Below are 57,671 nucleotides of genomic sequence, written 5' to 3' on the forward strand. Positions count from 1 at the left end.
GAGTTAAAGCACACTTTGAATTTAGTTTTTGACCTTAATACCCCACCCCAGCCCTCCCCTTCGCAGGGGAGGGAGCTAATCGTGTTTCGCACTCCGCTGCAATAAAACCCGAACTGATTTTCGTCTTACTCCTCCCCTTCCGCAGGGAGGGAGCCTTAATCATCACCACATCACTACCCCGATCATCGGCGCGATCACCACAGTGACCACACCCGCCAGCATCATCACCAGACTCGACACCACGCCTTCTTCGGCACCCAGTTCGTAGGCTCGCGCGGTGCCCGCACCGTGGGACGCGGCACCGAATCCGGCACCTTTCGCCAGGCCGCTTTTCACTGCCAGACGCAGAAACAGCATATCGCCGACCGCCATGCCGAACACGCCAGTGATCACCACAAACAGCGCCACCAGATCCGGCTGGCCGCCCATTTGCTTCGCCGCCGCCAGTGCAAACGGCGTGGTGATGGAACGCACCGCCAGACTGCGCTGGATTTCTTCCGGCAAGGTCAGCAGCCGCGCCAGCCAGACGGAACTGCTGACGGCAACGACAATGGCCGTCAGCACGCCTGCACTCAGCGACATCCAGTGACGACGGATCACCGCCATATTCTCGTAAACCGGCACCGCAAACGCGATGGTCGACGGCCCGAGCAGCCACAACAGCCAGTGCGTTTCCCCGATGTAATCCTGATACGAGGTGTGCGTCACCACCAGCAAAATCACCAGCACGATGGGGGTGAATACCAGCGGCATCAGCAGCAGTGTGCGTTTCTGGCGGTAGAGTTTTTTGTTGGCGTAATACAGCCCTAGCGTGATCACAAAACACAACACGCTGATAAGCAAATCAGTCACGGCTCGCCTTCCTCGCCGCCAGACGCTGTTCCAGACGGTACACCTTATCGACCACCACCGCCGTCGCGCCGAGGGTCAGCAAGGTGCTGACACCGATCACCAGAAAGATTTTCCAGCCCTCAATCATCAGCAACTGGGCGTAATTCACCACCGCCACGACCGCCGGAACGAAGAACAACAGCATTTCCGCCAGCAGCCAGCGGGAACCGGCTTTCACCCATTTCACCGGCAAAATGCGGAACATGATCAGCAACAAAAGCATCAGCATGCCGACAATGTTGGCAGGTAAAGGCAGATGCAATGCGGTGACCAGACGATCGGCAATCACGAATAACACCGCGTACAGCACCACCTGAACGGGGATCTGACAGCGGGTCAGCAGGGACGGCGCTTTAGTGCGCAACGCCAACAACATGGGGACGACCTCGAAAGAGGAAAAAGAGTGAAAATGAAGTATACGCTGGCAGGAAACCGGTAAAGAAATGAATTAAAATCATAAAAATGATTCCAGTTTGGAATACTTTGTCACCCGCCGATCTGACCGGGAAACCTCAGCCCATGGACGTCCGTACCTTACGTTATTTTGTCGAAGTGGTTCGCCAGCAGAGCTTTACCCGCGCGGCGGAAAAACTGTTCGTCACCCAGCCGACGATCAGCAAAATGCTGCGCCATCTGGAAGACGAGCTGGAATGCACGCTGATCATCCGCGAAGGACGGCGTTTACGGCTGACCGACAGCGGTCAGGCGCTGTATCAGCGCGGGCTGAATATCCTCGAGGAATTCCGTCAGCTGGAAGCGGAACTGGAAGACATCAACTCGCTGAAATCCGGCCATTTGCGGCTGGGTATTCCGCCGATGGTCGGGACACAAATCGCGCCGCTGATCGGCAGTTTCCGCCAGAAGTATCCCGGTATTGAGCTGATAATTTCTGAGTTTGGTGGGCTGACCGTGCAACAGGCGGTGATTTCCGGCGAGCTGGATCTGGCGCTCACCGCCCTGCCCGCCGATGCCGTGCCGTCCATCGCGTCCTTGCTGCTGTTCAGTCATCCGCTGTGCGTCGTGGTGCCACGTACGCCGCACTGGCTGAACCGTACCCGTATGGCGATCAGTGAACTGGCGGAAGAAAGCATCCTGATTTATAACGAGGATTTTGCCCTTTACCGTCAGCTGATGGATGCCTTTGCGTCACATGGTTTCACCCCGAAAATTGCGGCCCGCAGCGGACAGTGGGACTTCTTAGCGGCGATGGTGCAGACCGGCATGGGCGTGGCGATTTTGCCGGAACCTATCTGTCAGCGGCTGGATAAAAACGCGCTGATGTGGCTGCCGCTGGATCCGCTGATGCCGTGGCAACTGGGCCTTATCTGGCATCAGGGCAGTTATCTTTCACACAGCGCACAGGCGTGGATCACCCTGTGCAGGGATTACTGGAAATAGCGGGAAGCAACGGGAAATAGCAGGCAATAAAAAACCGCGTGAACCTTGCAGCGCACGCGGTTTTTTTATTTCTGACAGACGCTACACCTCTTTTTCTACCAGAAGCGCTTCGAGTAAATCGAGATCATGCAGCAGTTTTTGCAGGGTCTCGTTACTGATTTTCTGCGTGGCGCGCAGGTGATACAGCTCACCCCGCTCGGCGCGCAGTGCGGTCAGACGGAAGCGACGCTCGAGGTTTTCCAGCTTCAGCGCGGTTTCCATATCATCGCGATTGGCCGTGCGTCGCCGCAGTGTGCCGATCACCCGCGAACTGATTTCCTTCAGCGTCTGTTCATCGATGTTTTCTTCCGTATCCGCCGCCAGACGCTCTTCCATCTTGTGCAGGCTTTCAATCGCCACTTCCGCCGCGATCGATTTCGCCATGCGCTCTTCTTCACGATAGGTTGTGCCATCGGCCACCACCACGCCCCGGAGCAGGAACGGCAAGGCAATCACCCCGGCAATCAGGGAGAACAGAATGACGCCGGTCGCCAGAAAGACCAGCTGATAACGCGACGGGAACGCCGAACCGTCAGCGAGGAACAGCGGAATGGACAGCACACCGGCCAGCGTAATCGCCCCGCGTACACCGGCAAAAGACGCCACCCACAGCTCACGCGTACTGTAGCTGCCAAACAGCAGCGGTTTCTTTTTCAGGAAACGGTTGCTGAAATTCTTCATCACCCACAGCCAGACAAACCGCAGGATCAGCAGCGCAAAATAGATAATCCCGACGTCGGCAAACAGATGCCAGGTGACGATGGACGGATCGTGTGTCGCCTGATCAATTGAGTTCTCAAGGATGCCCGGCAGTTGCAGACCCAGCATGATGAACACCATGCCATTGAACACAAACTCAAGCATCGCCCAGACGCTGTTCGCGCGCAGGCGCATCGCCAGTGGCGCGTTACGGATAATGCCGGACTGGCTGATGGTCATACCGGCAGCCACCGCAGCCAGAATGCCCGACACGCCGATGTGTTCGGCAATCAGATACGATGCGAACGGCAACAGCAGCAGGAAGACGATTTGCGTCGCCGGATCATCACCGCTCCAGCGGCTCATGATGCGCAGCGATTTACTGTACAGCCACGTCACCGCCACACCGGCCATCAGACCGCCGATCGCCACTTTGAGGAATTCCACCGTGGCACCGCCGACGGTGAAAATCATCGTGCCCATCGCCACGGCGATAGCAAACTTCAGGGAGACCAGGCCGGACGCATCGTTCATCAGCGCCTCACCTTCCAGCACGCCCATGATCGACTTCGGAATGCGGCCCTTGCCGACAATGCCGCCCAGTGCCACGGCATCGGTCGGTGAAAGCACCGCCGCCAGCGCGAACGCGGCCACCAGCGGGATATCCGGCACCATCATATAAATCAGATAGCCGATGCCGACGACGGTGAGTAACACCAGCACCAGCGCCAGCCCGAGAATTTCGCGCCCGTGGTGGAGGAATTCACGGGTCGGGGTTTTCCAGCCATCTGCAAACAGCAACGGCGGAATAAAGAGGACGAGAAACAGCTCAGGATCGAAATCCACATGCAAACCAAAATTCGGCCAGGCCAGCAAGGCCCCGACAGCAATCTGCATTAATGGAAGAGGAACCTGAAACGGCAACATTCTGGTGACGACACCGGAGAGCGACACCACCAGAATCAAAATCAGAATGGTAAAGAAGATTTCCATGCTTTCCTTAGACTCTTGTTTTTATGAATTTCAGCCAGACGCAGGTGAGTGAGTCCGGAGCGAACTAAGGAATAGTAGATCAAAAGGGGATGTGATTTAAATCAGTGCGTGCGGTTACATCAGAGAGGGTTTGCTCCTTACCCGTCTCAGGAGCCGGAATGAAGGCTTTTTCGTGCTCCTCCCCCTGCGAAGGGGGAGGCGGGAGGGGGTTTTACTTGCAACACTCATGCCAAAGCACACTTCAACCTGCTGAATTGTCATTAATACCCCACCCCAACCCTCCCCTTCGCAGGGGAGGGAGAAAGGCAGTTGGCATCAGATCGCCCATCCGCCCGCATAAAACACCACCAGCGCGACGGCGATAATCACCGTCCCGAGGTTAAGTTTGCGCCATTCGCCGGAGAAGATGCGGCCAATCACCAGCGCGCTGAAACCGAGCATGATACCGGTGACGATATTACAGGTCAGCACGATAAATACCGCGCACAGTAACCCTGACATCGCATCCACGAAATCGCTGAAATCCAGTTTGGTGACGTTGCTGAGCATCAGCAGGCCGACGTACATCAGCGCAGGTGCGGTCGCGTAAGCCGGAACCAGATACGACAGCGGAGACAGGAACAGCATCAGCAGGAACAGCACGCCGACCACGGTTGCGGTCAGGCCGGTTTTGCCGCCCGCCGCTGTACCGGCTGCGGATTCGATGTACACCGCAGCTGGCGATGCACCGACCAGAGACGCGAAAATGCTGCTCACGGAGTCAGCGGTCAGGGCTTTACCGCCGCTGATGATCTGGCCGTTCTCATCCAGTAAGTTCGCCTGCCCGGCGACCGCACGGATGGTACCGGTGGCATCAAAGACCGCAGTCATCACCAGTGCCAGCACGCTTGGCAATACGGCGGCTTTCAGCGCGCCCATGATGTCGAGATCGAAAATCACGGATTTACCGTCCGCGCCCGCCAGAGAAGGCATCGCGAATAAACCCTGATATTTCACTGTCGGATCGAAAATCAGACCGATAATGGAAATGGCGATAATCACCAACAGAATGCCGCCCGGCACGCGCAGTTTCTCCAGACCAAAAATCACGGCCAGACCCAGCAACGTCATCACTACCGGGAAAGAGGTGAAGGCGCCGAGTGCGACCGGTAAGCCATCCAGCGGGTTTTTCACCACCAGACCGACGCCGTTGGCGGCAATCAGCAGCAGGAACAGGCCGATACCGATGCCGGTACCGTGCGCAACGCCTGCTGGCAGGTTGCGCAAAATCCACGAACGGATACCGGTCACCGAGATAATGGTGAACAACACCCCCATCAGGAACACCGCGCCGAGCGCGACAGGCACGCTGATATGCTGGCCGAGTACCAGACTAAACGCGGTAAAGGCCGTCAGAGAAATGGCGCAACCGATCGCCAGAGGCAGGTTAGCCCACAGCCCCATCAGCAGGGAGCCAAAACCGGCGACCAGACAGGTCGCGACAAACACCGCCGTTGGCGAGAAGCCCGCTTTGCCGAGCATTGAGGGCACCACAATGACCGAATACACCATCGCCAGAAACGTGGTTAAACCGGCGATCACTTCCTGACGGACATTACTGCCACGCGCACTGATTTTGAAAAAAGCATCAAGCGGGCCTTTTGGCGCAATTGCGCTGCCCGCCTGAGGTTGTTGACTCGACATGGAAAATCCTCTGAATGTCTTTACTGATTAGCCGGCGTGGTCATTATGAAACCGTTTCTGCACGTTCACTTCCATATTTGTCGCCTGACATCGCCGAAAACAGCGTCAGAACGGCAAGGCAAACGTTTAACTCGCATCGCGTGTGGCGGGACAAAAATTAACGCAAACGATTATCCGGCCTTTGGTACTCCCATTTCAACTCCGTTCGCCGACAATTTACCGTTGTCCGGTCAATAAAAACGCGGTTGTGGTGGAAATTTACCCGTTGAAGAAAAGTGAGACGCAAAAGGAAAAAAAGACAGGAAGGAAAAAATAACAGGAGACTTATTAAGGTTTATTTTTTCGACACGTTCATTGCATAAAAAACTGCCCGCCATGAACGTGTCGAAATATAAAAATGCAGAATGGGATTAACGCAAGATAGTAAACGGCCCGCCACTTTCCAGCGCCTTCTGATAGGCCGGACGCGCCGTTATATTCGCCAGCCAGGCATTGAGTCGCGGATATTTTCCCAAACCGGCGCGGGCATTGATCGCTTCTATCGGGAAACTCATCTGAATATCTGCCGCGCTGAACTGATAACCGGCGAAATAAGGATGCGTGGTCAGATGCTGTTCCAGATAATCCATGTGGGTATAAATCTGCTTATCCAGATAGTTTTTCTGTACGCCCTGCCCGATCGCGCCGGCGACCGGACGGATCAGCCACGGCATCGGCGGTTTGCCCAGACGGCTGAAAATCAGCTTCATCACCAGCAACGGCATCAGCGAACCTTCCGCATAATGCATCCAGTAACGGTATTGCTGACGTTCGGCAAAAGCGGCCGGTTTCAGCGTGCCCGCATCATCGTACACTTCCTGCAGGTATTCAATGATGGCACCGGATTCCGCGAGGATCATGCCGCTGTCCTCCAGCACCGGTGATTTGCCCAGCGGATGGACTTTTTTCAGCGATTCCGGCGCCAGCATGGATTTTTTATCCCGCTGATAACGCTGGATTTCATAAGGGACGCCCAGCTCTTCGAGCATCCATAAGATTCGCTGTGATCGTGAATTATCCAAATGATGCACTGTTAACATAAAGGTATTCTGCCCCGTTTGATTTAATTATTTGTTAACTATAGACAACGCTTTCAAAACCCGTATCACAAATACATTAAAAACCCTGCTATTTATCGGGTTTATTTGCGCCAGAATCTTTTTATTTGATTAAAATCACTTACGGATTAATCTTAATTACATGAAAAAAATAATCGTAACTTCATTCGCCTTTAATAACTCTTAATGCCATTATCGCCGGATAAAAAATCAGCCCGTCGCTTTCGACTCTATGTTTGTGGAGCCTCACATGTTTTCCAGTAATTACAACAATGTGCTCGTTATGTTTTCGTTCATTGTTGCAATGCTTGCCTCTTATACCGCACTTGATATGGCTGGCCGGGTTGCCACCACGGAGGGAAGGGCTTCCCGACTTTGGTTAATTGGTGGCGCCATTGCAATGGGTATCGGTATCTGGTCGATGCATTTTATCGGCATGCTGGCCTTTAATTCTGCGATGCCAATGGGTTACGACCCGGTCATTACCCTGCTTTCCATGTTTATCGCCATCATTTCGTCAGCCTTTGCGCTGTGGCTGGTGTGTCTGCAGGAATTACCGGTCAGACGGTTACTGGCGGGTGCCTTGCTGATGGGCGGCGGCATTGCCGCGATGCATTACACCGGTATGTCGGCGATGCTGATGATGCCGCCGATTGTTTACGATTACCGCTGGGTCGCGTTATCGGTGGCGGTGGCGATTGTCGCCTCCGGTGCGGCGCTGTGGATGGCATTCCATTTACGTCAGCAGTCGCCTAACGTGCGCCTGTTGCGCATCAGCGCCGCAGTGGTGATGGGCACGGCCATTGTCGGCATGCATTACATCGGTATGGCCGCCGCCGAATTTCCGATGGACAGCCACAGCATGGCGGCATTCAGCGGCGTGGACAATAACTGGCTGGCGTTGCTGGTGATTGTGGTCACGCTGGCCATTCTGGCGATCACGCTGATCATTTCCATTCTGGATGGCCGTATGCAGGCCCGCACGTCGATTCTGGCATCGTCACTGGCGCAGGCCAACCGCGAGCTGACGCAACTGGCGCTGCATGACAATCTCACCCGGTTGCCGAACCGTCTGTTGCTGGAAGACCGTCTCAGTCAGGCGTTTCAGAAAGCCTCTCGCGGCGAATCACAGTTTGCGGTGTTGTTCCTCGATCTCGACGGATTTAAAGCCGTGAACGATGCCTTCGGCCATCACATCGGTGATCAACTGCTGATTTCCGTTACCGAGCGCCTGAAATCTCAGCTGCGGGCGACGGATACACTGGCGCGACTGGGGGGCGATGAATTTGTGCTGCTGGTTGAGATCACCGAGCCGACCGACGCGTCGCAACTGGCCGATAAACTGGTGCATCTGATTGCGCGTCCGTTCTATGTGTCCCGCTACGAACTGCTGGTGTCCGCCAGCGTGGGCATTGCGGTGTATCCGGGCGATGGCGAGAATGAGCGCGAGCTGATGCTCAATGCCGACGCGGCCATGTACCACACCAAGAATTCAGGCCGTAACGGACACAGTTTCTTCCAGCCGTCGATGAACGCCAATGCGCAGAACCAGTTGCAGATGCTCAATGATTTGCGTCTGGCGCTGGAACACCACGAATTGCGTCTGCACTATCAGCCAAAATTTATCGCGCCTTACGGGCCGGTCAGCGGTTTTGAGGCGCTGTTACGCTGGGAGCGTGAGGGCAAAACCCTCAGCCCGGATGTGTTCCTGCCGCTGGCGGAAAAAACCGGTCTGATTATTCCCATCGGTGAATGGGTGCTGAACGAAGCCTGCCGCCAGTTGCGCGAATGGCATCTGCAGGGGCATACGCAATGGACCGTGGCGGTGAATTTATCCACGTTGCAGTTTGAGCAGACAAATCTGGTGGAAATGGTGATTGATACCATTGAGCGCCATCAGATCCCGCCTGAAATGCTGACGCTGGAAGTGACCGAAACCACCGCGATGCGCAATCCCGACGTGAGCGTGGAAATTCTGGAGCGCCTGACGCAATACGGCGTTAAAGCCTCGATTGATGATTTCGGTACCGGCTATTCCAGCCTGCTGTATCTTAAACGTCTGCCCGCCAGCGAGCTGAAAATCGACGGTGCCTTCATTAACGATCTGATTGCCGGCAGTGAAGACGCCAGCATCGTGTCGGCGATCATTGCCCTTGGCCAGACCCTCAACCTGAAAGTGGTGGCCGAAGGGGTGGAAACCACCCAGCAGCAGGATTTCCTGACCCAGCTGGGTTGCGACACCTTGCAGGGCTATCTGCTGGGACGTCCGATGACGCCACAACAAATTGCCCAGCATCCCGATTCAGACTGGGAACCGCAGATCACCATTACGCAAAAAGTCTGACGCGCCCTGCTCAGACGGCCGCCGTGCGGAAGAAACGCACGGCGTTGCGCAATTCCACACTTTGCTCCGTCAGGGATTGCGCCGCGGCAGCCGCCTGTTCGACCAGCGCGGCGTTCTGTTGCGTCACCCGGTCCATCTGATCGACTGCAATCCCCACTTCATGAATACCGGTGTGCTGCTCCGAGCTTGCCGTCGAAATTTCGCTGACAATTCCCGCCACCTTATTCACCGAACTGACAATCTCGTTCATGGCTTTACTGGCGCGATCGGCCTGCTGCGACCCTTCGGCAATTTTGCTGACGGTGCCCTGGATCAGGTCTTTAATCTCTTTCGCCGCCTGTCCGCTTTTTTGCGCCAGCACCCGCACTTCACTTGCCACTACCGCAAAGCCCTTGCCCTGCGTACCGGCACGGGCCGCTTCGACGGCGGCATTCAGCGCCAGCAGGTTGGTCTGGAAGGCAATGCCTTCAATCACACTGATAATATTAATGATTTCATTCGAACTGCCGGACACATCGCGCATATGCGCCTGCATTCCCGTTACGATCGCCCCGCCCTGAAACGCCGTTTTCGAGGTTTCCAGCGCCAGCTGGCTGGCCTGTCGCGCGTTATCCGCATTCTGGCTGACGGTGGTGGTCAGGTTCTGCATATTGGAACTGGTCTGCACCAGCGAGGCCGCCTGTTCTTCAGTGCGCTGTGATAAATCCACGTTGCCCTGTTCAATTTCACTGGCGGCATGACTGATGGATTCGCTGCCCTGCATAATCTGATGAATGGTTTTATTCAGTTGCTGATTCATCCCGTTGAGGGAGGCCAGCAAACTACCGTCATCACCCGGTTTCAGGGTAACTTTTGCCGCCAGATTACCGGCGGCTATTTCGCGCATGATAGAGGCGGCATAGGCCGGTTCACCGCCCAGCTGTTTCACCAGATTGCGCGCCAGCAGCAGCGCCATCGCCAGTGAAAGTACAAAGGCCACACCCACCAGCACTAAGAACATCGCGCTGCCCGTGTGATAGCTGCTGCGTGCCCCGGCGGCGGCCTGCTCGCTGTTTGTCAGTTCGTTTTTGACCAGTGTCGCCAGATCCGCCATCAGTTGCGTACGGTACTTGCGCGAGTTATCGCCGCTGATTTGCGTGGCCTGCGCGATGTCATTACGCTCCACCGCCGCGATCACCTGATCGTTCGCCAGCGAAAACTGTTCAAAATTGCGGACGATTTGTTTAAACAGATCCGATTTACTGCCGCCACTGTTCAGTGTCTGGTATGCGTTTTCAGCCTCTTTAAAAGTGGCCACCGCCTGCAAGATTTCGACCCGGTGACCGTCACGCGGTGCACCCTGCGGCGAGGCAATGTACTGCACCTGTTGCAGCCGTAATTCGGCCAGCGTTCCGCGCATGACCAGCGGAAACTGCACGCCGGGCAGCCGGTAAGCGCGGTAATTTTCAATCTGCTGATTGCTGCTGTTGAGCAACCAGGCCGACATGGCCGCCAGAATAAGCATCAGCGACATGACGAGCGCGAAAGCACCCAGTAAACGGGCAAGGATGGTGAGGTTAGTGATCTTTTTCATCTGGACACATCGGGAAGTCAGTGACAGGAAACTCTCATAACGGCCAAACGCAGGGGAACTTTAGGCAAAATGAAACTATATTTCATTTTGTTAAACACTGACTTTCGAAATGTAATTTCAGGGTTACCGGACAAATTTTTCATGTTACCGCAATGCGATAAAAACATGATCTGCCACGCATTTACCGGTTTTGCCCTCTCAGGGCGAGAGGGAAATCACCGCGACTCACTTTGGCTCAAAATCCGGCCATAACGGGCTGACGCCCGACAACAACTTCGCCGTCCCCGCCGCCACCGACATGTGTCGGAAATTGTCGCTGCCGTCCGCTGTCTTCGCGAATTTCACCACCGTTTCCAGCCCGGCTTCCTGACACAACACCGTGCCGCCAGCGATATCCCACAGCGTGGTGCGCCGTTGCAGATGGCCGTCGATAATACCTTTTGCCGCAAACACCATGCCGACCGTGGTACAGCGATAACAATGTACTGACCAGTCAGCCGCGCGGATCCCCTGATAAAAGGCCGAGGCCTCGTCCAGTTTGTCATCGGCGCTGTCGCCCAGCGACACAATCTGTACATCTTCAAAACGGTCATCGCGACGGAAGGGTTTGTCGTTGAGGAAAATCCCCTTTCCGGATTCTGCTGCAAACAGGTCGTTTAAAACCGGCAGCACCACAATGCCCATCACCGGCTGTTTATTTTCCACCAGCCCGAGCGACACGCCCCACAGCGGCGAACCGCGCAGGAAATTCGAGGTGCCGTCGATAGGATCAATCACCCAGCACGGCGCGTCGGTCAGAATGCCGCCCATCTCTTCACCGATCACCGCATCCTGCGGAAAATGCTCTGCCAGCCGGGTACGGATAAACTGCTCAACCGCCAGATCGGCTTCAGAAACAAAATCCTGCGTGCGCTTACTGCTGATTTCGATAGCGTCCCGGCGGTGAAAAAAGTCCAGCGCCAGTCTGGCGGCCTGCGCCGCAATCTGACTGGCAACCGCCAGACGCGGGGACATCATAGTGTTGGTCATGACAAATCCTGAGTTTTCAGTCGGAAGGAACAAAAGCTGTCTTTATAGAATGCACCGGAATCGATGAATAAAAAATGACAACCTGCCGCTTGCTAAAACAGCGTAAAACACTCTATATCTGTGTGCTTCAACTTTATGAATTTTGCCGGAGTTTTCCATGCCCGATGCCGCCCATTGGTTGCCCTTTCTGCTGATTTGTCTCGGTCTGGTGTTAACACCCGGACCTAACATGATTTACCTGATCTCGCGTTCGCTGTGTCAGGGTCCGAAAGCCGGGCTGATCTCGCTGGGTGGCGTGGTGCTGGGATTCCTGTTTTATATGCTTTTCGCTGCGCTGGGCATTACCGCGCTGGTGATGGCGGTGCCGTTCGCCTACGACGCCCTGCGCATCGGCGGCGCGGCGTATCTGCTGTATATGGCCTGGCAGGCGGTGAAACCCGGCGGTCGCTCGCCGTTTCAGGTCAGAGATTTACCCCGCGACAGTCATAAAAAACTGTTCACCATGGGGCTGGTCACTAATCTGCTGAATCCCAAAGCCGCCGTGTTGTATCTGACGCTGTTGCCGCAATTTATCGTGCCGGAACAGGGGCATGTGCTGGCACAGTCGCTGATTTTGGGCAGCTCGCAAATTCTGATCAGCACGACGGTTAACGCGCTGGTGGCACTTTCCGCAGGCTATATCGCGGGCTTTCTGGCTGTACGCCCTCTGTGGATGGTGCTTCAGCGCTGGTTTATGGGCGCGGTGCTGGGCGGACTGGCGGTGCGTATGCTGCTCGACGGGCGCAAATAACGCTCTGTTTACAAGACCATCTGTTTATAAAACCATCAGTTTCTAAAAACTGTCGATTGATAAAAACGTGGCACTTATCACCGGTCATATTCACTTTACCGCGAACGCTATATAATCCTCTGCACAACGAAACCAGAGGATTTTTCCGTGCGCGTATTTTCATCCCGCTTTTTGACTCCGGCAGCCCTGCTCGGCCTGGCCCTGAGTTTGGCTTCCCCTTCCGCGTTGGCTACACGTCAGATCACCGATCAGCTTGGCCGTCAGGTCACTCTTCCCGATCAGGTGGATCGCGTCGTCGTGTTGCAACACCAGACCCTTAATCTGCTGGTGCAGCTTGATGCCACCCGGGACATCGTCGGCGTGCTGAACAACTGGCAGCAGCAACTGGGCAGCGGTTATGTGCGCCTCGCGCCGGAACTGGCAAAAACACCGGTGGTCGGTGACCTGACCAGCGTTAATCTGGAAAGCGTGGTGGCGCTGCATCCGCAGGTGGTGTTCGTCACCAACTATGCACCGCAGGAAATGATCGACCAGATCAGCCAGACCGGCATCGCTGTGGTGGCGGTATCGCTGCGTGATGATCCGAAAGGCGAAGAACATAAGATGAATCCGGTGCTGCCGGATGAAGACAAGGCCTACTCCGAAGGGCTGAAAAAAGGCATCGCGCTGATCGGTGAGGTGGTGAATCACCAGAAACAGGCGCAGGCATTGATCGACTATACTTTTTCTCAGCGCCGGTTAACCGGCGGGCGGCTGAAAAGTATTCCGGCCAGTCAGCGGATCCGCACTTATATGGCCAATCCCGATCTGACCACCTACGGCTCCGGGAAATATACCGGCCTGATGATGGCGCATGCCGGTGCCATGAACGTGGCGGCGTCCACGGTGAAAGGATTTAAACAGGTCGCGCTGGAACAGGTGATCGCCTGGAACCCGCAGGTGATCTTCGTGCAGGATCGTTATCCTGACGTGGTCGGGCAGATCCAGCAGGATCCGAAGTGGCAGGGTATTGATGCGGTGAAAAACCATCGTGTCTATCTGATGCCGGAATACGCCAAAGCCTGGGGCTACCCGATGCCCGAAGCCCTGGCCATTGGCGAACTGTGGATGGCGAAAAAACTCTACCCGCAAAAATTCGCCGACATCGACATGCAAAAACAGGCTGATGACTATTATCAGCGCTTCTACCGGACAAATTATAAGCCCGCGACAGAAGCGGCGCGCGCGGGGAAATAGCCTCGTCTCCGGCGCTTTATGTTGAGGCAATGTGACAAGGAGACCTGATGACAAAGACGATAAAAGTGCTGGCGGCAGGGAGTCTGCGCCGTGCGTGGGCACCGTTGTGTGATGCCTTTACGGAAGAAACGGGCGACAAAATCGACGTGGAATTCGGCCCCGCCGGATTGCTGCGCGAGCGCATCGAACAGGGTGAAAAAGTCGATCTGTTTGCCTCGGCCAATACCGCGCATCCGCTGACGTTGCAACAACATGGCAAGGCGCTGGAGGTGGAAGCCTTTTGCGGCAACAGCCTGTGCGTGACGGCCAGAAAAGGGCCCGAGCTGGAGAAACTCAACTGGCTGAGCGTGTTGCTGGATCCGCGTTTTCGTCTGGCGACCTCGACGCCGCAAAGCGATCCTTCCGGCGATTACACCTGGCAGATGTTCGAGCAGATCGAAAGAAGGCATCCTGATGCGGGGGCGATTTTGCGCAATAAAGCGCTGCGGCTGGTGGGCGGTGAGAAATCGGCGAAAGTACCGGAAGGCAAACTGGCGGCGGAATGGCTGATTTGCAGCGGTCAGGCCGATGTGTTTATCGGCTATACCAGTTATGCCACGCTGCTGCGGGAAAACGATGCGCTGGAAGTCTACAACATTCCGGCGGATTACAACGTGCGGGCCAGATACGCGTTGGCGACCTGCACGGAGAAAGGCAAACCGCTGGCAGATTTTATTCTTTCAGAAACCGGCCAGCATATTTTGCAGAATGCCGGTTTTTGCGGGAGACATGCGGTGATGCCGGAATAGAAAAAAGGAAAAAATATACCTCAGTGATCGAGGTCCCTTTCCTTCATTGCCCGCTGACGATCATAGTACTCATCTTCGGCGGCAATGATTTCATCCAGCAGCGAATCCACATCTGCTTTGTGCGTATCTTCGGTGAACTGCCCGGTCAGAATGGTTTCCGGCGTCAGTTTGCCGTCTTCGTACAATGCCCAGATTTCTTTGGCAAAACGCGTTTCCAGCAACTGTGGCGCAAACTGACCGTAATACTCGGTCATGTTATTCACATCGCGCTCAAACATCGATTCGGCATGGTTGTTGGCTGCCGCGTCCACGGCCTGCGGCAGGTCGATAATAACCGGCCCGTCGGCATCCATCAGCACATTAAATTCTGACAAATCGCCATGCACGATACCGGCGCACAACATGCGCACGATGTTACGGATCATGGTCTCAAAATCCGCGACGGCTTCTTCTTCCGTCAGGATCACATCACTGAGACGCGGCGCGACCACGCCGTCGGCGTCGGTGATGAGCTCCATCAGCAGCACGCCGTCCAGACAAATATAGGGCTGCGGCACGCGCACACCGGCATTCGCCAGACGAAACAGCGCATCCACCTCCGCCGTCTGCCAGGATTCTTCCTGCTGCTTACGGCCGAACTTTGACCCCTTCTGCATCGCACGTGCATTACGGGTATTGCGCACTTTACGGCCTTCCTGATACTGCACAGCCTGTTTGAAGCTACGTTGTGTCGCTTCTTTGTAAACTTTGGCACAACGGATCTCTTCACCGCATAACACGGTGTAAACGTCGGCCTCTTTGCCACTTTTCAGTCGACGGACCACATCATCAATCAGGCCGTCATCCACCAGAGGTTGGATTCTATTTGGGATTTTCATGCAGCCTTGTACCTTATTTCAGCGCATGAGGGAATGACCTGCGCAATATTCCCTGCATTACACACCAGACACGCGGTTCGCGTCATCCTTTCTTGATCCTTATCGCTGACTGTCTTCAGGGGTACAGTTTAACGTAGTGACGAGGGTGTGGATACTTTCTGCGCACAGGTTATTGCCTGTCATCTTGCTATTTCTTAACGCTAAACCTGACCGTTTCTGCCAAATAAACGATAACCTTCGCGCTGGTTGAGGCGATCATAATACGCCGACACCGCCGGTAACGCCGGACGCGACATCGGGGTCATCGACCAGCGGTTCACCGCCAGCCCGATCGGAATATCCGCCAGGGTAAAATTATCGCCCAGCACGTAATCGCCGCTGCGCTGAAGCTGTTCTTCCAGCATCTGCATATGACGGTTCCACTCGCTGACACCGGCATCAATCAGCGCCGGATCCTGATGTTGCGGGCTGTTGCGCGCCAGCGCCGGAAACGCATATCGCCACGAATTATTCAGCTCACCGGCCTGCCAGTCCATCCACTGTTCCGTCAGCGCACGGCGTTTCGGATCAGATGACAGCAAATCCTCACGCCCTTCCCGCGCCGTCAGGTAGCGGCAAATCACATTGGATTCCCACAGCACAAACTCGCCGTCGAGCAGCACCGGTACCATCGCATTGGGGTTCAGTGCCTTAAACTCCGGCGTCTGTGTGGTCTGAAAACCTGAACCGAATTGCTCCTGTTCATATTCCAGCCCCAGTTCGTGACAGGTCCACAACACTTTACGCACATTGATCGACGGTGATTTACCCAGAATCTTCAGCATGATTTCCCCTGATAAGTGGAGCGTTAATAGCCGGTTACGACGGACGGACAAAAATCCGCGTTTCTGACCCATGATAGGTGGTATCGGTTTTTGCCACGAAACCACATTTTTCCGCCAGACGGATGGAAGCCTGATGCGCCGGCGCAATAATGCAGCATAGCTGACGATCGAGATGTGTACCGGCCCAGTTCAGTACCGCCTGTGCGGCTTCAAACGCATAGCCTTTGCCGTGAAACGCCGGAGAAACCACCCAGCCCATTTCTGCCATGCCATTGAGCGATGGGGTAATTTCCCGCTGATAATCCGCCAGACCGATCTCACCGACAAACGCGCCTTCTGCGCCGTGATTTTTTTCGAACACGATCCAGTAACCGAACCCCAGCATCTGCCAGTGGCCGGGATAACGCAGCAGGCGGCTCCAGCTCGCCTCGCGGCCGGACGGCGTGCCGCCGATATATTTCACCACAGCCGGATCGGCCCATTGCGCGGCGATATGTTCAAAATCATCCACATGATGGCCGCGTAAAATCAGTCGTTCGGTTTCAATAACGGGAGCGAGGGTCTGCATGGTTTTTCCTGAAGGATAAGATGAATTAGCCGCGGCGCAGCGCCGTCGGCGTCATGCCGCGCACGGCTTTGAAGCGGTTACTGAAATGGCTGGCGGAACTGAATCCGCATTCCAGCGCAAGGGTGGTGATATCCATCTGACTGGTTTTTAATAAAATTTCCGCACGGATCAGCCGGGCATTCATCACGTACTGATGCGGCGCCATGCCCATACTTTGTTTAAACATACGGGCGAAATGGAATTCGCTGAGTTCCGCCAGCGCGGCGAGGTCCGGCAACAGCAAGGGTTCAGCAAGATGCGCGTGAATGTAATCTTTCACGCGATTGAGAATATGCGGTGCCAGCCCGCCGCGTACCGTGGGCAGCGCCCATTGCAGATGGGTGTAATGTTTCACCAGATGTGCCAGCAGCAGATTTGCCGCGCTGCTGAGCATCAGCTGATTGCTGTTTTCCTGCCACTGAGTGCTGAGTAAAAAGTGGCGATACAGCAGGGTAATTTGCGGATCTTCTCCGAACGTATGCTCTTCCATGCGGATCGCCGCCGGACTGCGATCCCAGGTTTGTTCCACCAGATGCCGTAAATGTTCATCGGAGCAATACAGATGCACAAACGACAAATCGTCGCGCACATCCCAGCTCGACATGCTGTCTTTCGGCATCAGACAAAAACGATCCGGCCCGCCGCCATTGCGCCAGCCGCTGCGGGTTTTGTGATAACACTCATAACCGTCGGCGACGTACAGGCTCAGCGTGTGGTGATCGGCACTTTCCTGATTGACGATGTCATTTTTGTTCGACCACGCCGCCAGCTGAATACCTGACCCCAGTGTCAGACTGTCATGCAGCACCGCTTTGTGCTTGCGCAGCGTTTCAAATGCCTGATAAACCCTGGTCATGCCAGCACACCCGGTGGAGGAAAGAAGAGTCACAGTTTACGGTTTTTCCCCGCCGCAGAGCCAGATTTTGCTGCGTGATGCAGCGAAAAAAAGCGCAAGAATATGCAACCCGCCGCAAACGGCTGACAGCCAGCCAGCGCGCATTCCCGCACACTCCGCTCAACATGTCATGTGAAACGAGAGAAGGCTATGAACGCGCTGCTTTATATTCTGGTGATTATTATCTGGGGCACTACCTGGTTTGCCATCTACCTGCAACAGGGCGATGTCCCGGTGACGGTGTCGATTTTCTACCGCTTCCTGCTGGCGGCGGTGATCATGCTGGTGGCATTGCTGGCAACGCGCCGGTTGCGACGTCTGGCGCTCAAAGATCACCTGTTCTGCATGGTGCAGGGGTGCTGCGTTTTTTGCTTCAATTTTTACTGTTTCTATCACGCGGCAGCCTATATCACCAGCGGACTGGAATCGGTGATTTTCTCCATGGCCGTGCTGTTTAACGCCTTCAACGGCATGGTGTTTTTCCGCCAGAAACTGGCACCGGCGGTGATCCCGGCGTCGGTTCTCGGACTGGCAGGCATTATCACCTTGTTCTGGCATGATCTGAGCGCGGCACACATCGCGCCGGAACTGCTGAAAGGCATCGGTCTCAGCCTGCTCGGCACCTACGGATTCTCGCTGGGAAATATGATCAGTTCCCGCCACCAGCGCCACGGGCTGGATGTGCTTTCCACCAATACTTACGCGATGTTTTACGGCACGGCCGTTATGGGCGCACTGAGCCTGATGCAGGGCGCGTCATTCGCCATCGATCTGACCCCGCAATACCTCGGCTCCCTGGTCTATCTGTCGCTGTTTGGCTCAGTGCTGGCCTTCGGGATTTACTTCACGCTGGTCGGCCGCATCGGTGCCAGTCAGGCCGCCTACAGCACCCTGCTGTTCCCGCTGGTCGCCCTGACGGTGTCCACGTCCTATGAAGGCTATCAGTGGCACATCAATGCGATTATCGGTCTGGCGCTGATCCTCATGGGCAATCTGGTGATGTTCTGCCGCCCGAACTGGCTGGAAATGTTCAGGAAGGCGGCAGTGGTTTAGGTTTAGATCAGGCCAGATAAAGAAAGGCTGTGAATATTGGAAGACCATTAATAATAATGACAGCTTCATATTACAGGTTCAGATATTAGATAAGCAGGGCTTAAATCCTTATTTTTTCGCGGATCGCATTCCAATATCTGAACGACTTACTTTATTATTTAACGGTTACGAATTATTCCCCAGCGGTGTACACAGCACCGCGAAGCAGACCCTTTGGAAAGGACGCGCATCCATTATTTAAAACATTTAATCACTTCCCTATTAAGCGCCAGCATTAACGCACTGCCTTCAATAATAAACTTCTGAAAATTACATTTTTACAACTCAATTAATGGATTGCCGGGACAGTGAGGCATAACGTGACGTTTCTCTTTTAAAAATGGAATTTATCAAAATGGCAATCCCGGCTTACTTATGGCTTAAAGACGATGGCGGCGCGGACATCAAAGGCTCAGTAGATGTTGCAGGACGTGAAGGCTCAATTGAAATTCAAGGTTTTGGACACTCTCTGCATCTTCCAACTGACGGGGCTACAGGCAAGATCACCGGCACGCGGATACATGCAGCGTTAGGTTTTGAGAAAGACCCTCAATGATCGGGGTGCCGGGAACGTCACTGAAGGCTCACGGCATCATAAGAGTCGCATAAGGATGAAAACTATAAAATGGGTGTTGGTTTCCGCTTGCTATGTTGTAGTTTTCTGTCTATTAACATTCATCTCAATGATCATAATCAACAGCATTGTTAGCGATGAAAATATACTCCGGCTTGCAAAGTTTTGGGGGATTTACGGAATAGAGGAAATTATTGACTTATACCTCCTCACCTCTTTCATCATCTCGTCCATAATTTCGTTGTTCGTCATTTACATTTGCTATAAATGGGTACAGAGATAATAACCATAGCCCGTGAGTCACTCCCGGGCTAATAAGTTCGTTGCAACACCTTTACTTAAAATCTCGCAATGGGGGATTTTAGAAGTCAAAGCGATAACCTGTGATTAGCGCATGCGTCGGGTAGCACCGCGAAGCAGACCCTTTGGAAAGGACGCGCATCCATTATTTAAAATATTTAATCACTTCCCTATTAAGCGCCAGCATTAACGCTCGCCCTTCAATAATAAACTTCTGAAAATTACATTTTTACAACTCAATTAATGGTATGCCGGGACAGTGAGGCATAACGTGACACTTCTCTTTTAAAAATGGAATTTATCAAAATGGCAATCCCGGCTTACTTATGGCTTAAAGACGATGGCGGCGCGGACATCAAAGGCTCAGTAGATGTAAATAATCGCGAAGGCAGTATTGAGGTGCGAGGATTTACCCATAACCTGAACATCCCCACCGATAATAATACAGGTAAACTGACCGGCACACGCATTCATGCCGCAATGCTAATTGAAAAGGAATTTGACTCCTCTAGTCCTTATCTCTACAAAGCCGTCGCATCAGGTCAAACCCTCAAATCCGCTGTACTGAAATGGTATCGTATCAACGATGCCGGCCAGGAAGTTGAGTATTTCATTATGTTCCTTGAAGGTGTGAAAGTTGTATCGATCACCCCTGTTATGCACGACATATCTTCTGTCATCGGCACCGGGCATATTGAGTCAGTGCAATTCAGGTACGAAAAAATCACATGGAAATATTGTGACGGGAATGTACAATTTTCGGATGCATGGAACGAAAAAGCATAGTCATGTTAGTTGCAAGGGGCGTAAGCCCCTTAATCATAAAGCCACTTACCGGCCCGCGCAGACTCAGCAAACATTTTTAATGTCAGTGGCCTTTTAGTCTGTTTCAAAGGTTTTTTGGTAAACCATTTCCGATAAAACCATTCCACTTTCCAGGGGTAGTAACTATTCCAGTTTAGTTTCGATACATCTACACCAAACACTTCGTAATATTTCTCTATCGCTTCAATAAACTCAGTTGTGTCTAAAGCGTAATCCTGAAGTACAGTATCAATCTGGAGTGGGATCTTCTTAAAATCCCATGTCCCGAGGGTAGATAATTCCTTGCGAAAAAATAACAATACGTCTTCGTCCGTTACCATATTTTATCATTTCCGCGTGCTATTTTGTTGTAGTGCGACGTGGTTTTATAAGCGATTGTCGCCACATCACTGGCAATAAGAACCCAACCAACAACCGGTACAGCCCTGCCAACGAAGGCGCCCAAATTGTTAACAAACATAGGCTTTAACGTTCTGATAGATTGATTTGTAAACGTTGGCAATTGAAAAGGCAATGTATAATTAAGATATCGCCTCGACGCTAATGAAGCTACTGATGTCCCCTTAGTCGTTAAACCTATTTTCCCTCGTGTAGCGATAACTGGCTGACCAAGAATTATCAGCGCCATCGCGCCTAAATCAGTGATCCCTCCAAATTGATCTCCAATTTCATCAAGAAATATCCAAAAGAAAAGCTCACCGGCTGAGATATTGCATACACCTTTATAAAAATACGTTCCCTTAAGTTCTTCTACCGTATCCACTCGCTAAATCCTTATATTCAGAATGGATTTAGAATACTGCCGCATTCATAAGCAGACAATATGTCCTGTCACGTTAATCGCCATCGACCGCTAAAACGAAAAGCCCGTAACGTTATTTTCGTTACAGGCTTTTGCGAGCTGCATTCAGACTATTTATCTTTCAGGCTTAAACAGGAATGTTAAATAATCCCGCCATTCGCCTTCAGCGTCTGGCCGTTCACCCAGGCACCGTCGGGACCGGCGAGGAAGGCGACCACGGAGGCGATGTCTTCCGGCTGACCGAGGCGCTCAAGCGGTGAGGTTTTGGCGATGGTCTCCACCAGCTGATCCGATTTGCCGTTGAGGAATAAATCCGTTGCCGTCGGGCCGGGCGCAACGGTATTGACGGTGATCTGGCGGCCGCGCATTTCTTTGGTCAGCACACGGCTCAGCGCCTCGACAGCGGCTTTGGTCGCGGCATACACGCCGTACGTCGGCTGATATAACCCCACCACCGTCGATGAAAAGTTGATGATGCGCCCGCCATTGTGCAGATGTTTCGCCGCCTCACGCAGGGTGTTGAAGGTCCCTTTCAGATTAATGTCGATTAGGCGGTCGAAGGCTGCATCGTCGGTATCGGCGATGGCAGAAAGCGTCATAATGCCCGCGTTATTGACCAGCACATCCACGCCGCCAAACGCCTGTTCCGCACTGGCAAACATCCGGCTGACCGCCGCCGCGTCGCTGACATCCGCCTGCGCGCTGATGGCCTTGCCGCCTGCCTGCTCAATCTTGCTGACCACGGCGTCGGCCTCTGCCGCACCGCGTGAATAGTTCACTATCACGGTAAAACCGTCCCGCGCCAGACGCTGCGCAATCGCTGCGCCGATACCACGGGATGCGCCGGTGACCAGGGCGACTTTCTGTTTTGATGAAGTCATGAGGTATTTCCTTTTGAGTTGTCCGGATTCATTGCTGCTGAAGAAAGCGTAGCCGATTGACGCTGCCGGATAATTACCCGATATTCGTTATCACTATCCGAAAAAGGCGAACAATCATCATGGATAAACTCGACAGCATGCAGTTATTCACCCGCGTGGTGGAACTGCGCAGTTTTACGCAGGCCGCACAGGCGCTGAACCTGAAACGCTCGAGGGTGACCGACGCGATTAAACAACTGGAGACGCGGCTCAACATCCGGCTTCTGCAACGCACTACCCGTCACGTCAGTCCGACGCTGGATGGCGAAGCCTATTACCAGCGCTGTCTGCGTATTCTGGCGGATGTGGAAGATGCCGAAATGGCCTTTGCCGGTGCGCAGCCGAAAGGGTTATTGCGGGTGGATGTACACGGTTCGATGGCGCGACATTTTCTGCTGCCCGGCTTACCGGATTTTCTGGCGCAGTATCCCGACATTGAGTTTTACATGAGCGAAGGCGACCGGCTGGTGGATCTGGTGCGGGAAGGCATCGATTGTGTGATCCGCGCCGGAGAGCTGAAAGACAGCGATATGGTGGCGCGGCCGCTCGGTACGTTGCCGGAAATTACCTGCGCCAGCCCGGACTATCTGCAACGTTTTGGCATACCGGAAACACCGGACGATCTCGCCGGTCACCGGATGATTGGTTTCCGGTCCAGTGCGACCGGTGGTCTGTTGCCGCTGGTGTTTCAGCAGCAAGGTAAACTGCGTGACGTTATGCTGCCGACCAGTTTGTCGGTCAACGGCGCGGAAAGCATGAAAGAAGCGGCACGGCGCGGGATGGGGATTATTCAGGTGCCGCATTACGGCCTGCTGGAAGATCTGGCGCAGGGCAGTCTGGTGCAGATTCTGGCGGATTATCCGGCCGGTTCGCTGCCGGTTTCCCTGCTTTATCCGCGCAACCGCCAGCTTTCGCCACGCGTGCGGGTATTTATCGACTGGATGGTGAAAGAGTTTGCGCGGCGCGATCCGCATCCGCTTACAACGTGACGCCCTGCTGGCGGAGCTGGCCGATATCCTGCAAGGGCGGCGCGCCAAACGAACGACGATATTCCCGGTTAAACTGCGACGGGCTTTCGTAACCCACCCGAAACGCCGCCGTCGCCGCGTCAATATTGCCGCTCAGCAACAACCGCCGCGCCTCGAGCAGACGGATTTGTTTCTGATATTGTAGCGGGCTCATCACCGTCAGCGCTTTAAACCGGTGGTGAAGATTCGACACGCTCATGCCGACCGTTTTCGCCAGCTCGTCCATACGCAGCGGATGCGCGAAATTGGCTTTGATCCACTGAATCGCCTCACTGACGCCCTTGCCCTGATAATACGACAGCAAATGCTGATAAAAATGACCGCCTTCGGGGGCGGTGATCAGCCGGTAGAAAATCTCTTTTTTCACCAGTTGCCCGAGCGCCTGCAAATCCTGCGGATGCTCAAGCAGGGTCACCAGCCGCAAAAATGCGTCGGCCAGACAGTCATCGGATTTTGCGACATAGGTGACGCTGCCGGATGTCGGGATCAACCGCTGATCGAGCTGCATGTCGATCATCAGATCCGCCATTTCTTTCAGATCAAGATCGATGCGGATCCCCAGATACGGAAGATCCGCTGATGCCTGCGTGACCTGCCCCGAAACCGGCATATCAATGGCGGAAAGCAGATAACTGCCCGCGCCGTATTCCACCACCTCCGTGCCGATCAGCACCTTTTTTTGACCCTGTAAAATCAGGCACATCGAAGGTTCCAGCATGCCTTTGTTCAGCGCCGTCGGATGGGTAAAGCGGATAAATGACAGCCAGGGCAGCGCCGTCGGGCAGGAAAGCTCTTCCGGCGGCAGGGTGGCAAAAGCACGCAACACGCGCGCGCTCAGGGATGTCATTAACGTCATAGCACCTCACTCATCGTCGATCAGGGTCTTCGGCTCAAGATACGCTTCCAGCCCGTAAGTGCCAAATTCGCGCCCCAGACCGGATTGTTTGAAGCCGCCAAACGGTGCATCCGGCGCATCGTACATGCCGTTAACGAACACCCGCCCGGCCACGATTTGACTCGCCACCTCACGCGCCTGCTGACGGTTTTCCCCGCTGACGTAGGCCTGCAAGCCATACACCGTGTTGTTCGCCATCTGTACCGCCTCCTCAATGCTGCGATAGGTGAGCACTGAAAGCACCGGTCCGAAAATCTCTTCGCGGGCGATGGTCATTTCCGGCGTGACGTTCACAAACACCGTCGGTTTCACGAAATAACCGCGGCTTAATCCCTCCGGCCGCCCTTCGCCGCCGCACAGCAGCTCCGCACCTTCTTCAATGCCCAGACGGATATAGTGCTGCACGCGGGCATACTGTTTTGCCGTCACCAGCGGGCCGATTTGCGTTTCCTCCTGAGTCGGGTCGCCGACATGGATATCCGCCACCGCGCGCAGCAGATGCGTTTTCACCTCTTCCAGACGTTGTTCCGGCACCAGCAAACGGGTTCCGGCGATACACGCCTGACCGTTATTCATCGTACCGACCGCCAGCGCCAGCGGAATGGCTTTCGCGAGGTCAGCGTCCGGCAGCAAAATATTCGGCGACTTGCCCCCCAGTTCCAGCGTGACGCGTTTCAGGGTATCCACCGCGTCGCGGGCAATGGTTTTGCCAACCAGCGTCGAACCGGTAAACGAGATTTTGGCGATATCCGGATGACGGGTCATTTCGGCACCCACGACGTCACCCCGCCCGGTGATAATATTGAACACACCGGCCGGTAATCCTGCCCCGTGCAGACATTCCGTCAGCAACCGGGTTTGTACCGAGCTCAGTTCGCTCGGCTTAATCACCACCGTGCTGCCTGCGGCCAGTGCGGTAGCCATTTTATTGCAGATGAACCCGTAATTCGCATTCCACGGCGTAATCAGCCCGACCACGCCGAGCGGTTCCATCACCACTTTTGCCCGTCCCACCTGACGCACAAAATCATAGTCATTAAGCAGTTTTATCGCCTGTGAAAATGCACCGGAAGCCCGCGCTACCGTACCGCGCACCATCGCCAGCGAACCCCCGTATTCTGCGCTCATCACCGTTTCCAGCTCATCCGCCCGCGCCAGAACGGCATCGTGCAATTGCTGCAAATAATGAATGCGCTGCGCTTTTGTGCTGCGCGAAAACGCCGGATACGCCGCCTTTGCCGCCGCAATAGCCTGGCGGGTATCGGTTTCATCGGCCAGACGAACCTGCGCCGCGACCTGTTCGGTCACAGGATTAATCAGGTCCATCACCTCTTTGCCGTGCGGGGTAACGAATTCGCCATTAATATAGATTTGATTAATCTGTTTCATGAATGCCTCCGGTGAATGAGCTTTCATGCTAAGACCTGTGCGCAAAACGGAGATAGACCATTACTGTGCAAGGATTGCCTGATCCTGCTGTCGGGGAACATTCAGAACGCTAACGATTGGGAGAAGCCGATGACAACACCTGCTGTATTGCTGCATATCGGCAGCGAAGAGACGCTGGTTATCGTCAGAAATGAGGATAGCGAAGACAAGAGTTTGCCTTTGACGCTGGGTTCACAGCTGACCTCCGTGGGCTATTTCCGCCACACGCCGCCGACGCCGGATGAAATGGAAACCGCCATTATGGTGGTCGAAGACGAAGTGATCCGCATCCGCCACGACATCCCGCCGGGTGCCCGGTTGTTCAGTTCGGACAACGATATCCGCGCGCTGGCCCGCATTGCCGGTGAGGCGGAAAACGAAGTGATGACGCTGTCCCTCGACGCCGTAGAGCGCACTTTTGACCGGCTGGCGCTGGTAATCAACGGCCGCCCCGCGCAATTCGAAGGCATCCCTGACGGCAATGATTTCGCCGCCACCTTGCTGATTTTGCGTGAATTTATGCATCATCTGCAATTTGATGAAATTGTGGTGAAAGGGACGAAGTTTGAGATGCAGAGATAAACAAATTAAGGCGAAACAGCAGCCCCGGATGGGGCTGTTAATCCGTTAGCCTGAGATCAGGGTTTGCGGATTGCCTGCCGGTGTGTGTCGTAATAATTAAGAACGAATTCGAGATCGAACGTTTTCGACTGAAATGTCTGTTTCAGTTTTTCCTGTAAAGGGGCCGGTAAAGCTAAAAACTTTCCTTCTGTTTTCACCACGGCAGGATTTGCCCCCGGCGAAAGGACAATTAACGCGTCGATCACCGTCTGATAATCTTGCCCGTTGCGCGCACTTTCAGGAAAACTGCCCGCATAGGCAATCATGCTCAGCATATATTCATATTCCTGCTGCTGAATACAGGCTTTCATTGATTCATTTTTGAAATACATCAGCGCGGTCGATATTGTTTCCTGATCAAAAGGCTTCAGGTCTTCAGCGGTGATTTCCGGCTTTTGTTGCTCCTTCTTGTCGCACACCGTGGTTTGTCGGCCAAGGCTGTCCAACGCAGAATGCATGGCCTGCCTGAGCCTTGATTGTTCTGGGGAGATATCCTGAGTGGCAAATACGCTCAGAGGCAATAAGAGTAAAAATACGGGTAATGGTAAAAGCTTCACATTCATTCCTTAAATGTTTAACAAAGACACACCATTATATTCCCTGCCACCGGTTATAAATTATTAAAACTCACATTATTCGCAAATAAAAAACCTCTCGGATAATATTCCGAGAGGTTTTTATCATCGCATTATTTAATGTTGTTAACGCAAAAGCTTAATTATTTTTTAATACCGCAGGATCCGTTTCCATCAACACCAGTCCGCTCAGATCCGGCAGTGTCTGATGGTTCAGATAATCCCGGAATGACATGCGAGGGGCATTATTTTCCCATGCGGATTGCAATTTACCCAGCAAATCGGTGGTTTTCGAGGTGGACTCCGGCGTGGTGATATCAGATTCCAGCGCGCCTTTGACGTATTTCTGAATATGCGTTGAGTGGCTGGCAGACTGATCTACCGACGCACTGACCAGCACGCCTTTCTGGTATTGCACGGACGTCGTGCTTTCTGCCGTGTCATCAATCTGATAGTAGAGGTAATTCTGTGAGTTGCGGTCGCTGGTCAGATTGAGTTTCAACCCAGGTGTCAGCGACTCATGATAGCTGGCGACCAGATGTGATTGCTGCTTCTGTGTGATGTTGCGATCTTGCGTGCTGGTGCCGGTGATGGTGCTGGCCTGCGATAGCTGATAAGAGAACGTATCGGTTTCATCCTGACGCATTGGATTGGTGGAATCGACTGGCGTTTGCGTGACTGATGCGGTGAAATCTGCCAATCCGGTCATCAGGTTTTTATCGGTTTTGGTCAGCGAGAAATATACCGGCTCAGACCCCCGGCTTTTGTACGTCGTCGACGTATCGCCGTAATTGCTGTTCAGGGCGGTAAAGGCATCTTTGAACATGGCCATCAGCGATTCATCAGCATTACCACGGTGGCCTGCACTGCTGATTTGTTTGAGATAACTGTTCAGCGCCTGCTTCTGCTGGCTTTCAGTGCCCAACAGTGCCCGTTTACTCATGTCCACGCTGATATCCACCGTACCGGCAATACCCGTCGATTTCACAGAACGCGTACTGGCATCGGCGTGGAAATCCAGCGTCTGGGTATGGGTGGTGCCCAGCGAGGCATGTAAATCCACCGACGACAACGCAGAGGTATCGAACTTCGTCAGCCCGCTCAGATCCAGCTTCGGCGGCTGTGCCGTCAGGCCATCAATCGCTTTCTGAAAACCTTCTGCCAGTCCGGCCAGCGCTTTACGATCCGTATCGCTGAGCGTGCCTTTGCTGACATTCATCTGTACACCAAGCGCATCATCATCACTGCTGAGCGTGATATCGACCAGCGCGCCGCTGGCGGTTTTAATGCTCAGGCTTATCTGATTATCGGCTTTGGTATGAAGCTGGGTTTGTGCGGCGACGTTGCCCGCTGAACTGGCTGACTGAGCGGAAGTCTGCTTCATCACCGACTGGGAATAACTGCCGCTGTCGGTAGTAAATCGTTCAAGCAGCGCCGCACCGAGTCCGGTAAACCGCGCCGCATTGCCGGCGTTGCTGAAATTGGATGCGAGCTTTGAAGACATCAGATCACTGGAAGAACGTTCCCAGACCAGTGCCGGTTTGGTGATGCTGTATACCGGCGACGCAGATTCCGTCTGGCCGATCATCACTGCGGTGGATTGTGTCGTTGAAGCCTGCGGCTGACTGGCTGTAGTAGTGACTGCCGTCAGTGATTTTGTTGACGTAACCAGCGTATTAAGCGCCTGATTACCTGTCGCAGAGATAACTGTCATCCCGATGAGTCCCTATGTTTTTGCGCCATAGCGCCAGTGGATACCTTGATCCTTCTGATGCTATTTTCGGCAAAAACACAGGAAACTTTAAGGATGTGTAAAAAGTTGTTTCTTTGACGTCCCGCGCTACTCCAGCGGGCCGCCCAGAATGGTTTCGCACATTCCGGAGAGAATGCGTTCGCCGGTTTCGGTTTTCAGATCTTCGTACCATTGTTCGGTCACGGCCATTTCTTTGCCGTGGGTGACATCGCAGCGTTTACGCGCTTTCAGTACCAGATCCTTCACGCGATACGCGCGTTTTTCCTGATATCGCAGCAGTGCATCTTCAATGCCTAACGAATTGGTTTGCAGCATATTGGCCAGCACCACTGCATCTTCCATCGCCGCGCAGCCGCCCTGCCCGATATCCGGTGTGGTGCTGTGACCGGAGTCACCGAGCAGTGCAATCCGGCCTTTGACCAGTTGCATAAAGGGTTCGATATCGTGGATTTCGACGCGGTTGGTGGTTTCCGGATTGATCTGGCGGATCAGCTTCTGCACCGGCTCCGCCCAGCCCGCAAAATAGCCCTGCAAATCCTCGCATACTGTCGTGCGATCCTGCGGCAAGCCTTTCGGCAGCGGCACATCAAAGAAGAAGTAAAAACGGTTACCGCTCACCGGCATCAGCGAAACGCGTTTGCCCTCGCCGACAAACGTTGTCCACTGATCGGCTGGCGCGATGCTTTCGTCAATTTCCACCAGACCGTTCCAGTTGACGTAACCGGCGTAGCGGCGCTCTGTCGCATAACCCAGAACGTGCTGGCGGATAATGGAATGAGTGCCGTCGGCAGCGATCAGCAGATCGCCGGTCGCAGACGTGCCGTCGTCAAACCAGGCGGTTACGCTGTCGGCGGATTCCTCAACGTGTGTGACGCGCTTGCCGAACTGCACCTGATCGCGGCCATACGTCTCGAGCAGCATCGACTGAAGTTCCGCGCGCGCCACCGGATAGGGCTGTTCGCCGACGCTTTGGATCAGCGGATCCATGCTGAACCGCGTCATCGTCTGTCCCTGCTGATACTCTTTGTACGCCATAAAGCGCATGTTGCCGCCGAGTTCGCGCAGCGCCTCTTTCATGCCGAGATAATTCAGGCACTTCACGCCGTTAGGCCAGATGGAAATCGCCGCGCCCACCGGTTTGATCTCCTTCACCGCCTCGTATACCGCCGTTTCGATACCAAAACGCTTCAGCGCAATCGCCGCACACGCACCGCCAATACCGCCACCAATCACGATCGCTTTCATATTTTTCTCCCCTGAGTCTCTTTAGGGAAAAGCAATTTCTGTACCAGAAAAGCAATTTGCCGCCGAAGCCTTGTATACAATCTTAAGGTAAATCTGTAACGGCCGATGGACAGGCGAAATGCCCTAAAACGAGGCGCTCTTTTGGAGCAGGAATGATGTAAACGCGGCGCAGTGAGTCACTCTGGTGCAGGAGGGCGAAGGTTGATACTCTGCCGGGTATTGATATTTCGAATACCCAAACCATAAGTATTTATAAAATGAATCGCTATCCGATGTTCAGCCCGCAGCAGTTACTCAGTTTTGTCGCCGTCTGCGAAACCGGCAGTTTTACCCGCGCCGCCGACCGCGTATACCTGTCGCAATCGACGGTCAGCCAGCAAATCCGCAGACTGGAAGACGCGCTGGGCAAACCGTTGCTGGAACGTACGTCTCATCAGGTGCAACTGACGGAAGAAGGCGAACGGTTGCTCGGTTATGCACGACGGATTATCGCGCTCAACGGTGAAGCGCACGACGCGCTGAGCGACCAGTGGCCGGACGGCGTGGTGCGTCTCGGCGTGCCGGAGGATTTTGCCGCAGCAACCACTTCCCTTCTGGCGCAGTTCAGCCGCGCCCATCCGCATATCCGCCTCGATGTCACCAGCGGCCTGAGCCACGAACTGCGCCGCGCCTGGCAGCAGGAGATGCTGGACATCATTCTGGTGAAACAACTGACCGGTGAGAAGGCCAACGCCGCGCGTCCCGAGCCGATGTTGTGGCTCGACAGCGCCGCGTTTCCGGCATTTGAACGGGATCCGATCCCGCTGGTGCTGTTTCCGCTCAACGGGCTATACCGCGAGGAACTCTGTCAGGCACTGGATGCTCTCGGGCGCAGCTGGCGTATCAGTTACAGCAGCGCCAGCCTCGCCGCGCTGGTTGCGGCCAGTGCAGCCGGATTAGGCGTCACTTTATTGCCCGCCAGTTGCCGCCAGCCGGAGCACCGGATTTTAGGGACAGAAAGCGGATTGCCGCCGGTGGATAACGTCGAACTGGCGCTGTTTTACCGCCCCGACGCGACGCCTGCGCAAATCGCACTGGCCGGAAAACTAAAGGATTTTTGCCAGCTCAGCTAGCTATTGTGTTTTCCACTGGCAGGCAGTGGGAAACATCACAGCCGGAACCGGCGTCATCTTTTAAGGTGAAGGGAAAGCCAGCATCCTCCCGCATCATGATTAAGGAATCCGACGTGCAAAATCCTCAGCAACAAAGCCGCAGACATTTTCTCTCGCACAGCGCCAAAATCACCGCCACCGGCGCGCTGCTCACGGCAGGCATGGCATCGGCTTCCCCGTTCAAACCGGGCGCCATGAACGAAAAATGTGTCGATGCCAGCCAGATCAACGTGATTTCTGCGCCGCATTACCAGTTGCGCAATGTGCGGCTGGAAGAGGGTTTTGAGCGCGAAGGCGATATCGTTATTGCCACCCAAACCGGGCTGTACAACCTGGAAATCAACAACGGCAAAATCGTGGCGATCCAGCCGGCAAAAGACGCCCCCGCCAGCACCTTGCCGGCTTTTGATGCCAGAGGATTACTCCTGCTGCCCGCCACGCGCGACATGCACATTCACCTCGACAAAACCTTTTACGGCGGCAAATGGGAAGCGCCGCGTCCGCGCAAAGGCAAAACCATCATGGACATGATTGCCCGCGAACAGGTGCTGATCCCCCAACTGTTGCCGACGTCGGTGGAACACGCCGAAGCGATCATCGGCCTGCTGCATTCCAAAGGCACCACGGTGGCGCGCAGCCACTGCAATATCGATCCGGTCAGCGGCCTGAAAAGTCTTGAGCATCTGAAGCGTGCGCTGGAAAAACATCAGCAGGATTTCAGCTGTGAAATCGTGGCGTTTCCGCAGCACGGTTTGCTGCATTCGAAAGTCGATGGGTTGATGCGCGAAGCCATGCAAATGGGCGTGCAGTACGTCGGCGGGCTGGACCCGACTAACGTGGACGGCGCGATGGAAAAATCCCTCGATGCGATGTTCCAGATTGCGCTGGATACCCACAAAGGTGTGGATATTCACCTGCATGAAACCACACCCGCCGGGATTGCGGCGGTGAAATAAATGATTCAGACCGTGGAGAAAAACCCGCAGCTGAAAGGCAAAGTGACGCTCAGCCACGGTTTTGCCCTGGCGATGATGCAGGGCGCGGAACTCGATGAAGTGATCGCCGGGCTTGCCGAACAGCAGTTCACCGTCGCCTCGACTATCCCGTTCGGCAAACTGAACATGCCACTGCCGCAGCTCAGTCAGAACGGCGTATTTGTCATGACCGGCACCGACAGCGTGATCGACCACTGGTCACCGTTCGGCACCGGCAGCATGCTGGAAAAAGCCAGCCTCTACGCTCAGCTCTACGGCAACTCCGACGAATTTGGCCTGACGCGCTCCCTCGCTATCGCCACCGGTAACGTCCTGCCGCTCGACGACAGCGGCAAACGCCAGTGGCCTGTGGTCAACGATAACGCCGAAATGATCCTGGCCGACGCCAGTTGCTCCGCCGAAGCGGTCGCGCGGGTGTCGGAGGTGAAGGCGACATTCCATCAGGGACGGCTGGTGTTTGGGGCGGTAGGGAAAATGTGAGGGATTAAAGATTTCTGAATGCCGGATAGCAAAAAGCCCCTTTCGGGGCTTTTTGTTGTTCTGTACGTTGATGCCCGAAGGCAACCCATCAGAACGGGATATCGTCGTCGAAATCCATTGGTGGTTCGTTGTTCTGTGCTGGCGCGTTGTTTTGCGCAGCCGGACGAGCCTGCTGGCCGCCGCTGAACTGGTTGCCGCCTTGTGGCTGCTGAGGCTGACCCCAACCGCCTTGCTGGCCGCCTGCGGATGGCTGACCGCCACCTGCTGGTGCGCCGCCGGCACGGCCGCCGAGCATCTGCATGGTGCCGCCCACGTTAACGACAACTTCGGTGGTGTATTTTTCAACGCCAGCCTGATCGGTCCATTTACGGGTTTGCAGTGCGCCTTCGATGTAAACCTGAGAACCTTTCTTCAGGTATTCGCCTGCGACTTCCGCTAATTTGCCGAAAAGCACAACACGGTGCCATTCGGTTTTTTCTTTCTGCTCGCCGGTGGCTTTGTCACGCCAGCTTTCAGACGTTGCCAGAGTGATGTTGGCAACCGCGCCGCCGTTAGGCATGTAGCGGACTTCCGGGTCTTGCCCCAGATTACCGACGAGAATAACTTTGTTTACGCCTCTGCTGGCCATGTGGATTCTCCTGATGATGTATGTCGTGGCTGAAACCACAGTTTGGGGTGTGAGGAACTCACTTCGCGACATTATAACCACAAAACGGTGCCTTCGTACCACGGATGTAAAACGTTGCGATTTTCTTTCCAGATTGTTCAGCAAACATTCCATCGTTACATCGAGTACTGGATATACATTCAGGTTTTGGGGTGGCATGGGCTGTGATTTGTGTCATAATTGCGCGTTACGTTCTTCTCTGTGCCCGATTCGATGGCTGGCGCGAAACTGGTTTTCACGGCGGTCACCGGCACGGTGAGCTATCAAGTTAATCCGGGAATGATGAATGGATAAGATCGAAGTTCGGGGCGCACGCACCCATAATCTCAAGAATATCAACCTGATTATCCCGCGCGACAAACTGATTGTTGTCACCGGCTTATCCGGTTCAGGCAAGTCCTCTCTGGCGTTCGATACGCTGTACGCCGAAGGCCAGCGCCGCTACGTCGAGTCGCTGTCGGCCTACGCACGCCAATTTTTATCCTTAATGGAAAAACCGGACGTCGACCATATTGAAGGTCTGTCTCCGGCGATTTCGATTGAGCAAAAATCAACGTCACACAACCCGCGTTCTACCGTCGGGACCATCACCGAAATCCACGACTACCTGCGTCTGCTGTTTGCCCGCGTGGGCGAGCCGCGCTGCCCGGATCATAATATTCCGCTGTCAGCCCAGACCGTCAGCCAGATGGTGGATAACGTACTGGCGCAGCCGGAAGGCCAGCGTCTGATGCTGCTGGCGACCATCATTAAAGACCGCAAGGGTGAGCACACCAAGACGCTGGAAAACCTGGCGTCGCAGGGCTATATCCGTGCACGTATTGATGGCGAAGTCTGTGATTTGTCCGATCCGCCAAAATTAGAATTGCAGAAGAAACACACCATTGAAGTGGTCGTTGACCGCTTTAAAGTGCGTGATGATCTGGCGCAGCGTCTGGCGGAATCCTTTGAAACCGCGCTCGAGCTTTCCGGCGGTACCGCCGTGGTCGCCGATATGGATGATCCGAAAGCCGAAGAAATGCTGTTCTCTGCCAACTTCGCCTGTCCGGTGTGTGGCTACAGCATGCGCGAGCTGGAACCGCGGATGTTCTCGTTCAACAACCCGGCCGGTGCCTGTCCGACCTGTGACGGTCTGGGCGTGCAGCAGTTCTTCGACCCTGATCGCGTGGTGCAGAACCCTGAGCTTTCACTGGCGGGCGGTGCAATCCGTGGCTGGGATCGCCGTAACTTCTATTACTTCCAGATGTTGCGCTCTCTCGGTGAGCATTATGATTTCGACGTGGAAGCGCCGTTTAACGCACTGAGCAGCGATGTGCAGCACGCCATCCTGCACGGTTCCGGCAAAACCACCATTGAATTCAAATACATCAACGATCGCGGTGATACTTCGATTCGTCGCCATCCGTTTGAAGGCGTGCTGCACAATATGGAGCGCCGTTATAAAGAAACGGAATCCAGCGCAGTACGTGAAGAACTGTCGAAATACATCAGCAACCGTCCATGTACGTCCTGCCGGGGCACCCGCCTGCGCGAGGAAGCGCGTAACGTGTTCGTGGAAGAAACCACGCTGCCGGAAATCTCTGATTTCAGCATCGGTCATGCGATGGATTTCTTCCGCAATATGAAACTCAGCGGTCAGCGCGCCAAAATTGCGGAAAAAGTGCTGAAAGAGATCGGCGATCGCCTGAAATTCCTGGTGAACGTTGGTCTGAACTATCTCTCGCTGTCCCGTTCTGCGGAAACGCTGTCCGGCGGCGAAGCCCAGCGTATCCGTCTGGCGAGCCAGATTGGTGCCGGTCTGGTGGGCGTGATGTACGTGCTGGATGAGCCGTCTATCGGCCTGCATCAGCGCGACAACGAGCGTCTGCTGGAAACCCTGATCCATCTGCGCGACCTCGGTAATACCGTGATTGTGGTCGAGCACGACGAAGACGCGATCCGCGCCGCTGACCATATTATTGATATCGGTCCGGGTGCGGGCGTGCACGGTGGCGAAGTGGTGGCAGAAGGCACCGCAGAAGACATTATGGCGACCGAGAATTCACTGACCGGCCAGTTCCTCAGCGGTAAACGTGAAATCTCCGTCCCGGCGCAGCGTGTTCCGGCAGATGCCACCAAAGTGCTGAAACTTTCCGGCGCCAAAGGCAACAACCTGAAAGACGTCACGCTGACGCTGCCGGTAGGCCTGTTTACCTGCATCACCGGCGTATCCGGTTCCGGTAAATCGACGCTGATTAACGACACGCTGTTCCCGCTGGCACAGCGCGAACTGAATGGCGCGACCATTGCCGAAGCGGCACCGTATCGCGAAATTGAAGGTCTGGGGCATTTCGATAAAGTCATCGACATCGACCAGAGCCCGATTGGCCGTACACCACGTTCCAACCCGGCGACGTACACCGGTATTTTCACGCCGGTGCGCGAACTGTTTGCCGGTGTACCGGAATCCCGTTCGCGCGGCTATACACCGGGGCGTTTCAGTTTCAACGTCAAAGGCGGACGCTGCGAAGCCTGTCAGGGCGACGGCGTGATCAAAGTCGAAATGCACTTCCTGCCGGATATTTATGTGCCGTGCGATCAGTGCAAAGGCAAACGCTATAACCGCGAAACACTGGAAATTAAATACAAAGGCAAGAGCATCCACGAAGTGCTGGAGATGACCATTGAAGAAGCGCGTGATTTCTTCGATGCCGTCCCTGCCCTTGCGCGTAAATTGCAGACGCTGATCGACGTCGGTCTGACCTACATCAGCCTCGGCCAGTCAGCGACCACGCTGTCCGGCGGTGAAGCGCAGCGCGTGAAACTGGCGCGTGAGCTGTCCAAACGCGGCACCGGTCAGACGTTGTATATTCTCGACGAACCGACCACCGGCCTGCACTTTGCCGATATTCAGCAACTGCTGGAAGTGCTGCACCAGTTACGCGATCAGGGCAACACCATTGTGGTGATTGAACACAATCTGGACGTGATTAAAACCGCGGACTGGATTGTCGATCTCGGGCCGGAAGGCGGTGCGGGCGGCGGACAGATTCTGGTCGCCGGTACGCCGGAAACCGTCGCGGAATGCAAAGAATCGCATACCGCACGCTTCCTGAAACCGCTGCTGGAACGCCACAGCCAGCAGGCGAAGAAAAGCGCTTAATGATTTAGCTCCTCTCCTGCCCAGAGGTGATAGTGCCGATCAGCGCCCTCCCCTGCGAAGGGGAGGGTTGGGGTGGGGTATTAATGGAAAATCAATAAGTTGAATTAGGCTTTAACGTTGGTTATGCCTTTAGAACCCCCTCCCATCCTCCCCCTTCGCAGAGGGAGGCGCGTAGATCACTTAAATATCTTCTGCACAAATTCCGCGTAGGCCGGGCGCCAGACGTCCATTTCATGGCCGAGATTCGGGTATTCGTGGTAATCGAATTTAATCTTTTTCTCTTCCAGCTCCGTTTTCAATCCGGCAATATCCTTGCCCGTCACCACATCTTTCTCACCGACAACCACGGTGAAGTTTTTCAGCTGCGCGTTGATTTTCTCCGGTTCAGCGAAGCGTTTCTCTACGTCGGCATTCGGCACCGTGGTGGTGCTGACACCGCTGAGTGTCGCCAGCCAGCCGAACTGATCGAGGTGGGTCATGCCACTGACCAGCGTCTGATAGCCGCCCTGTGAAAGCCCCGCCAAAGCGCGTCCTGCAGCGTCATCACGTACGCGGAAAGTTTTGGAAATCAGCGGGATAATGTCACCGGTCAGTTCTTTATCGGCGGCGGCAGCATTGCGCGGATAGAATTCCTTGCGGCGATCTTTGGTGACGTAATCCTCCGGCACCACACCTTTGGCATCGGTCTCGGTATCTGGAATGACCACCAGCATCGGCGCGATTTTTTTCTCCGCCAGCAGGTTATCCATGATTTGCGGAATGCGCCCCTGATCCAGCGCCGAGCGGCCGGTGTCGCCAAAACCGTGGTAGAAATAGAGCACCGGCAGCGGCGTTGAGGCATCGCTGTAACCCGGCGGCGTCCATACCGCGACCTGACGTTCAGAATTCAGCGCGGCGGAATGATAGGTCAGCGTGCGGACTTCGCCGTGCGGCACGTTTTTCACATCCAGAATACTGCCCGGCACCAGGATCAGGCTGGTGTTCACCTGACGCTGCGGTTTTGGCATCGCACTGCCCGGATCGGCAATCCGCAAGCCATCAACGTTGAAGAAATATTCATACAGATCGGGTTTCTGGGCATGCGATGTCCAGCTCCAGACGCCTTTATCGTCTTTGGTCATCTGATGCGGAATGTAGGTCACCGGCGTGGCACCGGTCACCACATCGACATGTTCGGCGGTCGGCGCATACAGCCGGTAAGTGATGGTTAAATCGGGATTTACCGCCGTGATGTAATTCTTCGCAGGTACCGACGCATCAGGATCCTGCGGCAGACTTTGCGCAGAGACGGTCAGGGGGAACGGCGCACTGAGCGCCAGAATCAAAAGCGTGGCAAGATTCAGCCGGTTACGGGTCATCATCCTTTCCTTCTGGGTTGGCGTGAGCAAACGGACACCGGTCCTCAAGTAACTCACTGTTTTTGCACAACTCTCAGAGTAGGTTATTTTTGCCGCCCGCGAGCGTGATCCGCATCACTGTTCAGAGGATGCGTCTAACGCATGAAGTTGCGGAAGCGCACTCAGCCGCTGATAAGCAAAGTCCCAGAATGTCCGCACCTTGCGCGGCATTTGCTGCACATGCTGCGCCATCAGTTGTACCGGCAACGGCAGCGGCTCGAAATCCGTCAGGATCCGCACCATCGCGCCCGCCTGCACATCATCACTCACCTGATACGACAATAGCCGCGCGATCCCCTGCCCGCTGCGCACCGCCAGCAACTGGGATTCCACGTCATTGGAGAGCAGACGCGGCGACAACCGGACGCGCAGTTCATCCTCGTGCGGCCCGAAACGCCATTCGCGGATTTGCGTGCGCAGCGTGCCCATCACCGTCTGATGCGAGGCCAGTTCCGACGGATGCTGCGGCTCGCCATGCTGCGCCAGATACGCCGGGCTGGCGACCAGCACGCGGGTGACTTCGGCGACCTTGCGCGCCACTTTGCCTGAATCTTCCTGATGGCCGATACGCACCGCCAGATCCAGCCCTTCGTCGATCAGATCCAGATTGCGGTCATTGAACATCATTTCAATTTGCATATCAGGATGTTGCGCCAGAAATTCCATCACCAGCGGCGCGACGTGTTTACGGCCGAACTGCACCGGCGCGGTGATGCGCAGCAGGCCGCTGAGCTGGGTTTCTGCCGTGTCTTCCACCGCGTTCTGATACTGACTGAGCAGCAGCCGGGCTTTTTCCGCCAGCCGTGCGCCCGCTTCTGTCGGTGCCAGACTGCGGGTGGTGCGCTCCACCAGCCTCGCGCCAAAACGGTGTTCCAGCGAGGCAATGGCGCGGGTGATCGCCGGAGGCGAACGGTGAAGTTTGCGGGCAGCTTCCGCCAGGCTGCCATACTGAAGTACAGCGACAAAAATCGCCATTTCGTCTAAACGGTCCATAGATTCTTCCACAAAGTGAAACACTCAATTTCAATCTTCGTGGATCACAATCATTTAGTGCAAGAGTAATCTTGTCGTCAGACCCTAAAGGAGACAGCCCATGCCCGCCATTCAACTTTACAGTACCCCGCTTTCCGGACACTGCCACCGCGTGACCCTGCTGCTGAACATGCTCAGCCTGCCGTTTGAGACGAAAGACGGCGGTCAGGAAGTGCGTCAGAGCGCCGGATTCGCGCAACTCAATCCGCTGCGACAGGTGCCGGTACTTATCGACGCAGAACACGTGCTCACCGACAGCAATGCGATTCTGGTGTATCTGGTGAAACGCTATGCGCCGGACAGCCACTGGTTACCGGAAGATCCGCTGCAGGCCGCCGAGGTGCAAAAATGGTTGTCCCGCGCCGCCGGTGAAGTGCGCTACGGTCCGGCATCCGCCCGCATGGTGAAACAGTTTTCTGCACCGGAAGTGTATGAAAGTGCGCTGAAAGTGACGGCGAAATTCCTGCCGCAGCTTGAACAGCATCTGGAAAGCCGGGAGTTTCTGGCGACGGAGCGCGCCACGATTGCCGATCTGGCCTGTTACGGCTATGTCGCCACAGCACCGGAAGGCGGGGTTTCTCTGGCAGATTATCCGGCCATTCAACGCTGGCTGAAACGGATTGAAAGCCTGCCGGGCTTTACGCCACTTCCGGCGTTGCCACTGCCTGAAATTGCGGGGTAAAAGACGATGAATAACCCTTTCCATGCAGACGAAATCCTGGCTCAGGACATGGCAGGGTTTGACGTCACCGCGCACGGTATCCGCGAAGCGATGCCGGAACAGCACCGGCTGTTTTTCGCCGCATTGCCGTATCTGTTTATTTCGACGCTGGATGACAGCGGCTGGCCAGTGGCAACCCTGCTGACCGGCCCCGCCGGGTTTATCCGTACGCCGGATGACAGCCATTTGCGGATCAATGCGCCGCGCCGGGATGATGATCCGGCGCTGGCCGCCTTACAGCCGGGGAAACAGATCGGCGGGCTGGGGATCGATTTCTCCAACCGGCGGCGTAACCGCGTGAACGGCAGGATCGGGCGCATGGATAAAAATCGCCTCGAGATCCTCGTCGATCAGAGTTTTGGCAATTGTCCGCAGTATATTCAGATCCGCAAACTGGCCGATGTGCCGGTCCGTTTGCCGCTTCCCGCACGGGAAGACATGAGCGAACCGGATGACGATGCCCGCGCACTGATTGCCCGCGCCGATACGTTTTTTATCGCCAGCCACGCCCACGGCGGTGCCGATGTGTCGCATCGCGGCGGTCAGCCGGGGTTTGCGCATCTGGCGGGCAACCGGTTGTGGGTGCCGGATTTTCGCGGCAACCGTTATATGAATACGCTGGGGAATTTACTGGCAGAACCGCGCGCGGCGTTGCTGTTTATCGATTTCGAAAACGGTGACCTGTTGCATGTTCAGGGGCACACGCAGATCCACTGGCAACCGGAAGACATTCCCGGACCGGCGGGCGCAGAGCGTTACTGGAGTCTGGACATCACCCGTGTGTGGCGTTTTCGCGCCGCACTGCCGTGGCGGGCTGAAGCGGTGGATTTCTCCCCCGCCACGCTCAGCAGCGGTCAGTGGCCGCAAAATCAGCGGCCGATTTCCTGACGTACGGCTTCCGGCAGGCCGGAGACCACCAGCTGATAGGAACCGTCGATCAGATAATAAAACTGGGAATCGGGCAGCGAACCGTCGAGGAACACCGTGTTCCAGTGCGCTTTATTGAGATGATCACCCGGCACGATATCCGGGTGTTGGGCGCGTAATTGCTCAGCCAGCTCCGGGCTGGTTTTCAGCGAAATCGCCTCGCGGCCATCGATTTCACACACCATGGCAAACATCGCGTCGCCCACTTTTACCTGATTTGCACCGCGCTGATTTTCCACACTTTGCTCTGCGCCGGGTTTCCCCATGCAATAGGTCAGCAGTTCCGAACTGGTCATGTTTGGGTTTCTCCTTGTAACGTGAAAGCTACGTGGCACGAAAGTGCCCTCGGTTAACCATAGCAAACCTGAACGATTTACAGGCTTAACACAGAAGTCTTTTCTTTCTCAATGACAGGACGGGGAATGTCTCCTTTCTTACGCGCACCGATTTCTTCAATGATTTTGGCGAAGCGTGCTTCGTTGAGTTTGTAAAATACGCCCATGATGATCGCCGCGCTGATCGCCAGTAAGCAGGGCCAGATAAAGATCAGCTGGCGCAAGCCGAGTAAAGTCGCGCTGCTTTGTACCGCATTCGGGATATACCCGATCTGGGTCAGCATGATGCCGGGCAGAAAACCGGCGAGCGCGGCGGAGATTTTTCGCGAAAAGGTGTAACCGGTATACACCGAGCCTTCGGCGCGGATGCCGGTTTTCCATTCGCCGTAATCGACGGTATCCGGCACCAGCGCCCAGTTCAGGCTGTTGACAAAGGCGGTGCCAAAGAACGCCATGCAGGAGAACAGCACAAAACTCAGCGAGCTGTTTCCCCACAGGAAATTAAAGATATCGCCGGTCGCCCACAGCAGTAATCCGCCCAGATACACCTGTTTTTTACCAAACCGTTTCACGCAGCCCGGCACCAGAAAGACACCGACCAGAATGCAGCCCATGCTGAAAAAACCCATCCACGACAGCAGATGAATATCGTTGAGGACGTACTGCGTGTAATACACCTGGATCGCCAGTTTGATGTTAAACGCCGCCAGCGTACACAGGTTGGCGAGGCACAGCACCAGCAACGGCGGATTGCGAAATATGGCGCGGAACGACCGCAGAATGCCGGATTTATGCCCCGCAGGCGTGAGTTCAACGTAACGTTCCCGCACGCCGCGATAGCACCAGCCCATACACAAAATGCCGCAGGTGGCGAAAATCAGCGCGGCGGAGAAATACCCCACCGACGGTGAAGCGCCGAGCAATGCCTGCACCGGCATAAACCCGACGGTACAAAGCAGCAACCCGAGGGTCGCGCCGCCCTGCCGCCAGGCTGCCAGCTGTGCCCGTTCGTGTGGATTTTTGGTGATGGCGGGCACCATCGCGCCGTACGAACAGTTCATCAGGCTGTAGAACAGGCCGAACAGCATAAACAGTACGGTGGCGAGCGCCGTCTTCACCGGCAGGCCAAAATCATTCGCCATAAACTGCGCGGTCGCCACCAGCCCGACCGGCACCGAGGCATAGAGAATAAACGGCCTGAACTTACCCCGCGCGCCAATACGGCGGCGTGAATCGAGTAACACGCCGGTCAGCATATCGGTGAAGGCGGTGAAAAATTTCGCCACCAGAAAGATGATGCCGCCATAAAACGCCGGCATCCCCAGTTCATCGGTATAAAATTTCAGCAGATACAGCGTGCCGATACACAACATCAGGTTCGAGCCAAAATCGCCCATTCCATAGGCGCACTTCTCACGCAACGTCAGCGGATCAGGGTGATGACACTCTTTCATAATCGATCCTCACAGTGAATGCCTTATGCCGTCTGCTTGCGCTGCTCGATTTCGGCCACGATGCGTACGTACATTTTCTCATTGAGGTTATAGAAGCAGCCCATCGCCACGATGGTGATCGCCGCCAGCGCGCAGGGATAGATGAAGATCAGCTGGCGCAGCCCTTCCTGCGTGCCCGCCGACTGCACGACGTTAGGCACATAGCCGATTTGCGTCAGCATCAGGCCGGGGAAGAAACCCGCCAGCGCCTGCGAGACTTTGCGGAAGAAGGTAAAACCGGTGTAGACCGTGCCTTCCGAACGCACGCCGGTGCGCCATTCACCGTATTCCACCGTGTCGGAGACCAGCGCCCAGTTCAGGCTGTTGACGAACGCCGAGCCGAAGAACGCCAGACAGGAGAACGCCACAAAACTGACCGAGCCGCTGCCGTAGAAGTAGTTGAGGATGTCGCCGACAATCCACAGCGCCAGACCGCCGATATAGACTTTTTTCTTGCCGAACCGCCGCACGGCAGCGGGCATCAGGAACACGCCGATGAAAATGCATCCCATGCTGAAAAAGCCCATGTAGGAGAGCAGGATCGGATCGTTGAGCACGTACTGCGTGTAATACACCTGAATTGCCAGTTTGACGTTGAACGCCCCCAGCGTGCAGAGATTGGCGATGCACAGAATGAACAGCGGACGGTTACCGGCAATCGCCCGGAATGACTGCAACAGCCCCGGTTTTTGCGTGTGACTGGCGGGCTGCGCGTCGACATAACGCTCTTTCACCCCGGCATAACACAACCACATAAACAGCAAGCCCACCAGCGAGAACAGCGTCGCGGCAAAAATATAACTGCGCTGCGCACTGCCTTCCAGCAGGTTCATTACCGGCACAAACCCGACGGTACACAACAGCAGCCCCAGCGTGGCTCCGCCCTGACGCCATGCCGCCAGTGAGGCGCGTTCGTCCGGATTTTTAGTGATGGCAGGCACCATCGCGCCATAGGAACAATTCATCATGCTGAAAAATAATCCATACAGCATGAAGAGCAGCGTCGCCACCACGGTTTTACCGGTGATCTCCAGCGGCGTGCCGACGAAATTGGCGACCGCCAGCAAGGTCACCGGAAACGCGGCGTATAACACGAAGGGGCGGAATTTGCCTTTCGGCCCGATTTTACGGCGAGAATCCAGCATGATGCCGGTGCCCATATCGGTAAACGCGGTAAAGAATTTGGCGATCAAAAAGATAATGCCGCCGTAAGTCCCCGGCAGGCCGAGCACGTCGGTGTAAAATTTCAGCAGATACAGCGTGCCGATATCGAGCAGGATATTGGAGCCTAAATCCCCCATGCCGTAGGCCAGTTTTTCCCTGAAAGGCAGGCGCAGGGTCGCAGGGTTTTCCGGTGTTGTCTGACTCATTATTATTCTCCTTCACCTGCCGGAGCGATGTCCTGAACCCCGGCGGGTGAGCCTTATCAGAGGTAACGTAATTCGCCGAACAGCGCTGCCCACTCGCTGTCTGCACGATAAAAGACCGGCGGTTTACCCAGCGGCGCGGCCACTGTGATATCGCCGCCTTGATGGGTTTCACCGGTCCAGGCGTTGATCCAGGTATCCTGCGGCAGATACAGCGACCACTCGCTGCGCCCTTCTTCATGCACCGGTGCCACCAGCAGATCGCGGCCAAACAGGTACTGGTATTTCAGCGTGTAGGTACGGGTATCGTCTTCATAATGCAGGAACAACGGCCGCATCACCGGCAAACCGCTCTGGCTGTTATGCTTCACGGCCTGTCTGATGTAAGGCTTGAGATGGGTGAACACGCCGGTCATACGGGCGAAATGCGCGATGGTTGCCGCGTCGCCGTCAAACTGCCAGTTATCACCCGGACGGTTGCCTTCGTGGGTGCGCATCATCGGCGTGAAAGCGCTGAAATCGCACCAGCGCAGCAGCAGTTCTTTGCTGCGTTTCATATCAAACAGCGTGGTATAACCGCCGATGTCGCTGTGATGCAGACCGTGGCCGCTCATCGCCAGTGATAAAGCTGCCGGGATCACCGAGGCCAGCCCGTCATCCAGGCTCCAGTCAACGTTCTGATCGCCCGCCCACATCATGGTCGAATACTTCTGGCTGCCGGTGTATCCGGCGCGCATAAAGAACAGCACCTCGCCGAGTTTGCCGGTTTCCTGCAAGGCTTCGTAATTGCACTTCGCCCACAGGGCGGGCCAGGCGTTGTGCATAATTTCCGCGCTGACGCCGTTATGCAGGAAAGTATCAGTAGGCAGATATTCGCCAAAATCGGCCATCCAGCCGCCACAACCCAGCTCAATCAGGTTCTTCTTGATGACGTCTTTAAACCACTCATAGGCCGCGGGATGAGTCAGATCGACCACGCCTGCGTAAAACTCACCGAACTCTACGTGGTAATCCTCGCCACGGGCGTCTTTGGTCAGATAGCCGTGTTCGGATGCCTCTGCGCATAAGTCACGATCGCTGGCGACGTACGGATTGATGTAAGAAAGAAACTGCACGCCCTCTTCTTTCCAATGCGCGATACGCTCGTCGAGTTGCGGATACAGCTCGCAGTTCCACTTCCAGTTCCACATCACACGTTTGCCAAACGAGGTCATGCGGATACCTGACCAGTCCTGCGCCCAGAGGCCGTTGACCTTCACGCCGCCGTCACGCATGGCGTCGAGTTTTTGCTGGCAGACGTCCGTGCCCCCCTGAATGCCCAGCGTCACGCCGTCGTACACCCAGTCCGGCAGTTCGGGCTGGCGGCCTAACAATGCGGTGAGTTTTTCCAGCAGGCTGATATAGCTGTCGGCGCATTCAAAACGCAGCGTGGCGTTGTCTTCCCAGAAGGCCAGTTCGTGATAATCCGGCGCACTGAAATCGAAATTCATATAGCCGCTGTTTTCAACGTGGCAGTAAACTTTCTGCGTGCTGACAAAAGTGGGTTGCGGGAAGAACGTCCAGTAATAGTCGCCGCCTGCGTTCTCTTTGCAGTCGGCCTGCCAGGTGACATAGGTCTGTTTGTTGCGCCCGACGCCCTGTTCGCTGGTCCACAGCGGGAAGGGTTTGCCGCGCAAATCAAAGTAGGAAAACTGTTCGCCGCAGCCGTAAATATGATCTTCTGGCTGTGCCGCCAGCCGCAGCCAGATGCGGTTATGCGCGCGGTTGTCGTTTTGCAAAGTCAGCTGTAAACGCCCGCTGTCATCGGTGGTGATCACAAGCGAAGCGCTGAGGCTGTCGCCCCGGCTGAAATGCAAATCCCATCCCGCCGGCTGCGCGGTAATTTTTACCTCGGTCAGGGCCACCTTTTCATTCAGGCGATCTTTAATACTGAAATTGCCACGGAACATCTCGATATCCGCCTCGCCGCGGCCAATCCATAAACAGGGCGCTTGCGCGGTATGACGTAAAATCAGGCGCTGCTGATAAATCAGCGAAAATTCATTATTACCGGCGATAAATTCAATCTGAGTATTTTTATTTTGTAGGGTACTCATGATGGTCTCCGTGATGTTTATTTTGCATTGATGTCCAGCAGACCGGCGGCCACGGCGGGTGCCAGCCCCGGTGCCAGCGGCAGGCGCGGGATCACCAGACAGTGCAGAAGATGATAAATATCCTGTTTGCCATCCCAGACTTTGGTGGTGACTTTGTTGTCGGTATCCAGCTCCTGCCACCACGAGCCGTTTTCATAGTCCATCAGGTATTTGACGCAGTATTCCCACCATGTCTGATACCAGCTTTCGTATTGCGCTTCGCCGGTCAGGCAGTGCAACGCATACGCGGTGCCCATCGCCTCGACAATGGGCCAGCGCACCCGTTCGCGCACAATAGGCTGCCCTTCCCAGTCCACGGAATAAACAAAGCCGTCTGCGCCGTCCGGTGCCCAGGCATCGCGGATCGTGGCGTGGAACAGCCCTTTGGCATCTTCCAGCAGCCAGGCTGGCGGCGTTTCAAAACGGGCTTCAAGCGCGGCATGAAGATGCAGCATCAGGCGGCCCCATTCGATCCAATGGCCGGGCGTGCCGCCGTAAGCGCGGAAACGGTGCGCCGGATTGTCTTTGTTGTAATCGCGGATCGGGTTCCACTGCGTATCGAAATGTTCATTAACGCGATACTCACCCCGGCGGGCGACGTCATGAATGATCACCGAGGCAATTCTCAGTGCGCGATCCAGCCATTTGCGCTCGTGCGTGACGTCGTAAACGATCAGGAAGGCTTCGACCGCGTGCATATTGGCGTTACCGCCGCGATAGGCTTCGGTTTCGCTGAACGCTTCATCCCACGACTCGAGACACATCTGTTCATCTTCACTCCAGAAGTATTTTTCGGTCACACCGATGGCCTGATCGAGCAATGCTCTGGCGTCGGGATGGCCGGTGGTGACCGCACTGGCCGCGCCCAGCAGGACGAAGAAATGCTGATAACCTTGTTTTGAGGCATCCACCACGCCTTCATCGTTTACGCAGGCGTACCAGCCGCCGTGCTGTTTATCCGCCAGCGCACCGTTGAGCGCGCGGATGCCGTGATCGACCAGCGAATACGCACCGGGACGGCCCATGCCTGCGGCAACGGAATAGACGTGCAACATGCGGGCGGTGATCCACAAATGGGTGCCCATATCCGGCCGCACTTGCCCGTTATTGCCCAGCCAGCCGAAGCCGGTGGGCACGGCGGCATTTTTGCCAAAATCGAAAATCCGGTCGGTTTCCTGCTCAAGCCAGCGATGGTGGCTTATCGTGTTAAACCATTTCATTTTCAACTCCTTTCGTTAGCGGCGACGCGCCATCATTTCGTCCACAATGTCGCCCAGACGCTGCAATTTAGGCGCGGAAATATCCCTGAGCATGAGTTCGGTATCAGGTAAACCGACCACGGATGACCAGACCGCACGGCCTGCGAGAAAACCGGATGCGCCCGCCGTCATGGCGACGCTGACCGCGCGCGGGAAGAGTTTTTCATCGACGCCGGAAGAGAGGATCACCCACGGCATATGAATATGTTCATTGAGGTGTTGCGAGGCGCGCAGCAGTTCGGCCTGCGTGCCGCGCCCGCTGAGCGGCATTTCGACTTTATAAAGGTCAGCGCCGCTGTCGCCGAGTTCTTTTGCGGCATCGATAATCGCCTGTTCGCGGTCAAATTTGTCGCCACGACGCGGCGGCCTGACCACCGGCTCGATAATGCTCAGCAAGCCGTGCGCATGGCAGCGTTGATTGAAGGCTTTCACCATCTCCAGGCGCTGTTGCGGGTCTTCATCGCTGCGCCACAGCACCAGCAATTTCAGCGCCTTGCCGCCGTTTTCCCTGACCTGCTGCGGATCGACATTGTTGTCGATCACCACGCTGTCCACCGGAATGCCATTGCCCGGAATAAATTCGTCTGCCGCGACAATCATCGCGCAGCTTTTCGCGATGGCCTGTTGCTCAACAATCTGGCGGTAACAGAACTGCTGATCGACCAGAATCGCGGAAGCGTACGGCGATAAAATCCGCGCAGCATTGACTTTAAAATCGGTCAGCACCTGATCGGTGACCGGGGCTTTTGCGCCTGCGGCCATGAACATTAAGCGCATCGCTTCCCGCTGATCGACCGCCAGCATGGCGAAGCCGCCGGAAGGACGGGTGATATCGTTAAGGCTGTAGTGAGTCATGCAACTTTCCTTGGTTAATGCGTTACGGATGTGTTTTCTGAGGCAGACCGGCGCTGGTGCGCACCTGCTCGAGAATGGCGGTCCAGTCCTGACGCCCGCGCCCGGCGGCGCGCGCCTGGTTGTACACTTCGCGGGAAGCCGCACCGAGCGGCATCGGCACATGCAACTGGTTGGCGACGTCCAGCGCGATACCGAGATCTTTATGGGCGAGGTCAATCATGAAGGCCGGTGACAGATCGCCTTTCAGCACTTTGTTCGGCCATGAAGTCGTGAAGTGGCCTTTTCCGGCAGGGGTTCCGCTCATCACCTGCAACGCCACATCGAAAGAGAGATCCAGCGCTTCGCACAGCACGGCGGCTTCGGCGGAGAGCGCATTCAGCGCGATGCTCATGTAGTTATTGATCAGTTTGACGCGGATGCCTTTGCCCGGCCCGCCCGCATTGATCAGCTCTGATCCCATCGCCATCAGCACCGGCGTGGCACGCTCAACCTGTTCCTGCGTACCGCCAGCCAGCAGCAATAAGGTCCCCGCGACGGCGTGATCGGAGGTTCTGCCCACCGGCACGTCCATCAGGCTGAACCCTTTTTCGTGCATCTGTGCGATCAGCGAGTCGGTCTGCAACGGGTGAATGGTCGACATGTCGATCACCAGCGCCGACGGACTCAGGGTTTCGCAAATGCCATCGCGGCCAAAAAGCACATCGCGCACCAGATCGCCGTTGGGCAGCATGGTGATGACAAATTCTGCGCCCTCCGCCGCCTCTGCCGCGCTCCTGCTACCTGTTGCGCCCTGCCGCCCCAATGCTGCCACCGCCTGCGGATTGACATCGAACACGCTGAGGCGGTGTCCCTGTTTAATCAGATTGGCGGCCATCGGCGCGCCCATTTGCCCCAGCCCTATAAATGCCACATTTGCCATGCGTCTCTCCTTTGCGCTGATCAGCCATGTCACTTTTTGATAATCAGCGGTGTCTTTGTTTGTCGTTTTTTGATCGTATTTGTAATTTCAGGTCAAAAAATTGACAGCCATCACTTTTTTAACAATTCGCTGAATTAAAATAACCTCATCAAAACACGCTTAAGGAATAGCCATGATTCGCATTGCCTGTGTCGGGATCGCCGTAATGGACCGGATTTATTACGTGAATGAATTACCTGCGGAAGGAGGGAAATATGTCGCTGAAAAATATCATGAAGTGGGTGGGGGCCCGGCGGCCACGGCAGCGGTGGCGGCGGCTAAACTGGGCGCGCAGGTGGACTTTATTGGCCGCGTGGGCGATGACGATACCGGCAACCGGCTGCTCGCGGAGCTGGAATCCCTGGGGGTAAACACCCGCTATGTCCGCCGCGTTGAGCAGGCCCGTTCGTCACAATCCGCCATCCTGGTGGATCAGCACGGGGAGCGGATCATCATCAATTATCCCAGCCCGGACTTGCCCGTTTCCGCGACCTGGTTGCAGGCGCTCGACTTTTCGCAATGGGATGTGGTGCTGGCGGATGTGCGCTGGCACGACGGCGCGAAACAGGCATTTACGCTGGCGCGTCAGGCCGGTGTGCTCACCGTGTTGGATGCCGATGTGACGCCGCAGGATATCGCCGGTCTGGTGACGTTAAGCGATCACAGCGCATTCTCTGCCCCCGGCTTGCAACGGCTGACCGGCGAAGCAGATGCCGGTTCTGCGTTAGTCAAAGCCCAAACGCTCACAAAAGGTCAGGTGTATGTCACACAAGGCGGGCAAGGTTGTCTGTGGCTGGAAAATGACAGCCTGCATCATCAGCCGGGTTTTGCCGTCAGGGTGGTGGATACCACCGGCGCGGGGGATGTTTTTCACGGTGCGCTGGCGGTCAGTCTGGCGCAGGGCGCCTCTTCCGGCGAAGCCGTGCGTTTTGCCAGCGGGGTGGCCGCACTGAAATGCACACAGCCGGGTGGCCGTGCGGGGATCCCTGACTGTGATCAGACCCGGTCTTTTTTGTCACTTTCTGTATAGAATACGACTCATACGCTCATTTTAAAGGATGTATCCATGAGTCTTACTGAACTGACCGGCAATCCGCGTCACGATCAATTGCTCGGGCTGATTGCCGAACGCGGTTATATGAACATTGAAGAACTGGCGGCGCTGCTGGATGTATCGACCCAAACCGCCCGCCGCGATATCCGCAAGCTCAGCGATCAGGGGCTGATCACCCGCCATCACGGCGGCGCGGGACGTGCCTCAAGCGTGGTCAATACTGCCTTTGAGCAGCGCGAGATATCCTGGACGGAAGAGAAAAAAGCCATTGCGGAAGCCATTGCTGATTACATTCCCGACGGTTCGACGGTATTTATCACCATCGGCACCACCGTCGAGCAGGTGGCGCACTCGCTGCTCAATCACAACCGGTTGCGGATTATCACTAACTGTCTGCGCGTCGCGCATATTTTGTATAAGAATCCGCGCTTTGAAGTGATGGTGCCCGGCGGCACGTTGCGCCCGCACAACGGCGGGATAATCGGCCCGGCGGCCACGGCGTTTGTCGCCGGATTCCGTGCCGATTATCTGGTGACCAGCGTCGGCGCGATTGAAGGTGACGGTGCCCTGCTGGAATTTGACGTCAACGAGGCCAGCGTAGTGAAAACCATGATGGCGCATTCACGCCATATTCTGCTGGCGGCCGATCACACCAAATATCATGCCTCAGCAGCGGTCGAAATCGGCAACGTCTCGCAGGCCACGGCGCTGTTCACCGACGAACTTCCGCCCGCCGGATTGCTCAAGGTGCTGAAAAACCATCAGGTCGAAGTGATTAAAGTCAGCGCATCGGAATAAAAAAAGCCGACATTTCTGTCAGCCTTATACACATCCAATCCCCTCAATAATTCGGGTTACGGGAAGGCAGTAAGTTCAGGAAGCCCCGGGAGCAGGGACGTAGCCTGTGACCGGGGTGAGTGAACGCACCCAACGCATCCGTAGCCCGAAGTATGACGGGAATTTACTGGACGGCGGCGAAAGCTTCAGCCACCTGTTTCACATTGTGGTGATTCAGACCTGCCATACAGACGCGGCCGCTGAGGATCAGGTAAACACCGAATTCCTCACGCAGACGGACAACCTGCGCTTCGCTGAAACCGGTGTAGCTGAACATCCCGCGCTGTTGCAGCAGGTAGTCAAAATCACGGCCCGGCAAGGCGGTTTTCAGGCTGTCGACCAGCGTGTGACGCATTTCCAGAATACGGGTACGCATCTTCTCCACTTCCGCTTTCCACTGGGCATTCAGCGCGCTGTCGCTCAGGACTTTCGCCACCACTTTTGCCCCGAAGTTCGGCGGGCTGGAGTAGTTGCGGCGCACGGTGGCTTTCAGCTGACCCAGGACACGTCCCGCCGCGTCGCTGTCTTCACAGACCACAGACAGGCCGCCGACACGTTCGCCGTACAGGGAGAAGATTTTTGAGAAGGAGTTACTGACGAAGCAGTTGACGCCCGCAGCGGCCATCGCGCGGATGGCGTAAGCGTCGTCGTCGATGCCCGCGCCAAAGCCCTGATAGGCGATGTCGAGGAACGGGATCAGCTCGCGCTGTTTGGTAATTTCAATCACCTGATCCCACTGCGCTGGCGTGAGGTCAGAACCGGTCGGGTTATGGCAGCACGGGTGCAGCAGCACGATGCTTTGCGCCGGTAAGGTTTTCAGGCGTTCAGTCATCGCGGTGAAATTCACACCCAGCGTTTGCGGATCAAAGTACGGATAGGTATGGACTTTAAAGCCCGCGCCACCAAAGATCGCCACGTGGTTTTCCCAGGTCGGGTCGCTCACGTAAACGTCTGAATTCGGGAAGTAAAACTTGAGGAAATCCGCACCGACTTTCAGTGCGCCGGAACCGCCGACGGTCTGAATGGTCGCGATACGCTGTTGTTTCAATGCCGGATGATCCGCACCAAACAGCAGTTCCTGAATGCCTGCGCGGTACGCCGGCAGACCTTCCATTGGCAGATACACTGACGCGGCCTGTGGCCCGGCGTTCAGCTGTTGCTCTGCATTTTCCACCGCAGCCAGTTGCGGAATAATACCCTGCTCGTCGTAATAAAGACCGATGCTCAGGTTTACCTTATCTTGTCTCGGATCGGTCTTGAAGCTTTCCATCAGCGACAAAATCGGGTCACCGGCATAGGCATCGACATGTTGGAACACGGTATACATCTCCTTGGTTTGGTTGAGTGGCGCTGCGATCCACGTCCGGCAGCCCGGCGCATCGCAACTGTTTCACAGACTATCAAAGTTCGTTAAAAAAGATGACAACTATGTTGTCATTTAGCGGGCACACCGTGCGTATCAAACCGCCCGTTCGTCTGAGATGCTGATTTCCTCGCATGGACTACGATCAAATGGACCTCTCATTCTTTCCGGAGTAAACCAATGACTACTCAACATTCACTGCAAGACAAAGCCGCTTTCGTTCAGGGCGGTTCACGCGGCATCGGCGCGGCTATCGTTCAGCGTCTGGCCAGCGAAGGTGCCAGTGTGGCCTTCACTTACGTCTCTTCCGATGACAAAGCCCAGGCGCTGGTGAAAAGCATCGAGGCCAGCGGCGGTAAAGCACTGGCAATCAAAGCCGACAGCGCCGATGAAACCAGCGTGCGTACCGCCATCGACAGCGCGGCAAACGCATTCGGTAAAATCGATATTCTGGTGAATAACGCCGGTGTGCTGGCGTTCGGCGAAATCGACGCGCTGACGATGGATGATTTTGACCGCACCATCGCCGTCAACGTGCGCAGCGTGTTTGTCGCCAGCCAGCAGGCGGCGCGCCATATGCCTGACGGCGGCCGTATTATTACCATCGGCAGCGTCAACGCCGACCGTATGCCGTTCCAGGGCGGCGCGGTGTATGCCATGAGCAAATCCGCCATCGTCGGCCTGACCAAAGGTCTGGCTCGGGATTTAGGTCCGCGCGGCATTACCGTGAATAACGTGCAACCCGGCCCGGTTGATACCGATATGAACCCGGCGGACGGCGAAATGGCTGACGGTATGCGTTCTTACATGGCGCTCAACCGCTATGGCAAAGACAGCGAGATCGCCAGCTTCGTGGCTTATCTTTCCGGCCCGGAAGCGGGTTACATCACCGGCGCGAACCTGACCATTGACGGCGGTTTCGGCGCGTAATTGCGGTCACGTCAGGTATAAAACGGTAGATATAAAAATGGCGCACACGTTGCCGGTCAACGCGTTGCGCCATTTTTTATCCTTATCGTTAGACGCTGTAGCGCCCCGGACGGTGATTCATCGCGATAATCAGATTCACAATCACCGCACCCAGCACCGAGGCAATCAGCATTTCGTAACTGACGACGAACAGCGATGCCAGCACGATGCAGCAGTCCACGCCCATTTGCAGTTTACCGGCGCGGATACCGTATTTGTCCTGCAGAAACAGCGCCAGAATGTTCACGCCGCCGAGGCTGGCTTTATGGCGGAACAGCACAATAAAGCCGATGCCCATGATCACATTGGCAAACAGCGTGGCGTAGAACGGCTGAAGATGATCGAAATGGACAAACATCGGATGCAGGTCCGAGAAGACCGACACCAGCGCGACGGCGGCAAAGGTTTTCAGGGTGAACTGCAACCCCATACGGCGGAAAGAGAGATAATAGAAAGGTAAGTTAATGATAAAAAACGCGGTACCGAATGACACCTGCGTCACGTAATGCGCCAGAAATGCCATTCCCGCCGTGCCGCCGGTCAGCGCGCCGACCTGCCGTAACATCACCACGCCAAAAGAGACCATCAGCGTACCGATAATGATCGCCAGCGCATCTTCAATCAACGTATGCCCGATACGCGGCTGCTCAACCGGTGGTTTGATGTCTTCTACAGTTGCCATAATTCCCCAGTTCCCGAAATATTCATGCGTAATTACCCTTTCCGGATAATTAATGAGATGGGGAATTAAGGCAATATTCGCGCACGGAATTTGCATTAAAAATCGAAAATAAGATTTTGCGACGCGTTAATTATTCTTTACATGCACAGAATACGCATACTCATGCAAAATAATGCACCATCACGGTGAGCTTGCACCAAAATAAATCCCCGTTATAGTGCACGGGAAATATCAGGTTAATAATCTCAGACCAGCGTCAATAAGCCGTTTTCTTTTAACCGGTTAAGGACGACGGATGTTTTCACATGGGCAACACTTTTATGCACTGACAGGATTTGGCTAATCAACGCACTTAAACCCGCTAAATCTTTGACTGCCACTTTCAGTAAATAATCGGCATCGCCGGTGGTTTTATAGGCATCAATAATGGCATCCACTTCGCCCAGCATACTGTGAAAGGCATCGACCTGCGCAGGTAAGTGGTTGATAAGGCGGACTTCGATTAAACCGATCATTCCCAACCCTAACGCTTCCGGTGCCAGACGGGCATGGTAGCCGAGGATCATCTGCGCCTGCTCCAGACCAATCCGGCGGCGTGAGCATTGTGAGGCCGACAGCCCCACCAGTTCGCTTAATTCCTGATTGGTCAGTCTTCCGTTGGCTTGTAATAGGGTCAGAATTTTCAGGTCGTAATCATCAACGCTGTACATAGCAGTTTTCCTGTCGTTTTAATTTTTATGAGTCGGAATTGTATTGCAAAGACTATACCGGTTAATTACTTATCGGCTGTTTTTTCTTATACTTGCGCACATTGATACCGCAAGGAAAAAATAATGAAAAAAGTCCTCTGTTCTCTTGCCTTACTGTCTGCTTTACCCGGTTTCGCAAAAGCGGATCCCACGTCTTCCCATCTTGAGCGCGTATTACAGAAAGGCTCGCTGAATGTCTGCACCACCGGCGACTATAAGCCGTATACGTTTTTGAAAGAAAACGGCCAGTATGAAGGCATTGATATCGCCATGGCCGAATCGCTGGCGGCGAGTCTGGATGTGAAAGTGAACTGGGTGCCGGTCACATGGAAAACACTGCCGGACGAAATGAGTGCCGGACATTGTGATATCGCGATGGGTGGCATTTCGGTCACGCTGAAACGCCAGCAGAAAGCCTGGTTTGCCAATGTGCTGGATCAGGACGGGAAAATCCCGCTGGTACGCTGCGAAAACGTGCGTCAGTACCAGACGGTTGAACAGCTGAACCGCCCTTCCGTGCGTCTGATTGAACCGGCGGGCGGCACCAACGAAGCCTTCGTGCACAGCCATCTGCCGAAAGGCACGCTGACGCTGAGCGATAACGTGACCATTTTCCAGAAGCTGGTGGATAAGAAAGCGGACGTGATGATCACTGATGCGTCGGAAGCGCTGTATCAGCAGAAACACTATCCGAAACTCTGTGCGGTGAATCCGAAAAAGCCGCTGCAATATGGCGAGAAGGCATACATGCTGCCGCGTGATGACGTGAGCTGGAAGATGTATGTCGACCAGTGGCTGCACCTGAGTAAAGCCACCGGTGACTATCAGAAAATTGTCAGCCAGTGGCTGGGCGTGAAGAAGTAAGGTTTAGTCGCCAGTATAAATGCGGGCAACGCGCTCGCTGAGTTGTGTGATCAGCTCATAAGCACTGATACCGGTTGCCTGCGCGATGCGCTCAACCGGTAATTTTTCGCCCCAGAAAATCACTTCATCACCGACCTTATCGGTAGCGTCCGGCCCTAAATCCACCGTGATCATGTCCATCGACACGCGTCCGGCCACCGGCACTTCGCGGCCATTCACCAGAACCGGGGTGCCGTTCGGCGCACTGCGCGGATAACCGTCGCCATACCCCATCGCCACCACACCCAGACGGGTATCGCGGTCACTGACCCAGGTACTGCCGTAACCCACCGGATCGCCGGCGAAATGCTCACGCACGGCAATCAGGCTGGAGGTCAGGGTCATTGCCGGTTGCAGCCCGAAATCGCGGGCGGTACCGGTTTCCATCGGCGAGACACCGTACAAAATAATCCCCGGACGAACCAGATTCATATGCGATTCCGGCCACAGCAAAATCCCGCCGGAAGCGGCGATAGATTTTTGCCCCGGCTTGCCTGCCGCAAAGGCGTTAAAGCAGTTCAGCTGTTTCGGCGTGGCGTCACTTTGCGGTTCATCGGCGCGGCAGAAATGACTCATCATATTGACCGGCTGAACCGCATTTTTACAGGCGCTCAGGCGCTGATAAAAAGCATCGGCCTGTGCCGGATGCACGCCCAAACGGTGCATACCGGTGTCGATTTTCAGCCAGACATTCAGCGGACGGGCCAGTTGCGCGTTTTCCAGCGCCTCAAGTTGTTCAATGCTGTGAACGGCGGTATCGAGCTGATGCTCGACCAGCAGCGGTAATTCGCTGGCGGAGAAAAAACCTTCGAGCAGGAGGATGGGTTTCACCACACCGGCTTTACGCAGCGACAGCGCCTCGCTGAGCCGGGAGACACCGTAATAATCGGCGTCCTGCAAACTGTGCACCGTCTCCAGCAGACCGTGCCCATAAGCGTTTGCTTTCACTACCGCAACCAGACGACTTTGTGGCGCCAGATGACGCACCCGTTGCAGATTGTGTCGCAGAGCGCGGCGATCAATGACAGCCGTAGCCGCTTTCATTTTGAGTCCTTTGCATGAAATTATTGGGGTTTTAGCAGCCTAAAGGGGCGTTATTGGCGCAGCCAGTTTGCGTTCGGCCAGCGCGGAAAAACCGGAGTGTACACGTAGTACACGAGGATTTTGAGCACTGCCCGGACACAAAATGGCAAGCAAAATAGCCCCGCACTAGTCTTCGTCGTATTGCGGGCCGCCATAGTTATCAAACCGCGACCACTGACCGTTAAAGGTCAGGCGGACGGTACCGATCGGGCCGTTACGTTGCTTACCGAGGATGATTTGCGCGATGCCTTTTTCTTCACTGTTATCGTGATAGACCTCGTCACGATAGATGAACATGATTAAGTCGGCGTCCTGCTCGATGGAGCCGGATTCACGTAAATCGGAGTTGACCGGGCGTTTATCCGCACGTTGCTCCAGGCTTCGGTTGAGCTGCGACAGCGCCACTACCGGCACCTGCAATTCTTTCGCCAGTGCTTTCAGCGAGCGGGAAATTTCGGCGATTTCCAGCGTACGGTTATCGGACAGCGCCGGAACGCGCATCAGCTGGAGGTAGTCGATCATGATCAGGCTCAGCCCGCCGTGCTCACGGAAGATGCGTCGGGCGCGCGAACGAACTTCGGTTGGCGTCAGGCCGGACGAGTCATCGATATACATGTTCCGCTTTTCGAGCAGAATGCCCATGGTGCTGGAGATACGCGCCCAGTCTTCATCATCAAGCTGACCGGTACGGATTTTGGTCTGGTCGACGCGGGACAGTGACGCCAGCATACGCATCATGATCTGATCGCCGGGCATCTCCAGACTGAAGATTAACACCGGTTTATCCTGCATCATCGCCGCATTTTCGGCGAGGTTCATCGCAAAGGTGGTTTTACCCATCGACGGACGCGCCGCGACAATGATCAGGTCAGATTTTTGCAAACCGGCGGTTTTCTTGTCGAGGTCGGCATAGCCGGTCGAGACGCCCGTTACGCCATCATGCGGGCGCTGGAACAGTTCTTCGATACGGGAAACGGTGCTTTCCAGAATGCGGTCGATGCTTTTCGGGCCTTCGTCTTTACTGGCGCGGCTTTCGGCAATCTGGAATACGCGGGATTCGGCTAAGTCCAGCAGGTCTTCGCTGCTGCGACCCTGCGGATCATAGCCCGCGTCGGCAATTTCATTGGCGACGGAAATCATTTCACGCACCACCGCACGTTCACGCACGATGTCTGCGTAAGCACCGATGTTTGCCGCACTTGGGGTGTTTTTCGAGAGTTCTGCCAGATAGGCGAAACCGCCGACGGAGTCCAGATCGCCTTTCTGTTCCAGAGATTCAGAAAGCGTGATCAGGT

Annotated in this window: 51 protein-coding genes and 2 pseudogenes (1 of these 53 running past the window's edge); 19 read left to right on the forward strand and 34 right to left on the reverse strand. The window is 55.3% G+C overall.

Going from position 1 to position 57,671, the window contains the following annotated elements; translation table 11 throughout:
- Window positions 1-162 precede the first annotated feature (162 nt).
- Together EYY67_RS17265 and EYY67_RS17270 are read right to left on the reverse strand one after the other, a co-directional pair.
- A complete protein-coding gene (locus EYY67_RS17265; protein WP_095924376.1) occupies window positions 163-852 on the reverse strand; it encodes an LrgB family protein in 690 nt (229 codons plus the stop codon).
- On the reverse strand, window positions 845-1,267 hold the full coding sequence (locus tag EYY67_RS17270; RefSeq protein ID WP_095924375.1) for a CidA/LrgA family protein: 423 nt from the start codon (window positions 1,265-1,267) through the stop codon (window positions 845-847). The genes EYY67_RS17265 and EYY67_RS17270 overlap by 8 nt, the downstream gene beginning before the upstream one ends.
- A gap of 143 nt (window positions 1,268-1,410) precedes the next feature.
- Between EYY67_RS17270 and EYY67_RS17275 the strand changes: the two genes are divergently transcribed.
- Window positions 1,411-2,289, forward strand: a complete 879-nt coding sequence (locus EYY67_RS17275) for a LysR family transcriptional regulator (RefSeq protein ID WP_095925260.1) — start codon at window positions 1,411-1,413, stop codon at window positions 2,287-2,289.
- Window positions 2,290-2,370: 81 nt separating this feature from the next.
- Here the strand turns inward: EYY67_RS17275 and EYY67_RS17280 are convergent, their stop codons facing one another.
- The 3 genes from EYY67_RS17280 to EYY67_RS17290 all read right to left on the reverse strand — a co-directional run bounded on the left by EYY67_RS17280 (window position 2,371) and on the right by EYY67_RS17290 (window position 6,782).
- Window positions 2,371-4,020, reverse strand: a complete 1,650-nt coding sequence (locus EYY67_RS17280; RefSeq protein ID WP_095924374.1) for a Na+/H+ antiporter — start codon at window positions 4,018-4,020, stop codon at window positions 2,371-2,373.
- 315 nt (window positions 4,021-4,335) lie between these two features.
- Window positions 4,336-5,703, reverse strand: a complete 1,368-nt coding sequence (locus EYY67_RS17285; protein WP_095924373.1) for an NCS2 family permease — start codon at window positions 5,701-5,703, stop codon at window positions 4,336-4,338.
- A gap of 410 nt (window positions 5,704-6,113) precedes the next feature.
- Window positions 6,114-6,782 carry a glutathione S-transferase family protein gene (locus tag EYY67_RS17290; protein WP_095924372.1) on the reverse strand — a complete coding sequence of 223 codons (669 nt, stop codon included), beginning with the start codon at window positions 6,780-6,782 and terminating at the stop codon, window positions 6,114-6,116.
- Between the two features lie 268 nt (window positions 6,783-7,050).
- Here EYY67_RS17290 and EYY67_RS17295 point away from each other — a divergent pair, with 268 nt between their 5' ends.
- Window positions 7,051-9,144, forward strand: coding sequence for a putative bifunctional diguanylate cyclase/phosphodiesterase (locus tag EYY67_RS17295; protein WP_119823658.1), 2,094 nt, complete (start codon window positions 7,051-7,053; stop codon window positions 9,142-9,144).
- 10 nt (window positions 9,145-9,154) lie between these two features.
- Here the strand turns inward: EYY67_RS17295 and EYY67_RS17300 are convergent, their stop codons facing one another.
- Complete coding sequence (locus tag EYY67_RS17300; protein ID WP_131693982.1) at window positions 9,155-10,717, reverse strand: methyl-accepting chemotaxis protein; 1,563 nt, start codon at window positions 10,715-10,717, stop codon at window positions 9,155-9,157.
- Between the two features lie 225 nt (window positions 10,718-10,942).
- On the reverse strand, window positions 10,943-11,746 hold the full coding sequence (locus EYY67_RS17305) for an inositol monophosphatase family protein (protein ID WP_131693983.1): 804 nt from the start codon (window positions 11,744-11,746) through the stop codon (window positions 10,943-10,945).
- 157 nt (window positions 11,747-11,903) lie between these two features.
- Here EYY67_RS17305 and EYY67_RS17310 point away from each other — a divergent pair, with 157 nt between their 5' ends.
- The 3 genes from EYY67_RS17310 (at window position 11,904) to modA (ending at window position 14,560) form a co-directional block, all read left to right on the forward strand.
- Window positions 11,904-12,536, forward strand: a complete 633-nt coding sequence (locus EYY67_RS17310; RefSeq protein WP_131693984.1) for a LysE family translocator — start codon at window positions 11,904-11,906, stop codon at window positions 12,534-12,536.
- A 186-nt stretch (window positions 12,537-12,722) separates the two neighbouring features.
- The gene (locus tag EYY67_RS17315; RefSeq protein WP_242675610.1) at window positions 12,723-13,772 is read left to right on the forward strand and encodes an ABC transporter substrate-binding protein; all 1,050 of its coding nucleotides are present in this window, start codon (window positions 12,723-12,725) and stop codon (window positions 13,770-13,772) included.
- Window positions 13,773-13,819: 47 nt separating this feature from the next.
- On the forward strand, window positions 13,820-14,560 hold the full coding sequence (gene modA, locus EYY67_RS17320) for a molybdate ABC transporter substrate-binding protein (protein WP_095924366.1): 741 nt from the start codon (window positions 13,820-13,822) through the stop codon (window positions 14,558-14,560).
- 20 nt (window positions 14,561-14,580) lie between these two features.
- Here modA and EYY67_RS17325 read toward each other — a convergent pair whose 3' ends face one another.
- The 4 genes from EYY67_RS17325 to EYY67_RS17340 all read right to left on the reverse strand — a co-directional run bounded on the left by EYY67_RS17325 (window position 14,581) and on the right by EYY67_RS17340 (window position 17,725).
- A complete protein-coding gene (locus tag EYY67_RS17325) occupies window positions 14,581-15,438 on the reverse strand; it encodes a PA4780 family RIO1-like protein kinase (RefSeq protein WP_095924365.1) in 858 nt (285 codons plus the stop codon).
- 200 nt (window positions 15,439-15,638) lie between these two features.
- Window positions 15,639-16,262: a glutathione S-transferase family protein gene (locus EYY67_RS17330; protein WP_095924364.1), complete on the reverse strand. Its 624-nt coding sequence runs from the start codon at window positions 16,260-16,262 to the stop codon at window positions 15,639-15,641.
- Between the two features lie 34 nt (window positions 16,263-16,296).
- Entirely contained in the window at window positions 16,297-16,830 is a 534-nt protein-coding gene (locus EYY67_RS17335; RefSeq protein WP_131693986.1) for a GNAT family N-acetyltransferase, read from the reverse strand.
- 25 nt (window positions 16,831-16,855) lie between these two features.
- Entirely contained in the window at window positions 16,856-17,725 is an 870-nt protein-coding gene (locus EYY67_RS17340) for a helix-turn-helix domain-containing protein (protein WP_131693987.1), read from the reverse strand.
- A gap of 189 nt (window positions 17,726-17,914) precedes the next feature.
- Here EYY67_RS17340 and EYY67_RS17345 point away from each other — a divergent pair, with 189 nt between their 5' ends.
- The 3 genes and pseudogenes from EYY67_RS17345 (at window position 17,915) to EYY67_RS17355 (ending at window position 20,516) form a co-directional block, all read left to right on the forward strand.
- On the forward strand, window positions 17,915-18,817 hold the full coding sequence (locus tag EYY67_RS17345) for a DMT family transporter (protein ID WP_131693988.1): 903 nt from the start codon (window positions 17,915-17,917) through the stop codon (window positions 18,815-18,817).
- Between the two features lie 394 nt (window positions 18,818-19,211).
- Window positions 19,212-19,403 (forward strand): annotated as a pseudogene (locus EYY67_RS17350) (type VI secretion system tube protein Hcp); the annotation flags it as partial.
- A 633-nt stretch (window positions 19,404-20,036) separates the two neighbouring features.
- Window positions 20,037-20,516 (forward strand): Hcp family type VI secretion system effector, encoded by a 480-nt coding sequence (locus tag EYY67_RS17355; RefSeq protein WP_131693989.1) that lies wholly within the window; start codon window positions 20,037-20,039, stop codon window positions 20,514-20,516.
- 29 nt (window positions 20,517-20,545) lie between these two features.
- On the opposite strand, the gene EYY67_RS17360 is transcribed toward EYY67_RS17355, so the two are convergent.
- The 3 genes from EYY67_RS17360 to EYY67_RS17370 form a co-directional block, all read right to left on the reverse strand.
- Window positions 20,546-20,875 carry a DUF1493 family protein gene (locus EYY67_RS17360; protein ID WP_131693990.1) on the reverse strand — a complete coding sequence of 110 codons (330 nt, stop codon included), beginning with the start codon at window positions 20,873-20,875 and terminating at the stop codon, window positions 20,546-20,548.
- Window positions 20,869-21,318 carry an STM2901 family protein gene (locus EYY67_RS17365; RefSeq protein WP_131693991.1) on the reverse strand — a complete coding sequence of 150 codons (450 nt, stop codon included), beginning with the start codon at window positions 21,316-21,318 and terminating at the stop codon, window positions 20,869-20,871. Before EYY67_RS17365 ends, EYY67_RS17360 begins: the two co-directional genes overlap by 7 nt.
- Window positions 21,319-21,497: 179 nt before the next feature.
- A complete protein-coding gene (locus EYY67_RS17370; protein WP_131693992.1) occupies window positions 21,498-22,238 on the reverse strand; it encodes an SDR family oxidoreductase in 741 nt (246 codons plus the stop codon).
- Window positions 22,239-22,357: 119 nt separating this feature from the next.
- Between EYY67_RS17370 and EYY67_RS17375 the strand changes: the two genes are divergently transcribed.
- The gene (locus EYY67_RS17375) at window positions 22,358-23,266 is read left to right on the forward strand and encodes a LysR family transcriptional regulator (protein ID WP_131693993.1); all 909 of its coding nucleotides are present in this window, start codon (window positions 22,358-22,360) and stop codon (window positions 23,264-23,266) included.
- Here EYY67_RS17375 and EYY67_RS17380 read toward each other — a convergent pair.
- Both EYY67_RS17380 and EYY67_RS17385 read right to left on the reverse strand, forming a co-directional pair.
- On the reverse strand, window positions 23,256-24,161 hold the full coding sequence (locus EYY67_RS17380) for an AraC family transcriptional regulator (protein WP_119823682.1): 906 nt from the start codon (window positions 24,159-24,161) through the stop codon (window positions 23,256-23,258). The two genes, EYY67_RS17375 and EYY67_RS17380, sit on opposite strands and share 11 nt — an antisense overlap.
- Before the next feature lie 6 nt (window positions 24,162-24,167).
- Window positions 24,168-25,589 (reverse strand): aldehyde dehydrogenase family protein, encoded by a 1,422-nt coding sequence (locus EYY67_RS17385; RefSeq protein WP_119823684.1) that lies wholly within the window; start codon window positions 25,587-25,589, stop codon window positions 24,168-24,170.
- A gap of 129 nt (window positions 25,590-25,718) precedes the next feature.
- Between EYY67_RS17385 and EYY67_RS17390 the strand changes: the two genes are divergently transcribed.
- Window positions 25,719-26,210 carry a hypothetical protein gene (locus EYY67_RS17390; protein ID WP_119823686.1) on the forward strand — a complete coding sequence of 164 codons (492 nt, stop codon included), beginning with the start codon at window positions 25,719-25,721 and terminating at the stop codon, window positions 26,208-26,210.
- Window positions 26,211-26,266: 56 nt separating this feature from the next.
- On the opposite strand, the gene EYY67_RS17395 is transcribed toward EYY67_RS17390, so the two are convergent.
- The 3 genes from EYY67_RS17395 to hpxO all read right to left on the reverse strand — a co-directional run bounded on the left by EYY67_RS17395 (window position 26,267) and on the right by hpxO (window position 29,822).
- On the reverse strand, window positions 26,267-26,812 hold the full coding sequence (locus tag EYY67_RS17395) for a hypothetical protein (protein ID WP_131693994.1): 546 nt from the start codon (window positions 26,810-26,812) through the stop codon (window positions 26,267-26,269).
- A 151-nt stretch (window positions 26,813-26,963) separates the two neighbouring features.
- Complete coding sequence (locus EYY67_RS17400) at window positions 26,964-28,538, reverse strand: hypothetical protein (protein WP_131693995.1); 1,575 nt, start codon at window positions 28,536-28,538, stop codon at window positions 26,964-26,966.
- Between the two features lie 126 nt (window positions 28,539-28,664).
- Window positions 28,665-29,822 (reverse strand): FAD-dependent urate hydroxylase HpxO, encoded by a 1,158-nt coding sequence (gene hpxO, locus EYY67_RS17405; protein WP_131693996.1) that lies wholly within the window; start codon window positions 29,820-29,822, stop codon window positions 28,665-28,667.
- A gap of 257 nt (window positions 29,823-30,079) precedes the next feature.
- Between hpxO and EYY67_RS17410 the strand changes: the two genes are divergently transcribed.
- Both EYY67_RS17410 and EYY67_RS17415 read left to right on the forward strand, forming a co-directional pair.
- Window positions 30,080-30,934 carry a LysR family transcriptional regulator gene (locus EYY67_RS17410; protein WP_095924351.1) on the forward strand — a complete coding sequence of 285 codons (855 nt, stop codon included), beginning with the start codon at window positions 30,080-30,082 and terminating at the stop codon, window positions 30,932-30,934.
- A gap of 95 nt (window positions 30,935-31,029) precedes the next feature.
- Window positions 31,030-32,448, forward strand: a pseudogene (locus EYY67_RS17415) (amidohydrolase family protein).
- 88 nt (window positions 32,449-32,536) lie between these two features.
- Here EYY67_RS17415 and EYY67_RS17420 read toward each other — a convergent pair.
- Window positions 32,537-33,076, reverse strand: a complete 540-nt coding sequence (locus EYY67_RS17420) for a single-stranded DNA-binding protein (RefSeq protein WP_131693997.1) — start codon at window positions 33,074-33,076, stop codon at window positions 32,537-32,539.
- Window positions 33,077-33,401: 325 nt separating this feature from the next.
- Between EYY67_RS17420 and uvrA the strand changes: the two genes are divergently transcribed.
- A complete protein-coding gene (gene uvrA / locus EYY67_RS17425) occupies window positions 33,402-36,257 on the forward strand; it encodes an excinuclease ABC subunit UvrA (protein WP_095924348.1) in 2,856 nt (951 codons plus the stop codon).
- A 176-nt stretch (window positions 36,258-36,433) separates the two neighbouring features.
- On the opposite strand, the gene EYY67_RS17430 is transcribed toward uvrA, so the two are convergent.
- Both EYY67_RS17430 and EYY67_RS17435 read right to left on the reverse strand, forming a co-directional pair.
- On the reverse strand, window positions 36,434-37,615 hold the full coding sequence (locus EYY67_RS17430; protein WP_131694016.1) for an esterase: 1,182 nt from the start codon (window positions 37,613-37,615) through the stop codon (window positions 36,434-36,436).
- A gap of 114 nt (window positions 37,616-37,729) precedes the next feature.
- The gene (locus EYY67_RS17435) at window positions 37,730-38,647 is read right to left on the reverse strand and encodes a LysR family transcriptional regulator (RefSeq protein WP_131693998.1); all 918 of its coding nucleotides are present in this window, start codon (window positions 38,645-38,647) and stop codon (window positions 37,730-37,732) included.
- Window positions 38,648-38,747: 100 nt separating this feature from the next.
- Here EYY67_RS17435 and EYY67_RS17440 point away from each other — a divergent pair, with 100 nt between their 5' ends.
- Window positions 38,748-39,368 (forward strand): glutathione S-transferase family protein, encoded by a 621-nt coding sequence (locus tag EYY67_RS17440; RefSeq protein ID WP_095924343.1) that lies wholly within the window; start codon window positions 38,748-38,750, stop codon window positions 39,366-39,368.
- A 6-nt stretch (window positions 39,369-39,374) separates the two neighbouring features.
- Window positions 39,375-40,295: a pyridoxamine 5'-phosphate oxidase family protein gene (locus tag EYY67_RS17445; RefSeq protein WP_131693999.1), complete on the forward strand. Its 921-nt coding sequence runs from the start codon at window positions 39,375-39,377 to the stop codon at window positions 40,293-40,295.
- On the opposite strand, the gene EYY67_RS17450 is transcribed toward EYY67_RS17445, so the two are convergent.
- The 7 genes from EYY67_RS17450 to yihU all read right to left on the reverse strand — a co-directional run bounded on the left by EYY67_RS17450 (window position 40,277) and on the right by yihU (window position 48,697).
- Window positions 40,277-40,630 (reverse strand): MmcQ/YjbR family DNA-binding protein, encoded by a 354-nt coding sequence (locus tag EYY67_RS17450; RefSeq protein ID WP_119823703.1) that lies wholly within the window; start codon window positions 40,628-40,630, stop codon window positions 40,277-40,279. The genes EYY67_RS17445 and EYY67_RS17450 overlap by 19 nt on opposite strands.
- Window positions 40,631-40,707: 77 nt before the next feature.
- A complete protein-coding gene (locus EYY67_RS17455) occupies window positions 40,708-42,123 on the reverse strand; it encodes an MFS transporter (RefSeq protein WP_095924340.1) in 1,416 nt (471 codons plus the stop codon).
- 23 nt (window positions 42,124-42,146) lie between these two features.
- On the reverse strand, window positions 42,147-43,532 hold the full coding sequence (locus EYY67_RS17460; protein WP_131694000.1) for an MFS transporter: 1,386 nt from the start codon (window positions 43,530-43,532) through the stop codon (window positions 42,147-42,149).
- A gap of 56 nt (window positions 43,533-43,588) precedes the next feature.
- A complete protein-coding gene (locus EYY67_RS17465; protein ID WP_131694001.1) occupies window positions 43,589-45,625 on the reverse strand; it encodes an alpha-glucosidase in 2,037 nt (678 codons plus the stop codon).
- A 17-nt stretch (window positions 45,626-45,642) separates the two neighbouring features.
- Window positions 45,643-46,884, reverse strand: a complete 1,242-nt coding sequence (gene yihS / locus EYY67_RS17470) for a sulfoquinovose isomerase (RefSeq protein ID WP_131694002.1) — start codon at window positions 46,882-46,884, stop codon at window positions 45,643-45,645.
- A 15-nt stretch (window positions 46,885-46,899) separates the two neighbouring features.
- Window positions 46,900-47,778 carry a sulfofructosephosphate aldolase gene (yihT, locus tag EYY67_RS17475; protein WP_131694003.1) on the reverse strand — a complete coding sequence of 293 codons (879 nt, stop codon included), beginning with the start codon at window positions 47,776-47,778 and terminating at the stop codon, window positions 46,900-46,902.
- Between the two features lie 22 nt (window positions 47,779-47,800).
- Window positions 47,801-48,697 (reverse strand): sulfolactaldehyde 3-reductase, encoded by an 897-nt coding sequence (gene yihU / locus EYY67_RS17480; RefSeq protein ID WP_095924335.1) that lies wholly within the window; start codon window positions 48,695-48,697, stop codon window positions 47,801-47,803.
- A 172-nt stretch (window positions 48,698-48,869) separates the two neighbouring features.
- Here yihU and EYY67_RS17485 point away from each other — a divergent pair, with 172 nt between their 5' ends.
- Both EYY67_RS17485 and EYY67_RS17490 read left to right on the forward strand, forming a co-directional pair.
- On the forward strand, window positions 48,870-49,766 hold the full coding sequence (locus tag EYY67_RS17485) for a sugar kinase (RefSeq protein WP_119823715.1): 897 nt from the start codon (window positions 48,870-48,872) through the stop codon (window positions 49,764-49,766).
- A 36-nt stretch (window positions 49,767-49,802) separates the two neighbouring features.
- A complete protein-coding gene (locus tag EYY67_RS17490; protein ID WP_095924333.1) occupies window positions 49,803-50,588 on the forward strand; it encodes a DeoR/GlpR family DNA-binding transcription regulator in 786 nt (261 codons plus the stop codon).
- 163 nt (window positions 50,589-50,751) lie between these two features.
- On the opposite strand, the gene EYY67_RS17495 is transcribed toward EYY67_RS17490, so the two are convergent.
- Window positions 50,752-51,945: an amino acid aminotransferase gene (locus tag EYY67_RS17495; RefSeq protein ID WP_095925259.1), complete on the reverse strand. Its 1,194-nt coding sequence runs from the start codon at window positions 51,943-51,945 to the stop codon at window positions 50,752-50,754.
- Between the two features lie 225 nt (window positions 51,946-52,170).
- Here EYY67_RS17495 and EYY67_RS17500 point away from each other — a divergent pair, with 225 nt between their 5' ends.
- On the forward strand, window positions 52,171-52,920 hold the full coding sequence (locus EYY67_RS17500) for a 3-oxoacyl-ACP reductase family protein (protein WP_119823717.1): 750 nt from the start codon (window positions 52,171-52,173) through the stop codon (window positions 52,918-52,920).
- A gap of 88 nt (window positions 52,921-53,008) precedes the next feature.
- On the opposite strand, the gene EYY67_RS17505 is transcribed toward EYY67_RS17500, so the two are convergent.
- Both EYY67_RS17505 and EYY67_RS17510 read right to left on the reverse strand, forming a co-directional pair.
- Complete coding sequence (locus EYY67_RS17505; RefSeq protein ID WP_131694004.1) at window positions 53,009-53,641, reverse strand: YitT family protein; 633 nt, start codon at window positions 53,639-53,641, stop codon at window positions 53,009-53,011.
- Between the two features lie 245 nt (window positions 53,642-53,886).
- Complete coding sequence (locus EYY67_RS17510; protein ID WP_131694005.1) at window positions 53,887-54,351, reverse strand: Lrp/AsnC family transcriptional regulator; 465 nt, start codon at window positions 54,349-54,351, stop codon at window positions 53,887-53,889.
- A 123-nt stretch (window positions 54,352-54,474) separates the two neighbouring features.
- Between EYY67_RS17510 and EYY67_RS17515 the strand changes: the two genes are divergently transcribed.
- On the forward strand, window positions 54,475-55,254 hold the full coding sequence (locus EYY67_RS17515; protein ID WP_095924328.1) for a transporter substrate-binding domain-containing protein: 780 nt from the start codon (window positions 54,475-54,477) through the stop codon (window positions 55,252-55,254).
- A gap of 3 nt (window positions 55,255-55,257) precedes the next feature.
- Here EYY67_RS17515 and alr read toward each other — a convergent pair whose 3' ends face one another.
- Both alr and dnaB read right to left on the reverse strand, forming a co-directional pair.
- Entirely contained in the window at window positions 55,258-56,337 is a 1,080-nt protein-coding gene (gene alr / locus EYY67_RS17520; protein ID WP_131694006.1) for an alanine racemase, read from the reverse strand.
- A gap of 165 nt (window positions 56,338-56,502) precedes the next feature.
- Window positions 56,503-57,671: the 3' portion of a replicative DNA helicase gene (dnaB, locus tag EYY67_RS17525; RefSeq protein WP_013577363.1), read on the reverse strand. The gene runs 238 nt beyond the window's last position; the window shows 1,169 of its 1,407 coding nt (coding positions 239-1,407); its start codon lies off the right edge, out of view; its stop codon occupies window positions 56,503-56,505.

Source organism: Rahnella victoriana, assembly GCF_004330295.1.
Lineage (GTDB): Bacteria > Pseudomonadota > Gammaproteobacteria > Enterobacterales > Enterobacteriaceae > Rahnella > Rahnella victoriana.

Coding starts and splice junctions, on each gene's coding strand:
- EYY67_RS17270 (WP_095924375.1), bottom strand. CDS start 1,267: ATGTTGTTGGCGTTGCGCACTAAAGCGCCGTCCCTGCTGACCCGCTGT.
- EYY67_RS17275 (WP_095925260.1), top strand. CDS start 1,411: ATGGACGTCCGTACCTTACGTTATTTTGTCGAAGTGGTTCGCCAGCAG.
- EYY67_RS17280 (WP_095924374.1), bottom strand. CDS start 4,020: ATGGAAATCTTCTTTACCATTCTGATTTTGATTCTGGTGGTGTCGCTC.
- EYY67_RS17285 (WP_095924373.1), bottom strand. CDS start 5,703: ATGTCGAGTCAACAACCTCAGGCGGGCAGCGCAATTGCGCCAAAAGGC.
- EYY67_RS17290 (WP_095924372.1), bottom strand. CDS start 6,782: ATGTTAACAGTGCATCATTTGGATAATTCACGATCACAGCGAATCTTA.
- EYY67_RS17295 (WP_119823658.1), top strand. CDS start 7,051: ATGTTTTCCAGTAATTACAACAATGTGCTCGTTATGTTTTCGTTCATT.
- EYY67_RS17300 (WP_131693982.1), bottom strand. CDS start 10,717: ATGAAAAAGATCACTAACCTCACCATCCTTGCCCGTTTACTGGGTGCT.
- EYY67_RS17305 (WP_131693983.1), bottom strand. CDS start 11,746: ATGACCAACACTATGATGTCCCCGCGTCTGGCGGTTGCCAGTCAGATT.
- EYY67_RS17310 (WP_131693984.1), top strand. CDS start 11,904: ATGCCCGATGCCGCCCATTGGTTGCCCTTTCTGCTGATTTGTCTCGGT.
- modA (WP_095924366.1), top strand. CDS start 13,820: ATGACAAAGACGATAAAAGTGCTGGCGGCAGGGAGTCTGCGCCGTGCG.
- EYY67_RS17325 (WP_095924365.1), bottom strand. CDS start 15,438: ATGAAAATCCCAAATAGAATCCAACCTCTGGTGGATGACGGCCTGATT.
- EYY67_RS17330 (WP_095924364.1), bottom strand. CDS start 16,262: ATGCTGAAGATTCTGGGTAAATCACCGTCGATCAATGTGCGTAAAGTG.
- EYY67_RS17335 (WP_131693986.1), bottom strand. CDS start 16,830: ATGCAGACCCTCGCTCCCGTTATTGAAACCGAACGACTGATTTTACGC.
- EYY67_RS17340 (WP_131693987.1), bottom strand. CDS start 17,725: ATGACCAGGGTTTATCAGGCATTTGAAACGCTGCGCAAGCACAAAGCG.
- EYY67_RS17345 (WP_131693988.1), top strand. CDS start 17,915: ATGAACGCGCTGCTTTATATTCTGGTGATTATTATCTGGGGCACTACC.
- EYY67_RS17355 (WP_131693989.1), top strand. CDS start 20,037: ATGGCAATCCCGGCTTACTTATGGCTTAAAGACGATGGCGGCGCGGAC.
- EYY67_RS17360 (WP_131693990.1), bottom strand. CDS start 20,875: ATGGTAACGGACGAAGACGTATTGTTATTTTTTCGCAAGGAATTATCT.
- EYY67_RS17370 (WP_131693992.1), bottom strand. CDS start 22,238: ATGACTTCATCAAAACAGAAAGTCGCCCTGGTCACCGGCGCATCCCGT.
- EYY67_RS17375 (WP_131693993.1), top strand. CDS start 22,358: ATGGATAAACTCGACAGCATGCAGTTATTCACCCGCGTGGTGGAACTG.
- EYY67_RS17380 (WP_119823682.1), bottom strand. CDS start 24,161: ATGACGTTAATGACATCCCTGAGCGCGCGCGTGTTGCGTGCTTTTGCC.
- EYY67_RS17385 (WP_119823684.1), bottom strand. CDS start 25,589: ATGAAACAGATTAATCAAATCTATATTAATGGCGAATTCGTTACCCCG.
- EYY67_RS17390 (WP_119823686.1), top strand. CDS start 25,719: ATGACAACACCTGCTGTATTGCTGCATATCGGCAGCGAAGAGACGCTG.
- EYY67_RS17395 (WP_131693994.1), bottom strand. CDS start 26,812: ATGAATGTGAAGCTTTTACCATTACCCGTATTTTTACTCTTATTGCCT.
- EYY67_RS17400 (WP_131693995.1), bottom strand. CDS start 28,538: ATGACAGTTATCTCTGCGACAGGTAATCAGGCGCTTAATACGCTGGTT.
- hpxO (WP_131693996.1), bottom strand. CDS start 29,822: ATGAAAGCGATCGTGATTGGTGGCGGTATTGGCGGTGCGTGTGCGGCG.
- EYY67_RS17410 (WP_095924351.1), top strand. CDS start 30,080: ATGAATCGCTATCCGATGTTCAGCCCGCAGCAGTTACTCAGTTTTGTC.
- EYY67_RS17420 (WP_131693997.1), bottom strand. CDS start 33,076: ATGGCCAGCAGAGGCGTAAACAAAGTTATTCTCGTCGGTAATCTGGGG.
- uvrA (WP_095924348.1), top strand. CDS start 33,402: ATGGATAAGATCGAAGTTCGGGGCGCACGCACCCATAATCTCAAGAAT.
- EYY67_RS17430 (WP_131694016.1), bottom strand. CDS start 37,615: ATGACCCGTAACCGGCTGAATCTTGCCACGCTTTTGATTCTGGCGCTC.
- EYY67_RS17435 (WP_131693998.1), bottom strand. CDS start 38,647: ATGGACCGTTTAGACGAAATGGCGATTTTTGTCGCTGTACTTCAGTAT.
- EYY67_RS17440 (WP_095924343.1), top strand. CDS start 38,748: ATGCCCGCCATTCAACTTTACAGTACCCCGCTTTCCGGACACTGCCAC.
- EYY67_RS17445 (WP_131693999.1), top strand. CDS start 39,375: ATGAATAACCCTTTCCATGCAGACGAAATCCTGGCTCAGGACATGGCA.
- EYY67_RS17450 (WP_119823703.1), bottom strand. CDS start 40,630: ATGACCAGTTCGGAACTGCTGACCTATTGCATGGGGAAACCCGGCGCA.
- EYY67_RS17455 (WP_095924340.1), bottom strand. CDS start 42,123: ATGAAAGAGTGTCATCACCCTGATCCGCTGACGTTGCGTGAGAAGTGC.
- EYY67_RS17460 (WP_131694000.1), bottom strand. CDS start 43,532: ATGAGTCAGACAACACCGGAAAACCCTGCGACCCTGCGCCTGCCTTTC.
- EYY67_RS17465 (WP_131694001.1), bottom strand. CDS start 45,625: ATGAGTACCCTACAAAATAAAAATACTCAGATTGAATTTATCGCCGGT.
- yihS (WP_131694002.1), bottom strand. CDS start 46,884: ATGAAATGGTTTAACACGATAAGCCACCATCGCTGGCTTGAGCAGGAA.
- yihT (WP_131694003.1), bottom strand. CDS start 47,778: ATGACTCACTACAGCCTTAACGATATCACCCGTCCTTCCGGCGGCTTC.
- yihU (WP_095924335.1), bottom strand. CDS start 48,697: ATGGCAAATGTGGCATTTATAGGGCTGGGGCAAATGGGCGCGCCGATG.
- EYY67_RS17485 (WP_119823715.1), top strand. CDS start 48,870: ATGATTCGCATTGCCTGTGTCGGGATCGCCGTAATGGACCGGATTTAT.
- EYY67_RS17490 (WP_095924333.1), top strand. CDS start 49,803: ATGAGTCTTACTGAACTGACCGGCAATCCGCGTCACGATCAATTGCTC.
- EYY67_RS17500 (WP_119823717.1), top strand. CDS start 52,171: ATGACTACTCAACATTCACTGCAAGACAAAGCCGCTTTCGTTCAGGGC.
- EYY67_RS17505 (WP_131694004.1), bottom strand. CDS start 53,641: ATGGCAACTGTAGAAGACATCAAACCACCGGTTGAGCAGCCGCGTATC.
- EYY67_RS17510 (WP_131694005.1), bottom strand. CDS start 54,351: ATGTACAGCGTTGATGATTACGACCTGAAAATTCTGACCCTATTACAA.
- EYY67_RS17515 (WP_095924328.1), top strand. CDS start 54,475: ATGAAAAAAGTCCTCTGTTCTCTTGCCTTACTGTCTGCTTTACCCGGT.
- alr (WP_131694006.1), bottom strand. CDS start 56,337: ATGAAAGCGGCTACGGCTGTCATTGATCGCCGCGCTCTGCGACACAAT.